At 70.3% G+C, this 57,671-nt stretch carries 49 protein-coding genes and 1 pseudogene (2 of these 50 running past the window's edge); 40 read left to right on the forward strand and 10 right to left on the reverse strand.

Annotated elements, in window-relative coordinates:
* The 5 genes from resB to LHJ74_RS19740 form a co-directional block, all read left to right on the forward strand.
* Positions 1-1,511, forward strand: the 3' portion of a protein-coding gene (resB, locus tag LHJ74_RS19720) for a cytochrome c biogenesis protein ResB (RefSeq protein ID WP_446033486.1). Its footprint begins 523 nt before the window's first position; the window shows 1,511 of its 2,034 coding nt (coding positions 524-2,034); its start codon lies off the left edge, out of view; its stop codon occupies positions 1,509-1,511.
* A complete protein-coding gene (gene ccsB, locus LHJ74_RS19725; RefSeq protein ID WP_260219431.1) occupies positions 1,508-2,614 on the forward strand; it encodes a c-type cytochrome biogenesis protein CcsB in 1,107 nt (368 codons plus the stop codon). The genes resB and ccsB overlap by 4 nt, the downstream gene beginning before the upstream one ends.
* A 312-nt stretch (positions 2,615-2,926) precedes the next feature.
* The gene (locus LHJ74_RS19730) at positions 2,927-3,883 is read left to right on the forward strand and encodes a hypothetical protein (RefSeq protein WP_260219432.1); all 957 of its coding nucleotides are present in this window, start codon (positions 2,927-2,929) and stop codon (positions 3,881-3,883) included.
* Between the two features lie 211 nt (positions 3,884-4,094).
* Complete coding sequence (locus LHJ74_RS19735; protein ID WP_260219433.1) at positions 4,095-6,263, forward strand: ATP-binding protein; 2,169 nt, start codon at positions 4,095-4,097, stop codon at positions 6,261-6,263.
* A 14-nt stretch (positions 6,264-6,277) separates the two neighbouring features.
* Entirely contained in the window at positions 6,278-7,963 is a 1,686-nt protein-coding gene (locus LHJ74_RS19740; RefSeq protein ID WP_260219434.1) for an ABC transporter substrate-binding protein, read from the forward strand.
* Positions 7,964-7,973: 10 nt separating this feature from the next.
* Here LHJ74_RS19740 and LHJ74_RS19745 read toward each other — a convergent pair whose 3' ends face one another.
* Entirely contained in the window at positions 7,974-8,423 is a 450-nt protein-coding gene (locus LHJ74_RS19745; protein WP_260219435.1) for a PLD nuclease N-terminal domain-containing protein, read from the reverse strand.
* A 121-nt stretch (positions 8,424-8,544) separates the two neighbouring features.
* On the opposite strand from LHJ74_RS19745, the gene LHJ74_RS19750 reads away from it, so the two are divergent.
* Together LHJ74_RS19750 and mqnP are read left to right on the forward strand one after the other, a co-directional pair.
* Positions 8,545-9,996: a menaquinone biosynthesis decarboxylase gene (locus tag LHJ74_RS19750; RefSeq protein ID WP_260219436.1), complete on the forward strand. Its 1,452-nt coding sequence runs from the start codon at positions 8,545-8,547 to the stop codon at positions 9,994-9,996.
* Positions 9,993-10,913 (forward strand): menaquinone biosynthesis prenyltransferase MqnP, encoded by a 921-nt coding sequence (mqnP, locus tag LHJ74_RS19755; protein ID WP_260219437.1) that lies wholly within the window; start codon positions 9,993-9,995, stop codon positions 10,911-10,913. The genes LHJ74_RS19750 and mqnP overlap by 4 nt, the downstream gene beginning before the upstream one ends.
* A gap of 31 nt (positions 10,914-10,944) precedes the next feature.
* On the opposite strand, the gene LHJ74_RS19760 is transcribed toward mqnP, so the two are convergent.
* Both LHJ74_RS19760 and LHJ74_RS19765 read right to left on the reverse strand, forming a co-directional pair.
* Complete coding sequence (locus LHJ74_RS19760; protein ID WP_260219438.1) at positions 10,945-11,541, reverse strand: rhomboid family intramembrane serine protease; 597 nt, start codon at positions 11,539-11,541, stop codon at positions 10,945-10,947.
* Positions 11,542-11,653: 112 nt separating this feature from the next.
* Complete coding sequence (locus LHJ74_RS19765; RefSeq protein ID WP_260219439.1) at positions 11,654-12,775, reverse strand: hypothetical protein; 1,122 nt, start codon at positions 12,773-12,775, stop codon at positions 11,654-11,656.
* Between the two features lie 61 nt (positions 12,776-12,836).
* On the opposite strand from LHJ74_RS19765, the gene LHJ74_RS19770 reads away from it, so the two are divergent.
* From LHJ74_RS19770 to LHJ74_RS19800, 7 genes are all read left to right on the forward strand, one after another.
* Positions 12,837-13,502 carry a UbiX family flavin prenyltransferase gene (locus LHJ74_RS19770; protein ID WP_260219440.1) on the forward strand — a complete coding sequence of 222 codons (666 nt, stop codon included), beginning with the start codon at positions 12,837-12,839 and terminating at the stop codon, positions 13,500-13,502.
* Between the two features lie 99 nt (positions 13,503-13,601).
* Positions 13,602-14,060 (forward strand): Lrp/AsnC family transcriptional regulator, encoded by a 459-nt coding sequence (locus LHJ74_RS19775; protein WP_260219441.1) that lies wholly within the window; start codon positions 13,602-13,604, stop codon positions 14,058-14,060.
* 108 nt (positions 14,061-14,168) lie between these two features.
* Positions 14,169-15,335: an aminofutalosine synthase MqnE gene (mqnE, locus tag LHJ74_RS19780; protein ID WP_260219442.1), complete on the forward strand. Its 1,167-nt coding sequence runs from the start codon at positions 14,169-14,171 to the stop codon at positions 15,333-15,335.
* Between the two features lie 42 nt (positions 15,336-15,377).
* On the forward strand, positions 15,378-15,902 hold the full coding sequence (locus LHJ74_RS19785) for a GNAT family N-acetyltransferase (RefSeq protein WP_260219443.1): 525 nt from the start codon (positions 15,378-15,380) through the stop codon (positions 15,900-15,902).
* An 82-nt stretch (positions 15,903-15,984) separates the two neighbouring features.
* Positions 15,985-16,314, forward strand: a complete 330-nt coding sequence (locus tag LHJ74_RS19790; RefSeq protein WP_260219444.1) for a DUF4229 domain-containing protein — start codon at positions 15,985-15,987, stop codon at positions 16,312-16,314.
* A gap of 482 nt (positions 16,315-16,796) precedes the next feature.
* Positions 16,797-18,152, forward strand: a complete 1,356-nt coding sequence (locus tag LHJ74_RS19795) for a dicarboxylate/amino acid:cation symporter (RefSeq protein ID WP_260219664.1) — start codon at positions 16,797-16,799, stop codon at positions 18,150-18,152.
* A 156-nt stretch (positions 18,153-18,308) separates the two neighbouring features.
* Positions 18,309-18,980, forward strand: a complete 672-nt coding sequence (locus LHJ74_RS19800) for a TetR/AcrR family transcriptional regulator (RefSeq protein WP_260219445.1) — start codon at positions 18,309-18,311, stop codon at positions 18,978-18,980.
* Here LHJ74_RS19800 and LHJ74_RS19805 read toward each other — a convergent pair.
* Both LHJ74_RS19805 and LHJ74_RS19810 read right to left on the reverse strand, forming a co-directional pair.
* Entirely contained in the window at positions 18,913-19,830 is a 918-nt protein-coding gene (locus LHJ74_RS19805; protein ID WP_260219446.1) for a MaoC family dehydratase, read from the reverse strand. The genes LHJ74_RS19800 and LHJ74_RS19805 overlap by 68 nt on opposite strands.
* Complete coding sequence (locus LHJ74_RS19810) at positions 19,830-19,979, reverse strand: hypothetical protein (RefSeq protein ID WP_260219447.1); 150 nt, start codon at positions 19,977-19,979, stop codon at positions 19,830-19,832. The genes LHJ74_RS19805 and LHJ74_RS19810 overlap by 1 nt, the downstream gene beginning before the upstream one ends.
* A gap of 71 nt (positions 19,980-20,050) precedes the next feature.
* Between LHJ74_RS19810 and LHJ74_RS19815 the strand changes: the two genes are divergently transcribed.
* Both LHJ74_RS19815 and LHJ74_RS19820 read left to right on the forward strand, forming a co-directional pair.
* Complete coding sequence (locus tag LHJ74_RS19815; protein WP_260219448.1) at positions 20,051-21,364, forward strand: acetyl-CoA C-acetyltransferase; 1,314 nt, start codon at positions 20,051-20,053, stop codon at positions 21,362-21,364.
* Between the two features lie 70 nt (positions 21,365-21,434).
* Positions 21,435-23,336 (forward strand): AMP-dependent synthetase/ligase, encoded by a 1,902-nt coding sequence (locus LHJ74_RS19820; RefSeq protein WP_260219449.1) that lies wholly within the window; start codon positions 21,435-21,437, stop codon positions 23,334-23,336.
* Between the two features lie 220 nt (positions 23,337-23,556).
* On the opposite strand, the gene LHJ74_RS19825 is transcribed toward LHJ74_RS19820, so the two are convergent.
* Together LHJ74_RS19825 and LHJ74_RS19830 are read right to left on the reverse strand one after the other, a co-directional pair.
* Positions 23,557-24,717 (reverse strand): FAD-dependent oxidoreductase, encoded by a 1,161-nt coding sequence (locus LHJ74_RS19825; RefSeq protein WP_260219450.1) that lies wholly within the window; start codon positions 24,715-24,717, stop codon positions 23,557-23,559.
* A 251-nt stretch (positions 24,718-24,968) separates the two neighbouring features.
* On the reverse strand, positions 24,969-25,172 hold the full coding sequence (locus LHJ74_RS19830; RefSeq protein WP_027749613.1) for a cold-shock protein: 204 nt from the start codon (positions 25,170-25,172) through the stop codon (positions 24,969-24,971).
* A gap of 317 nt (positions 25,173-25,489) precedes the next feature.
* Here LHJ74_RS19830 and LHJ74_RS19835 point away from each other — a divergent pair, with 317 nt between their 5' ends.
* From LHJ74_RS19835 to LHJ74_RS19865, 7 genes are all read left to right on the forward strand, one after another.
* Positions 25,490-26,374, forward strand: coding sequence for a menaquinone biosynthetic enzyme MqnA/MqnD family protein (locus tag LHJ74_RS19835; RefSeq protein WP_260219451.1), 885 nt, complete (start codon positions 25,490-25,492; stop codon positions 26,372-26,374).
* Between the two features lie 58 nt (positions 26,375-26,432).
* The gene (locus LHJ74_RS19840) at positions 26,433-28,190 is read left to right on the forward strand and encodes a serine/threonine-protein kinase (RefSeq protein ID WP_260219665.1); all 1,758 of its coding nucleotides are present in this window, start codon (positions 26,433-26,435) and stop codon (positions 28,188-28,190) included.
* A 118-nt stretch (positions 28,191-28,308) separates the two neighbouring features.
* Positions 28,309-29,505 carry a cyclic dehypoxanthinyl futalosine synthase gene (gene mqnC / locus LHJ74_RS19845; RefSeq protein ID WP_260219452.1) on the forward strand — a complete coding sequence of 399 codons (1,197 nt, stop codon included), beginning with the start codon at positions 28,309-28,311 and terminating at the stop codon, positions 29,503-29,505.
* Between the two features lie 12 nt (positions 29,506-29,517).
* The gene (locus tag LHJ74_RS19850) at positions 29,518-30,177 is read left to right on the forward strand and encodes an imidazolonepropionase-like domain-containing protein (protein WP_260219453.1); all 660 of its coding nucleotides are present in this window, start codon (positions 29,518-29,520) and stop codon (positions 30,175-30,177) included.
* Between the two features lie 75 nt (positions 30,178-30,252).
* Positions 30,253-30,972 (forward strand): demethylmenaquinone methyltransferase, encoded by a 720-nt coding sequence (locus LHJ74_RS19855; RefSeq protein WP_260219454.1) that lies wholly within the window; start codon positions 30,253-30,255, stop codon positions 30,970-30,972.
* Positions 30,973-31,236: 264 nt separating this feature from the next.
* Complete coding sequence (locus tag LHJ74_RS19860) at positions 31,237-32,955, forward strand: hypothetical protein (RefSeq protein WP_260219455.1); 1,719 nt, start codon at positions 31,237-31,239, stop codon at positions 32,953-32,955.
* 224 nt (positions 32,956-33,179) lie between these two features.
* The gene (locus LHJ74_RS19865) at positions 33,180-34,493 is read left to right on the forward strand and encodes a geranylgeranyl reductase family protein (protein ID WP_260219456.1); all 1,314 of its coding nucleotides are present in this window, start codon (positions 33,180-33,182) and stop codon (positions 34,491-34,493) included.
* A gap of 168 nt (positions 34,494-34,661) precedes the next feature.
* On the opposite strand, the pseudogene LHJ74_RS19870 reads toward LHJ74_RS19865, so the two are convergent.
* Positions 34,662-35,423: pseudogene (locus LHJ74_RS19870) on the reverse strand (C40 family peptidase); the annotation flags it as partial.
* An 860-nt stretch (positions 35,424-36,283) separates the two neighbouring features.
* Between LHJ74_RS19870 and LHJ74_RS19875 the strand changes: the two are divergent.
* Genes LHJ74_RS19875 through nuoN form a run of 14 tightly spaced genes read left to right on the forward strand, consistent with a single transcriptional unit; the run spans position 36,284 to position 52,590 of the window.
* The gene (locus LHJ74_RS19875) at positions 36,284-36,643 is read left to right on the forward strand and encodes an NADH-quinone oxidoreductase subunit A (protein ID WP_260219457.1); all 360 of its coding nucleotides are present in this window, start codon (positions 36,284-36,286) and stop codon (positions 36,641-36,643) included.
* 10 nt (positions 36,644-36,653) lie between these two features.
* Positions 36,654-37,208 (forward strand): NuoB/complex I 20 kDa subunit family protein, encoded by a 555-nt coding sequence (locus LHJ74_RS19880; protein WP_260219458.1) that lies wholly within the window; start codon positions 36,654-36,656, stop codon positions 37,206-37,208.
* Entirely contained in the window at positions 37,205-37,990 is a 786-nt protein-coding gene (locus LHJ74_RS19885; RefSeq protein WP_260219459.1) for an NADH-quinone oxidoreductase subunit C, read from the forward strand. The genes LHJ74_RS19880 and LHJ74_RS19885 overlap by 4 nt, the downstream gene beginning before the upstream one ends.
* Complete coding sequence (locus tag LHJ74_RS19890) at positions 37,990-39,369, forward strand: NADH-quinone oxidoreductase subunit D (RefSeq protein ID WP_260219460.1); 1,380 nt, start codon at positions 37,990-37,992, stop codon at positions 39,367-39,369. The genes LHJ74_RS19885 and LHJ74_RS19890 overlap by 1 nt, the downstream gene beginning before the upstream one ends.
* Positions 39,366-40,223 (forward strand): NADH-quinone oxidoreductase subunit NuoE, encoded by an 858-nt coding sequence (gene nuoE, locus LHJ74_RS19895; RefSeq protein ID WP_260219461.1) that lies wholly within the window; start codon positions 39,366-39,368, stop codon positions 40,221-40,223. The genes LHJ74_RS19890 and nuoE overlap by 4 nt, the downstream gene beginning before the upstream one ends.
* On the forward strand, positions 40,220-41,560 hold the full coding sequence (nuoF, locus tag LHJ74_RS19900; RefSeq protein WP_260219462.1) for an NADH-quinone oxidoreductase subunit NuoF: 1,341 nt from the start codon (positions 40,220-40,222) through the stop codon (positions 41,558-41,560). Before nuoE ends, nuoF begins: the two co-directional genes overlap by 4 nt.
* Complete coding sequence (locus tag LHJ74_RS19905; protein ID WP_260219463.1) at positions 41,557-44,130, forward strand: NADH-quinone oxidoreductase subunit G; 2,574 nt, start codon at positions 41,557-41,559, stop codon at positions 44,128-44,130. Before nuoF ends, LHJ74_RS19905 begins: the two co-directional genes overlap by 4 nt.
* Positions 44,130-45,539 (forward strand): NADH-quinone oxidoreductase subunit NuoH, encoded by a 1,410-nt coding sequence (nuoH, locus tag LHJ74_RS19910; protein WP_260219464.1) that lies wholly within the window; start codon positions 44,130-44,132, stop codon positions 45,537-45,539. Before LHJ74_RS19905 ends, nuoH begins: the two co-directional genes overlap by 1 nt.
* Positions 45,496-46,155: an NADH-quinone oxidoreductase subunit NuoI gene (nuoI, locus tag LHJ74_RS19915; RefSeq protein WP_260219465.1), complete on the forward strand. Its 660-nt coding sequence runs from the start codon at positions 45,496-45,498 to the stop codon at positions 46,153-46,155. Before nuoH ends, nuoI begins: the two co-directional genes overlap by 44 nt.
* Positions 46,156-46,199: 44 nt before the next feature.
* Positions 46,200-47,129: an NADH-quinone oxidoreductase subunit J gene (locus tag LHJ74_RS19920; RefSeq protein ID WP_260219666.1), complete on the forward strand. Its 930-nt coding sequence runs from the start codon at positions 46,200-46,202 to the stop codon at positions 47,127-47,129.
* Positions 47,126-47,425, forward strand: a complete 300-nt coding sequence (gene nuoK / locus LHJ74_RS19925; RefSeq protein ID WP_260219466.1) for an NADH-quinone oxidoreductase subunit NuoK — start codon at positions 47,126-47,128, stop codon at positions 47,423-47,425. Before LHJ74_RS19920 ends, nuoK begins: the two co-directional genes overlap by 4 nt.
* Before the next feature lie 14 nt (positions 47,426-47,439).
* Positions 47,440-49,332, forward strand: a complete 1,893-nt coding sequence (gene nuoL, locus LHJ74_RS19930; protein WP_260219467.1) for an NADH-quinone oxidoreductase subunit L — start codon at positions 47,440-47,442, stop codon at positions 49,330-49,332.
* Between the two features lies 1 nt (position 49,333).
* On the forward strand, positions 49,334-50,941 hold the full coding sequence (locus tag LHJ74_RS19935; protein ID WP_260219468.1) for an NADH-quinone oxidoreductase subunit M: 1,608 nt from the start codon (positions 49,334-49,336) through the stop codon (positions 50,939-50,941).
* A complete protein-coding gene (gene nuoN / locus LHJ74_RS19940) occupies positions 50,938-52,590 on the forward strand; it encodes an NADH-quinone oxidoreductase subunit NuoN (RefSeq protein WP_260219469.1) in 1,653 nt (550 codons plus the stop codon). The genes LHJ74_RS19935 and nuoN overlap by 4 nt, the downstream gene beginning before the upstream one ends.
* 83 nt (positions 52,591-52,673) lie before the next feature.
* Here nuoN and LHJ74_RS19945 read toward each other — a convergent pair whose 3' ends face one another.
* Together LHJ74_RS19945 and fahA are read right to left on the reverse strand one after the other, a co-directional pair.
* Positions 52,674-53,153, reverse strand: a complete 480-nt coding sequence (locus LHJ74_RS19945) for a hypothetical protein (protein ID WP_260219470.1) — start codon at positions 53,151-53,153, stop codon at positions 52,674-52,676.
* Between the two features lie 202 nt (positions 53,154-53,355).
* On the reverse strand, positions 53,356-54,564 hold the full coding sequence (gene fahA / locus LHJ74_RS19950; protein WP_260219471.1) for a fumarylacetoacetase: 1,209 nt from the start codon (positions 54,562-54,564) through the stop codon (positions 53,356-53,358).
* 234 nt (positions 54,565-54,798) lie between these two features.
* On the opposite strand from fahA, the gene LHJ74_RS19955 reads away from it, so the two are divergent.
* From LHJ74_RS19955 to LHJ74_RS19965, 3 genes are all read left to right on the forward strand, one after another.
* Positions 54,799-55,809 carry a polyprenyl synthetase family protein gene (locus tag LHJ74_RS19955; protein ID WP_260219472.1) on the forward strand — a complete coding sequence of 337 codons (1,011 nt, stop codon included), beginning with the start codon at positions 54,799-54,801 and terminating at the stop codon, positions 55,807-55,809.
* Positions 55,810-56,096: 287 nt separating this feature from the next.
* Positions 56,097-57,398, forward strand: a complete 1,302-nt coding sequence (locus LHJ74_RS19960; RefSeq protein ID WP_260219473.1) for a LolA family protein — start codon at positions 56,097-56,099, stop codon at positions 57,396-57,398.
* An 83-nt stretch (positions 57,399-57,481) separates the two neighbouring features.
* A protein-coding gene (locus tag LHJ74_RS19965) for an ABC transporter ATP-binding protein (protein WP_260219474.1) crosses the window boundary here: on the forward strand, positions 57,482-57,671 show its beginning. The gene runs 764 nt beyond the window's last position; the window shows 190 of its 954 coding nt (coding positions 1-190); it begins with the start codon at positions 57,482-57,484; its stop codon lies off the right edge, out of view.

The raw sequence follows: 57,671 nt of genomic DNA on the forward strand, positions 1-57,671 counted from the left end.
CGGCGATCTACATCCTGCTGTTCGTCTCGCTGGCCGGCTGCATCGTGCCGCGCACCTGGCAGTTCGTCGGTCAGCTGCGCGCCCGGCCGCCCCGCGCGCCGCGGCGGCTCAACGGGATGCCCGCCTACACGACCTGGCGTACCGACGCCGAGCCCGAGGAGGTGCTCGGGGCCGCTCGCACGATGCTGGCCAGGAAGCGCTTCCGGGTGCACGCGCAGGGGGACGCCGTCGCCTCCGAGAAGGGCTATCTGCGCGAGGCGGGGAACCTCATGTTCCACATCGCGCTGATCGTGCTGCTGCTCGCGTTCGCGGCCGGGGAGCTGTGGAAGTCGGAGGGCGGCAAGCTCGTCGTCCAGGGTGACGGATTCTCCAACACCCTCACCCAGTACGACGACTTCAAGTCCGGTTCGCTCTTCGGCGCCAAGGACCTCGACTCCTTCGGGTTCCGGCTGAACGACTTCACCGCGGAGTACAAGAAGGAAGGCCCGGACGCGATGACGCCGAGCCTGTACAAGGCGGACATCTCGTACTGGGAGGGTGTCGACGGCAAGGAGAAGAAGTCCGACATCACCATGAATCACCCGCTCGAGGTGGGCGATTCCAAGGTCTATCTGCTGGCGCACGGCTTCGCTCCGGTGGTCACCATGACCGACGGGGAGGGCAAGCTCGCCTACCGCGGTCCGGTCGCCTTCATCCCGCAGGACACCAATCTCACCTCCAGCGGCGTCATCAAGGTGCCCGACTACAAGAACGCGAAGGGCCACAAGGAACAGCTCGGCTTCCAGGGCTTCTTCGTGCCCCACTTCGGCGGGTCGGACGCGGAGACGATGTTCTCGCAGTCGCCCGAGCTGGAGAACCCGGTGCTCTTCCTCACCGCCTACCGCGGTGACCTCGGGATCGACTCCGGGCTGGCGCAGAGCGTCTACCAGCTCGACACCAAGAACATGAAGCAGTTCAAGACCGAGGACGGCGGCCCCCTCGCGCAGAAGATGCTCCCCGGCGACTCGATGAAGCTGCCGGACGGCGCGGGCACGCTGAAGTTCGAGGGCATCAAGCAGTGGGCGAACTTCCAGATCTCCCACCAGGTGGGCGGCAGCTGGGCGCTGGGCGGCTCGCTCGCCGCGATCGCCGGACTGGCGGGCTCCCTTTTCATCCAGCGCCGCCGGGTGTGGGTACGGGCCGTTACCGGTGCCGACGGCCGCACGGTCGTGGAGATGGCGGGCCTCGGCCGCAGTGAGTCCGCCAGGCTCCCCGTCGAGCTGGGTGATCTCGCGCACGAGCTGCGCGCCGACGCGCCGCTCGCGACCGAGCCGGACGCCGACGCGGCAGCTGACGACGCGGCAGCCGACGAGACGCCTGACGAAGACACCGCACCGGACCAGGACGCGGCGCCGGGTGACGACGTGGCGCCGGACGAGAACGAGAAGGCCGACGACACCGCGGAACCGGCCCCCACGGGGACAGGCACCGGCACGGACGACGAGGACACCTCGCGAGGAGAACGCCAGTGATCATCGCTGCCGCACAGAATGAGAATCTCGCCGAGATCAGCAATTATCTGGTCTATTCGGCTATGGCCGTCTACGCGCTCGCCTTCTTCGCGCACATCGCGGAGTGGACGTTCGGCAGCCGCAGCAAGGTGGCCCGTACGGCCTCCGCGCTGACCCAGACGGAAGGGGACGGCAAGGCCGGCGGCGAAAGCGCGGCCCTCGGGGCCACCGCCAAGGCGGGCGCGGGCGGCGGCACCTCGGTGCTGGACCGCCCGAAGGTCGTCGTGCGCTCCGCCGCGGGCCGTCGCGGCGACCTGCCGGACGGCCCTGGTGCCGCCGGTGAGGACGAGCAGGGCGACAAGTACGGACGCATGGGGCTCGCGCTGACGGTGCTGGCCGCTCTGCTGCACGCGGCGGGTGTCCTCACCCGGGCGCTGGCCGTGGAGCGTGCTCCGTGGAGCAACATGTACGAGTTCTCGACGGCCTTCTCGCTGGTGGCCGTCGTCGCGTACCTGGGCTTCGTCTTCGCCGGGAAGAACGCGCGCTGGATCGGCCTGCCGCTGGTCGCCACCGTGCTGCTGGACTTGGGCCTTGCCGTCACCGTGCTCTACACCGAGAGCACCCAGCTGGTGCCCGCGCTGCAGTCGTACTGGCTGTGGATCCATGTCGCGCTGGCCATCATCTGCGGCGCCCTCCTCTACATCGGCTTCGTCGCGACGATCCTCTACCTCTTCCGGGACCGCTACGAGACCAAGCTGATGAAGGGCGGCCAGCCCGGCGCCTTCGCGACCTCGGTGCTGGAGCGGCTGCCGTCCTCCGCCTCGCTGGACAAGTTCGCCTACCGCATCAACGCCGCGGTCTTCCCCTTCTGGACCTTCACCATCGTCGCGGGAGCCATCTGGGCGGGCGAGGCATGGGGCCGTTACTGGGGCTGGGACCCCAAGGAGGTCTGGTCCTTCATCACCTGGGTCGCGTACGCCGGTTACCTGCACGCACGTGCGACCGCGGGCTGGAACGGCCGGAAGGCCGCCTACCTGGCCCTGGGCGCCTTCGCCTGCTACATCTTCAACTACTACGGCATCAACATCTTCGTGAACGGCAAGCACTCGTACGCGGGAGTCTGACGTCTGCGGGCCTCACGTCTGCGGGCCTCACGCCTGCGGGCCTCGCGTCTGCGGGCCTCGCGTCTGCGGGTCTCACCGACGCGGGGCCCGAGACCGGACCGATACCGGACCGATAGCCGGAACGGGGAGCAGTCTCCGGCGCTTCGGGTAGCTTCCTGATGGCCGCGGGGTTACCTGTGCAGTTTTTTGCCAGGCGACTACCGTGAGGTTCAGGCAGCCGGTGCCGGCAGGGGAGGTCCACTGCGCGTTCCCACGGCCACCGGCCTGAGGGACGGGACGCACCGAGTGGTAGTAACTTCTCCGCTATCCGGCTTGGGGCCCGGGGTCCCCCCGGGCAGCATCGACAGGTATGAGCCGCGCTTTCTCCTCTGGTTATGGGAGAAGACCGACGGGGCACTGGGCGTTCCCGTCTCCAGCGCGGGCTTCGGTGCCTGGCAGAGCATCCCGGACGGCGTCGTCTGGGCGGTGGTCGACAGGCTGCGCGGCCACGCGCTGATCCGGACGCACGGCGGTCCGCGGCGCGAGGGCCACTCGGAGGACGTCCCGCAGGTGAGCTTCGAGGCCGCCGGCGTGCAGCAGGCCCACACGCTCCAGGTCCGTCGGGCGGATCCGACGGAGCGCGCGCGGTACACGCGCAAGGCCGTACTCGACTGGATCTTCGCGCAGGCCGACCGCGGGCCGCTGCGTATCGAGGAGTTCTTCGACTCGGCGGGCATCTTCTTCCTGGGCGAGGCCCTCGCGCGCGGTGAGGTCGCCAGAGCCGCCGCCTATCTGGCCGACGCAGGGCTGATCGACTGCGACGGGCCACGCTTCCACGACCGTGTCGGCTCCTATGTGGTGCTCACCCAGCTCGGTGTGGACGCGGTGCTCACCGGTTCCGACGTCTTCCAGTATGTGGAACGGCAGCGGGAGCGCGCCCGCCCCTCCGGCGGCCCCGTTTTCCACGCCCCGGTGCACGGCTATGTGAACCGCGACCTCACGGTGGGCGGCGACCTCACCATCCAGCAGGTTCTGACCCCGGCGGAACTCGCCGAGCTGGTCGCGCAGTTCGCCTCCGCGCTGGCTCCGGACACGGAACAGCGGGCCGCACTGCTGCGGAGTGCCGACGCGCTGCGGCTCCAGGGCGGAGACGGTTCCCGCGTGCGCCCGGATCAGCACCAGGGGCCGCTGGAGCGGGTACGGGCCGCGCTGAGCGGGTTGCCCGACACCGTCGGCAGGGAGATGCTGCTGGACGCGGTGGGCCAGACGATGGGGCGGCTGCTGGGCTAGCTGCCCGGCACCGTTCCTCACCGCGTTGTCGCAGGCGCCCGCTCACGCCCGGTACAAGGGCGGTCCTCCGCCTTGCCGGCGCACGCATCAGCCTCCTGCAAGCTGATCCTCACAGATCCACCGGACAAGGCCCTGGGCCCGTGGGACATCCCGTCACTTCCGGGGCGGGGCGGGAGTTGAACAGCACCCGGAGGAAGGAGGCAGGACTCACGTGACGCAGTTGTACGCACGGAACCCCCTCGTACAAGGGCTGGTTCCCCGACTGGTCGGCCTGGCGCACGAGCGGCACCGGGTGGTGCCGCAGGACTACCCGGGCGAGGCGCCGGTGGTGCTGCTGACGGGTGGCCATGGAATGGGCAAGACCGCGGTGCTGGACGCGCTCGCCGACGCCTACGAGGGACGGCTCCCGCTGGGCAGGGCGGACTTCGCCGCGCTGGGCGCGGACGGAGCGGCGCCAGGGGCCGGGCCGGTGCGGTTCGGGGGTTTACCGGTCACCGGGGCGTCCAACACCTCGGACGTCGTCGAGACGCTGGAACTGCTCGTCGAGGGACTGGCGCCCCCGGTGCCCGGGTACGGCAGGCGCCGCTTCCGGCGGCTGCTCCCGGGTCTGTTCGCGGTGACGAGCTGGCACAAGGGCAACGCGGCCGAGCAGGCACTCGCCCAGGCACGGATCACCCGGCTGCTGGCCGCCTGCGGCATGGAGGCGGACGACGAAGGCGAGACGTCCACGGGCGTCCGCTGGGTGGCCGACGTCGGCGCCCAGCTGGCCTACGCCGACCAGAACCCGGACCAGGACCTGCAGCCCGTCGCCGCCGCCGTCGTCCGGCAGTTCTTCGACCGCCATGTGCGGCGCCGTGAAGCGCGGGTGGCACGCGGCTGGTACGAGGAGCGGGCCACCGGGGCAACCGAGGAGAGCGAGGCGCTGGTCCGGCTCAGCTTCCGGTTCCACCGTGGCGGCGACTTCCGGCAGGCGGTCGAGCGCACGCTCGTCGAGGCGTTCCTGGCCGATCTGTCCGACGCCTACGGCAGCTGGCAGCAGTTCGCCCGCAGGCCACGGCCGCTCGTCCTGCTGGACAACGCCCACACCGAGGCGGGCCGCGCCATGCTCGGACTCCTGCTGGCCCACCGCGCCGAGAGCGGCGGGTCGCACCCCGATCCGCTCGTCGTCGTCGCGGCGCAGCTGGACTCCGCCACCGGCCGGTACCCGTACGCCGTACGCCGTGAACTTCCGGAGGTCGCCACCGCTGCGGCCTGGAGCCGCGCTGACACCGCGTCTCCGTCGTCCCCCTCGGCCGGGGTGCTGACGACGCCGCTGCCGCCGCTCGGCCAGGCCGAGGTGCTGGAGATGCTCGACGCCGCTTACCCCGCGCATCCCGTCCAGCCCGCCCAGGGCACGCACGGCGCACACACGTTGCACCCGCAGCTGCCCACGGCGCTGCACCGGCTCAGCCGCGGGCAGCCGCTGGCCGCCCAACTGCTGTGCGAGGGGGTCCGGCAGATGGTGGGGGAGCGGTCGGTAGAGCCCGAGCTGCTACTGGATCTCAGTACGCCGGAAGGCCGCCCGGTGACCGAGCTGCTGGTGGAGCGTCTGATCGGAACGGCTCAGATGCGCGATCACCTGGTGCTGCTCTCCCTGGCCAGGGACCGGGCGGCGGCCGATGCCCTCGCCGAGGCGTATGCCGTCTCCACCACGCAGTTTCCGGCCGCCGAAGCGGAGCGCTATCTGCGGGAGGAACAGTGGGCGGCGCCCGTCGACGGGCCGGACGCCGGGCCGGACGCCGGGCCGGGCGGGCAGCCGGACTTCGTCGCCGACCCCTTGCTGCGCACCCTGCTGGTGGCCGAGCTGCGCCGGACCAGCACCGCTCCCACGGGCACCCGCCCCTGGCGTGCGCTGAACCGACTGCTGCGGGAGCACCATGCCGCGCGCGGTGACGCGGGTGAGCCCGACGTGCTCCGGCACACCCTCGCCGCCGGGGACGCCGAGCCCGTCGTGGACCGGCTGACCGAGTGCTTCTGGAGCTGGGAGGCGGCCCGCTGGCTCGGCTGTCTGCGCCGCGTGGTCTCCGCCCCGCACCCGCCGGGGGCAGAGTGGGCGGACCGGCGGTGGGAGATCGCGCGGGGCGACGACGACCGGCGGCACCCGGACGCCGACGAGGACCACCGCACCGTCAACAGGCTGCTGCACGGCCTGTGGTATCTGGCCGACCCGGTCGCCGAGCCGACCGCGGACCGCTGCGACGGGGTCCGCACCCAGCTGGGGTTCCTCGCGATGAGGCACCCCTCCGGGTTCGCCGTACTGCATGAGGCGTCGACGGAGTGGCCGTCGGCCCTGTGGGAGCACCGGCCGCTGCCGATGCCCAGACCGCACCGGACTCCGTGAAGAGAGTGAGAGCCATGATCGAAAGGTTGCGCAAGCTCCTTCTGCTCCCGGTGAACAAGCTGTTCGCGGGGTTCGTGTGCCTCGCCGTCGTGGGCGGGCTGTTCTACTTCCTCGACCCGCAGCTGCCCGGCGACGACGAGAAGTGCGGGAAGGGTCTCGAGGAACTGGACGGCGAATGCATCGGCGTCACCGAGGAGGCGTTCGTCTTCGACGAGGAGATCGAGAGCCTCGTCGAAGCGGTCGCCGAGGAGAACGCCAGGGTGCGCGACGGCTGGGAGGACCCGTCGGGCGGTGCCCCGCGCATTCCGTATGTGCGTGTCGCGCTCATGATGCCGTTCACCGAGGACGACACGAGCGCGATGACGATGAAGCAGATAAAGCACGGTCTGGCGGGCGCCCACGCCGCCCAGCTGAGGGCCAACGAGGAGTCCGGGCTGCGCTACCAGCTGGTCCTCGCCAACAACGGCAAGGATCTGGACCAGTGGAAGCCGGTAGTGGAACAGCTGGCCGGCATGACCGGCGGTGACACCCCGCTGGTGGCCGTCATGGGCCATCCGAGCAGCACCCCGGCGACGCAGGAGGCGGCGGACGCCCTGTCGGCGCGGAAGATCCCGTCTCTGGGACCGGTGCTCACCTCGCCGGACATGAGTTCCGACTATTTGTTCAAGACCTCCGCCTCGAACGAGCACTTCGCGCTGGCGCTGGAGCAGTACCTGGTCCAGCAGCCGGGCTCGGGAGAGGGGTTCCTGGTGTGGGATCAGCGGAAGCAGGACAACTACGCCGAGAACCTCCGCCAGGTCTTCATGGACCAGTTCGGTGCCGAATACGACCTGCGCAAGCGCAACGGCTCGTATGTGGGCGTGACCGGCGATGACGCCGGCATTCCGCAACGCTTCGTGCCCGTGGCCCAGAAGATCTGCCTGACGGGTGCGGACACGGTCTTCTTCGCCGGGCGGGACCGGGACCTTCCGCCGCTGGTGACCCAGCTGGCCCAGCAGGCGTCCTGCGAGCACAAGCAGGAGATGCGCATCGTCAAGGTGGGGATCGGCCGCGACCCCGTCTTCACGACGGAGGAGACCACGGACAAGATGCGCAAGGCCAAGATCACCACTGTCACCGCGGCCGATGTGGATCCGCGCTGGTGGGAGGACGGCAAGCAGCAGCCGGCCGGATACGAGGCCTTCGACAAGGTGTTCCGGGGCCTGGAGCGGGAACACCAGCTGGGCGGCCCGGCAAGGGACGACGGCTACGCGATCATGTACCACGACGCTTTCGCCGTGATAGCCCAGGCCGCCGACGAGTCCTACACCGCGGCGAACGACACGGACGGGCAGAAGCCCGCACCCGGCGACGACGGCAAGGGCGGGGACGGCAAGGGCGACAGCGATACGGACAAGGCCGAACTGCGCGTGCCCACGAAGGACGACGTCTACAACACGATCAGCAACATGAGTGTCCTCGGCACCGAGGACGGCTCCGACTGCGTCAACTGTGTCCGCGGCGCCAGCGGCACCTTCGGGTTCGACGGCGACCCGGAGACGGACAAGTGGCCGGTCTGCAGGCCCGTGCCCATCGTCGAGTACCCGGAGCGGCAGTCCGGCGAGGGGGAGGGCGGAGGGAACGGCGAAGGCGGCAGCAAGGGGAAGGACGAGCAGCCCTACCGCACGCACGAGGACATCTTCGGCGGTGAGTGCTTCTGAGAAGCCGTGGTCAGCTCCCGGCCGGCGGGGGCGAGTCCTCCTCGGGCCCGATGTCGCCGCGGCCGTCCCGGTCCCGCTCCTCCTTGCGGTGGCGCGGGTCGCGGTCCTTCTCTCCGGGGGTGCTGGGGCCGTCCCCGGTGCGGGGCGTGTCCCCGGCGGCGGGCCCGTTCCCGTTCCCGGCGGTGGGGTCGTTGATCGACTTCAGGAAGTCCGGATTGTCGTCCGGGGCGACCCAGCGCCGCTCCTGGGGCTTCGTCGCGCCGTACGGGGCGTTCCGGCGCGGACGGCCGACCGCGAACCAGGCGATGGGGCCCAGCAGGACCTGCCCGAAGAGCAGCACGATGATCACCCATGCGACCTTCGGCAGCTTGCGGACTTCCTTCTCGGGGGTGTTGAGACAGTCGATGAAGGCGTAGATCCAGACCGCCAGCACCAGTAGGAACGGCAGATACCTGAGCATGCGGGGTGCCCCCTGGGTGCGAGCTGAAGCTGTGGCCCTGTAGCGCGGCGGCCCTGCGGGACCGCTCGCCGTACAGGGCCAGCGTAACGGCGGGAAGTGGCTATGAATGATACTGGGGCGTATGGCATACGAGGATCTCCGCTCGCTTCTGCGGGCGCTGGAGCGTGAAGGTGACCTCAAGCGGATTACGGCTGAGGTGGATCCACGGCTGGAGGTCGGCGAGATCGTCGACCGGGTTCAGAAGAGCGGCGGTCCCGCCCTTCTCTTCGAGAACCTCAAAGGGTCCACGATGCCGCTGGCGATGAACGTCTTCGGCACCGACCGGCGCCTGCTCAAAGCGCTCGGTCTCACGTCGTACAGCGAGATCAGCGACACGATCGGCGGGCTGGTCAAGCCGGAACTGCCGCAGGGCTTCGGCGGGATGCGGGAGGCGTTCGGGAAGCTCGGCGCCATGTCGCATGTGCCGCCCAAGAAGGTCAAGGAGGGGCCCGTCCAGGACGTGGTGTTCCTCGGCGACGAGGTGGACCTGGACGAGCTGCCCGCGCTCTTCACCTGGCCGGAGGACGGCGGCTCCTTCTTCAACCTCGGGCTCACCCACACCAAGCACCCGGAGACGGGGGTCCGCAATCTGGGCCTCTACCGGCTCCAGCGGCACGACAAGCGCACCATCGGGATGCACTGGCAGATCCACAAGGACAGCCGGAACCACTACCAGGTCGCGGCCAAGCGCGGGGAGAAGCTGCCGGTCGCCATCGCGTTCGGCTGCCCGCCCGCTGTGACGTACGCCTCCACCGCGCCGCTGCCCGCCGACATCGACGAATACCTCTTCGCCGGCCTGGCGCAGGGCAAGCGGGTGGAGATGGTCGACTGCAAGACGGTGCCGCTCCAGGTGCCCGCGGCGGCCGAGGTGGTGCTGGAGGGCTGGCTGGAGCCGGGGGAGATGCTGCCGGAAGGGCCGTTCGGCGACCACACCGGCTTCTACACGCCGCAGGAGGACTTCCCGGCGCTGCGGATCGACTGTGTGACGACCCGGAAGCGGCCGGTGTTCCAGTCGATCGTGGTCGGCCGGCCCCCGACGGAGGACGGCCCGCTGGGGCGGGCGACGGAGCAGTTCTTCCTGCCGCTACTCAAGATCGTCATGCCGGACATCGTGGACTACCACCTGCCGGAGGCGGGCGGCTTCCACAACTGCATGATCGTCGCGATCGACAAGAAGTACCCGAAGCACGCGCAGAAGGTCATGCACGCGATCTGGGGCGCGCACATGCTCTCGCTGGAGAAGCTGATCGTCGTCGTGGACGCGGACTGCGATGTCCACAACCTGCACGAGGTCGCCTGGCGGGCGCTGGGCAACGTGGACTACGCACGCGACCTGACTGTGGTGGAGGGCCCGGTCGACCATCTCGACCATTCCTCGTACCAGCAGTTCTGGGGCGGGAAGGCGGGTGTCGACGCCACCGCGAAGTGGCCCGAGGAGGGGTACACGCGCGACGGCGGATGGCCCCGCATGGTGGAGTCCGACCCGGCGATCGCCGCCCGGGTGACCAGCCGCTGGAAGGAATACGGGCTGTGAGCACCGCGGAGGGGGTGGCCGGGCCGGGAGCGGCCCGGCCGGGCACCGGCAGGGTGCGGGCCTTTCTGCGGCTGGTGATGATCGAGCACTCGGTCTTCGCGCTGCCCTTCGCCTATATCGCCGCCCTCACCGCGATGTACCACGAGGACTCCGCCGTCCACTGGGGCGAACTCCTCATCGTCACCGTGGCGATGGTCGGCCTGCGGACCTTCGCGATGGCGGCGAACCGGATCATCGACCGCGAGATCGACGCCCGTAACCCGCGCACCGCGGGCCGGGAGCTGGTGACCGGTGCCGTCTCCGTCCGCACGGCGTGGACGGGCGCGCTCGTCTCGCTCGCCGTCTTCCTCGGCGCCTGTGCGCTGCTCAACCCGCTCTGTCTGGCGCTCGCTCCCGCCGCCGTGGTCCCGATGGTCGTCTATCCCTACGGGAAGCGCTTCACGCACTTCCCGCACGCGATCCTCGGCCTGGCCCAGGCGATGGGCCCGGTCGGCGCCTGGCTCGCGGTCACCGGCTCGTGGTCCTGGGACGCCGTCCTGCTGGGGCTGGCGGTCGGCATCTGGATCGGCGGCTTCGACCTCATCTACGCCTGCCAGGACATCGAGACCGACCGCGCCCAGGGGGTGCGGTCCGTCCCGGCCCGCTTCGGCATCGCGGCGGCGCTGTACGGCGCGCGCGGCGCGCATGTCGTCACGGCCGCCCTGCTGGTGTGGTTCGGCGCGGAGTCGGGAGCCGGGGTCTGCTACTGGCTGGGCCTGCTTGTCGTCTTCGGGACCTTCCTCTACGAGCACGCGATCGTCACGCCGACGGATCTGAGCAGGTTGAACCGGGCGTTCTTCAAGGTCAACGGTGTGATCGGGATCGTGTTCTTCGGCTTCGCGCTGCTCGACCTGATCGTGCGCGGGCTCGGCTGGTAGCTGCGCCCGGCATGTGCTGCCGGTGGGCGCGTCAGTGCCAGCTCGGTTTGGCGGCGCCCACCGTGCCGCGCGTGCTGGAGGCCGCGAAGGCGGCCAGCACGCCGCCTATCAGCCCGAAGAGGTGACCCTGCCAGGACACTCCGTCCGTCGTCGGCACCACGCCCCACAGGATCGAGCCGTACAGCACCGCGACGACACCGCCGAGCGCCACATCCGTGATCCGCCGGTCCACGAAGCCGCGCACCACGAGATAGCCGAAGAGCCCGAAGACGAGCCCGGAGGCCCCGGCCGTGTTGCTGTGCTCGGGCGCGGTGATCCAGACGCCCAGGCCGCTGACCAGGATGATCGTCATCGCGACCAGCAGGAAACGGCCGGTGCCGCGCAGCGCGGCCATGAAGCCCAGCACCAGCAGCGGCACGGTGTTGGCCGCGAGGTGATCGAAACCGAAGTGCATGAAGGACGCGGGCACCACGTCCAGCAGCTCGCCTGTGCGGCGCGGCTCGATCCCGAAGCTGTCGAGAGAGTGCCCCGACAGCTGGTCGACGGCCTCCAGCACCCACAGGAGCCCGACCCAGAGCAGGATCAGCTGGGCTGCCGCCTTCACCCTGAAGCTGGATTCACTCGCCATCGTGCATCTCCTCCCCCGAGAGAGCCGCCGCCGGACACCTGCCGCCGTGTACTGCTGACAACGCTACCCAGGGTGTCCCGAGTTCCCAAGCCCGCCCGGACCCACCCGGATGTCAGGGCTTCTTGTCCGCGGAGGACTCCGACCGGTAGAGCACCATGGCCAGCACGTCCTGCGGATCCAGCTTCTTCGGGTTCTCCGGCGCCTCCGTCGAGAGCGCGTCACCACTGCTGAAGGTCAGCCGCAGCGGCAGATGAACGGACTTCTTCGCCCCCGTCAACTGGCCGAGATCCATCGAGAGATCGGCCAGCTCGCCACGCCGTACCGTCAGCTGGGTGGTGATGTCGCGGTCCGGCACCTCGGACGGGCGCAGATCCACGCCCAGCGGTTTCAGCGCCGGAGCCAGCCGCGCCGCGGTCTCGCGTGCGGGCAGCGTGGCCGTCAGCTGCTCGGTGTCGTCGTCCCCGTCGCTCCCGGACTTCCCCGCCCCGGCCTTCTTGAAGACGGCGTCCTTGCGCAGTACCTCCCCCAGCTTGTCCAGCAGGTCCCGCTGCGCACCGGCGTCCAGCGCGGAAGTCGCGTCACGTGCCCGTGCGCCGCTGCCCGCCTGGCCGGTGAGCTGCCGGACGGCCCAGGCGAAGTCCCCGAAGTCGTCCGGGCTTATCCGGACCCACTTCCCCCGCAGTGCGGACTTCGCCGCCTTCAGCGAGCTGGGCAGCTCGTCGGCGAGATCCCGCAGATCATCGACGGCCCGGCGGTCGCCCTTGGTGAGCAACTTCTCGCTGGACAGCTCCCGGAGCAGCACGCGTATGTAGATCTTCTTGCCGATCGCCTTGTACGCGAAGACGTCCCGGTCGCCGAAGTTCAGGGCCGCCGCGAGCCGGGTGCCGGAGGCGTCCCGCTGCTCGTTCAGCGGTTTGTCCGCCCCGACCGAGACGGTCAGCTGGGCCCGCGCCGCAAGCCGGGCGTCCTTCCTGGTCGGGACGGCGGAGCGGCCCGGCAGGGAGTGGCCGTTCTCCTTCAGGAAGGAGTGCACCTGGTCGGTCGTGCCGTCCAGCTCGGCGATCATGGTGGCGTCCTCCTTCGCCCCCAGCTGGTCCAGCGCGTCCCGGACCGCCGACTCGGCGGACCCCGCTTTCGTGGGGCCGCAGCCCGTGGCCACGGTGGCGAGCAGGACGGCACCGGCCAGGACGCTGACCGGACGTCGGAAGGATCGGGAGGAGCGGGACATCTGCATCCCAGGAGCCAACCGTATGACCCGCCTCCTTGGCCAGTCGCGGGCGTCGTAGGCTCGACGCGTGAACTCCAGCCAGCGCCGCCCGTGGATCGTCGGCGTCTCCGGTGCCTCCGGAACGCCGTACGCCGCCGCGGTGCTGCGCGCGCTGCTGCGGGCCGGAGAGCCGGTGGACCTCGTCGTCAGCAGGGCCGCCCGGCTCACGGTGCTGGACGAGACGGGCCATCCCTTCCGCGACGCCCACGCCTCGGCCGACCTGCACCGCTGGCTGGCACGCGGCGCGGACGGCACACCGGACGCCTACGACCCGGTGGCCGGTGATGTACGGCACTGGGCCGCCGGCGACTTCGCGGCCGGCCCGTCCTCCGGCTCCTATCCGGCCCAGGGCATGCTGATCATCCCGGCGAGCACCGCCTGCGTGGCCGGGGTCGCGCTGGGGCTGTCCAAGGACCTGCTGCAGCGCACCGCCTCCGTCACGCTCAAGGAGCGCCGCCCGCTGCTGGTCGCCGTGCGCGAGACACCGCTGACCGGGCAGACGCTCCGGCATCTGGTCGCGCTCGACGACGCGGGCGCCGTGGTCCTGCCCACCTCGCCCGCGTTCTACGCAGGGGCCCGCCACATCCAGGACCTCGTCGATTTCGTCGCCGGCCGAGCGCTGGACACGATGGGCATCCCCCACACCCTCTACCGCCGCTGGGACCCCAGCAAAAACGGCAGCGTCAAGCCTTAAGGGGACGTGACCGGAGGCTCGCACGGGGCAATGCCTTAGATTCGTATCTGACGAAGAGCAGAGTCTGCGAATCCCAGGAAAACGGAAGGCCCGGTACGCATGGATGCGGTGGACAGGCAGCTTATCCAGGCGCTGCGCGAGAACGGGAGAGCGTCGTACGCCGAGCTCGGGCGGCTCGTCGGCCTCTCCGGCCCCAGCGTGACCGACCGCATCAACCGGCTTGAGGCGGCGGGCGTCATCACCGGTTACCGGGCGACGGTGCACGCTCCGTCGCTCGGCCTGGGCGTCACGGCCCTCATCGGCATCCAGCTCTCGGACGCCGTGGACCACGAGGAGGTCGCGGGGCGGCTGCGGGAGCTCGCGGAGATCGAGGACTGCTGGTTCATCGCGGGTGACGACTCCTACATGGTCAAGGTCAGGGCGGGTGACGTCGACGACCTGGAGCGCACGATCCAGCGGCTGTCGGGCACCCAGGGCGTCTCCCGCACCCGTACGACGATCGTGCTCTCCACCAAGTGGGAGAACCGGGTCGGCGAGCTGCCGGAGGACGCCCCGTAGTGCCGTCCCACCCCGTGAAGAATCGATGCGCAGGGGGGCGTCTGCCGCCGGTGCGGGGGAGAGTACGCTCGAAAAACGCTGGAAGCCGACCGAAGGAGGCGCGTGCGCATGGACGCTGGACTCAAGCGTGAGCTGGAGGAGAAGGTCCGCTCCGGGGTGCGGCTGACCCGCGAGGACGGCATCGCGCTCTACGAGTCGGACGATCTCGCCTGGCTCGGCGGTCTGGCGCACGAGGTGCGGACGCGGAAGAACGGCGACGTCGTCCACTTCAACATCAACCGGCACCTGAACATGACGAACGTGTGCACGGCGTCCTGCGCCTACTGCTCCTTCCAGCGGAAGCCGGGGGAGAAGGACGCGTACACCATGCGCATCGAGGAAGCGGTGCGGCTGGCGAAGGCGATGGAGGGGGACAACCTCACCGAGCTGCACATCGTCAACGGCCTGCACCCGACGCTCCCCTGGCGCTACTACCCGCGTTCGCTCAGCGCCCTCAAGGAGGCGCTGCCGCCTTCGGTGTCACTGAAGGCGTTCACGGCGACCGAGATCCACCACTTCGAGACGATCTCCGGGCTGGACGCGAGCGAAATCCTGGACGAGCTGATCGAGGCGGGGCTGGAGTCGCTGACCGGCGGCGGCGCGGAGATCTTCGACTGGGAGGTCCGGCAGCACATCGTCGACCACGCAACCCACTGGGAGGACTGGTCGCGCATCCACCGGCTCGCGCACCAGAAGGGTCTGAAGACCCCGAGCACCATGCTCTACGGCCACATCGAGGAGCCCCGGCACCGCGTCGACCACGTGCTGCGGCTGCGCGAACTGCAGGACGAGACGGGCGGCTTCCAGGTCTTCATCCCGCTGCGCTACCAGCACGACTTCGTGGACGTGCAGGACGGCAAGGTGCGGAACCGCCTCCAGGCCCGTACGAAGATGGCCAGCGGGGCCGAGGCGCTGAAGACCTTCGCCGTCTCCCGGCTGCTCTTCGACAACGTGCCGCATGTGAAGGTCTTCTGGGTGATGCACGGCGTGCAGACGGCCCAGCTGGCGTTGCAGCACGGCGCGGACGACATGGACGGCTCGGTCGTCGAGTACAAGATCACCCACGACGCGGACAACTTCGGCACACCGGACAAGCTCACCCGCGAGGACCTGCTGGACCTCATCCGGGACGCGGGCTTCCGTCCGGTCGAGCGGAACACCCGCTACGAGACCCTGCGCGAGTACGACGGCCCCGACGCGGACCGCCGTGAAACGCCGCAGGCGATGCGGGTGTGACCGACCGGTGACCGCCGCACGGTGTCTCGTAGGCTCGATGGCATGAGTCTGCGCCACGTCCTCACTCAGAAGATGGACCACCAGCTCGCCGACGGTGTCTGCGCGTTGTGGGCGGACGTCGTCAACGCGGGCGGCGCGGTCGGTTTCGTGCCGCCGGTGACCACGGACGACATCCGCCCCGAGCTGCTGCGCTACCTGGACTCGATGGCCGAGGAACGGGTACGGCTGCTGGTCGGCTTCGACGAGCGGGGCGAGGTCGCGGCCACCGCCTTCTTCGCCTTCAACACGCATCGGCTGATGCGGCACTGGGTGTGGCTGTACACGGTGATGGTGCGGCCCTCCCTTCAGGGCAGCGGAGCGGGGCGCGAGCTGATGACCGCCGCCGAGAAGGCCGCGCGGGACATGGACGGCGTGGAGGGCATCCGGCTCACGCTCCGCAGCGGGCTGGGGCTGGAGCGCTTCTACGGCGCGTGCGGCTACCAGGAGGTCGGCCGGGTACCCGGCGCGATCAGGGTCGGCGAGGACAGTTTCCGTGACGATGTGACGATGTGGCTGGCGCTGAGCTGACACCAGCTGACACCAGCTGACACCAGCTGACACCAGCTGACACGCAGGACGAGCAGCACTGAGAAGGAATGGAGAGAAGGCCGTGAGCAGCAGCACGTCGCACGCAGCGCTCCGCTACACCACCATGCGGCTGGGCATCTTTGTCGGCTGCCTCGTTGCCGTCGCGGGGCTGGCGTACGTGGGGATCCTGCCGGAGGGCGTCGGCAAGTCCAATCCCGCGTGGATCCTCCTGCTGGCCCTGGTGGTGTCCGCCCCGCTCAGCTTCGTGCTGTTGCGCCGTCAGCGGGACGCGATGTCCGCGCAGGTGGCGGGCCGGGTGGACCGGGTAAAGGGAAAGCTCGCCGACAACCGCAGCATGGAGGACGCCACGGACGCGGAGGACGCGACCCCCGGGACCGCGCAGTCCGCGTGACTGCCTCCGCGTAACCGCCTCCGCTCAACCGATCAGTGAAGCGCGTCACACACCGCGCGCCGCCCCGCCGGGAATCACCTTCTCCCGGCGGGGCGTTGTGTGTTGGCGTAGGAACCGCCCAAAGGCTGGCTTTGGGTGAATCAAAGATCTGGTGTTAGCGTGATGTCCATGACGACAGCAGTTTCCTCCGCGGACGCGATGAGCACGTCGCTCGTCGCGCGGCTGGACGTCGATCTCTGCCGCCGCGTCTCCGCGGCCTGTCCCAGCCGCTGACCAGCGGCGCGGACATCTCTCCGGGTCCTGTGCGCCCTGCGCCCCGCCCGTGGCCTCCCCGCCTCGTGTGACTGGTGCGCCCACGTGCCGTGCGTGCCCTGTGTGCGTGTTGCTCTGCCTCCTCTGCCTTTCCCGCCATCCGCCCTCACCGGAGTGTGTCCGTGTCCTCTGACAGGTCCTCTGATTCGTCCCTTGATTCGTCCCCTGGGATATCCGCCGCGCCGCGCTCGCGCCTGCGGATACCCAAGGTCCCCTTCTGGGCCCAGATCCTCGGGGGTCTGGTGCTGGGCGTCCTGTTCGGCTGGGTCGCCCGCAACTGGGAGGTCGACTGGCTCGGCACCAGCCTCACCAAGATCGGCGAAACGTTCATCCAGCTGCTGAAGCTGGCCGTCGCACCGCTCGTCTTCTTCGCGATCGTCATCTCGATCACCAACCTGCGGAAGGTCTCCAACGCCGCCCGGCTGGCGACCCGCACGCTGCTCTGGTTCATGGCCACCTCGCTGATCGCCGTCGCGATCGGCCTGACGATCGGCCTGCTCACCAACCCCGGCGCGGGCACCGGGCTCAGCGCCGAGGACGGTGCCGAGCCGGAGAGCGCGGGCTCCTGGCTCGACTTCCTGACCGGCATCGTCCCCACGGACGTGATCACGCCGTTCACCGAGCTCAACGTCCTGCAGATCGTCTTCATGGCCGCCGTCGTCGGTATCGCCGCGCTCAAGCTGGGCCCGAAGGCGGATCCGCTGCTCGTCTTCGGCGAGGCCGTGCTCGCGCTGCTGCAGAAGGCGCTGTGGTGGGTGATCCGGCTCGCACCGCTCGGCTCCCTCGGCCTGATCGGCACCGCGATCAAGGACTATGGCTGGGACCTGATCGGGCAGTACGCGACCTTCACGGCCGACATCTACATCGGCTGCGCCATCGTCCTCTTCGGCGTCTACCCGCTGCTGCTGGCGACCGTCGCCAAGGTCAGCCCGCTGCAGTTCTTCCGCGGCGCCTGGCCCGCCATCCAGCTGGCCTTCGTCTCCCGCTCCTCGGTGGGCACCATGCCGCTCACCCAGAAGGTGACCGAGCGGCTCGGGGTGCCGAAGGAGTACGCCAGTTTCGCCGTCCCGTTCGGCTCCACGACGAAGATGGACGGCTGCGCCTCGATCTACCCGGCGATCGCCGCGATCTTCGTCGCCCAGATCTTCGGCGTGGACCTGGGCGTCGGTGACTATCTGCTGATCGCCTTCGTGTCGGTGATCGGTTCGGCCGCCACCGCCGGACTCACCGGTGCCACGGTGATGCTGACGCTGACCCTCTCCACCCTGGGCCTGCCGCTGGCAGGTGTCGGGCTGCTGATGGCGATAGACCCGATCCTGGACATGATGCGGACCGCGACCAACGTCGCCGGTCAGGCGCTGATCCCGGTGATCGTCTCGGCCCGGGAGAAGATCCTGGACCTGGACGCGTTCAACAGTGCGAAGAGCTTCAGCCTGGACGAGCTGGAGTGGGACGAGTCTCCCGCTCCCGCGCAGGCCGAGGAGCCCGAGCCCCGGGCGGAGCGGCCCCAGCCGCTGCCCGTCTGACAAGTCGCCCGGCCGGTCACCCGGCGCTGGCCGACTGATCTCACGGCGTGCCGAAAGCTCCCCCGGAACCAGAGGGCCGGGGGAGCTTTCGGCGTAGCCTTGGTGCTGCGCCGCGCAGGTTCGTGGAGGGGCGGGGGATCGTGGTCGGAGGGGTGGATGAAGGCAGCAGTGGTGGGGACGAAGACCGGCAAGCGGGTGCCCAGGGCTGTCCGTGAACAGCAGATGCTCGACGCGGCGGTCGCGGGATTCGCCCGGCACGGCTACAGCGCCGCGTCGATGGACGACATAGCGGAGGCGGCCGGAGTCTCCAAGCCGTTGGTGTATCAGTATCTGAAGTCGAAGGAAGACCTCTTCACGGCCTGTATCGAGCGCGAGTCGGCTGCCCTGATCGCGGCCGTACGCGCGGGCACGCTGAGCGGCGGCGGCGCCGTCCCCGCCGACCGGATGCTGTGGAACGGACTCTGCGCCTTCTTCGCGCACACCGCCGCGCATCCCGACGGATGGGCCGTGCTGCACCAGCAGGCGCGGAGCCAGGGCCAGCCGTTCGCGGACGGGGTGGCCCTGCTGCGGGCGGAGATCGCGGAGCTGGTGACGGAGCTGATCGGAGTGGCCGCGCGGGACGCCGGGTGCGACGGGGTACTTGCCGAGCGTGAGGTGTCGGGGCTGGCACACGCGCTGGTGGGAGCCGCGGAGTCGCTCGCCGACTGGGCGAACACCCGCGAGCAGGACCCGCCCTCGGCGAAGGAGACGGCGGCCACCCTCATGAACTTCTGCTGGGCCGGGCTGGAGAACCTGCTGGGCGGGGACCGCTGGACACCCGCCCACTGAGGTGCAGCCTGGCGCGGTCACCGACGCCGCCCCGCACCTCGAAGGCGCCGTCCCGCTCCCCGTAGGTCACCTGGGCGGGAAGCGGCACCGGTGCCCTGAACTTCGCCGTGACGGTGAGGGGCTCGTCGTCCACCGGCCGTTCCGCCAGACAGCGGGCGAAGGTCCACATGCCGTGGGCTATCGCTCCGGGGAAGCCGAACGGGCGGGCGGTGAGCGGGTGCAGATGGAGGGGGTTGCGGTCGCCGGAGACCGCGCCGTAGCCGCGCCCCAGCCCTGCGGGCAGCGTCCACTCGGTCCGGACGGGCAGCGGCTCGGGGTCCGAGCGGGCGGCGGTGCCCTTGGAGTCCGCGCCCGCGCCCGAGCCCGCGCCCGAGTCCGCGCCCGCGCCCGCTTCCGCGCCCGCGCGGTGACGGCACAGGTACGTGCTGCGGGAGCGCCACACCGTCTCGCCGTCCAGCCGCGCCTCGGTCACCATGTCGAAGCTGCTGCCGCGCCGGTGCGGGGCCAGCCCCTCGGCGTGCACCCGCAACTGCGGCCGGTCCGCGGCGTACAGCGGGCCGTACCGGGTGATCCCGATGTCCGTGTGCACCAGGCCGAGCAGCGGGAAGGGGAAGTCGGGCCGGGCCATCAGCCTCATGGCGAGCGGGAAGCCGAGGAGGTGCGGGTAGCTGAGCGGCAGCGGGTCCGTGCGGTGGAAGGCACAGACCTCGGCGTACGCCGCCAGCCTGCCGGGGTCCACCCGCACGGCGTCCGCCACGAGCCGCTCGGCCGGGAGCCGCGCGCGGGCGTACGGTCCCCGCTTGCGCAGCGAGCCCAGCGCGCCCCTGGCCAGAGTGAGTGCGGGGCCCATCAGGCAGCGGTCCTTCGTAGGGTGGTGTCCAGGGCGGAACGCGGCGTGGCGTGCGCCTCACCGAGTTCCGCAACCGACCGAATACCCGTAGCGTCCAGGTCCACGGCGGAGTGGCGGGCGTCCGGTCCGGACGGGTCACGGTCGGCCATTCCCGCACTCCTCGCGCTCAAAGGATTTACTTCCAAGTAAGGTTACTCATAAGTCAGGAGTTTGGTCGAGGATGAGTTCCAGCGGCCTCATGCGTGCTCAGCCCCCGCGCCGTGTCGCGGTCGTCGGCGGCAGCCGGATCCCGTTCGCGCGCGTGGACGGCCCATACGCGCGCTGCTCGAACCAGGACATGCTGACCGCGACGCTCGACGGCCTCGTCGAGCGTTTCGGCCTGCACGATCCGCATGCGGTCGGTGAGGTCGCGGCGGGCGCCGTCGTCAAGCACAGCCGTGACATCAACCTGGCCCGAGAGAGCGTCCTGGGCTCACTGCTCGACCCGCGCACCCCGGCGTACGACATCCAGCAGGCGTGCGGCACCGGCCTGCAGGCCGTGATCTCCGTCGCCAACAAGATCGCCCTCGGCCAGCTCGACTCGGGCATCGCGGGCGGCTCCGACACCACCAGCGACGTACCGCTCGCCGTCGACGACCGGCTGCGGCGCATCCTGCTGGCCGCCCGGCGGGCCAAGACGCTCAAGGCGCGGGCGCGGGAGCTGGCCCGGATCCGGCCCCGGCACCTGCTCCCGGAGATCCCGCGCAACGCCGAGCCCCGCACCGGCCTTTCGATGGGCGAGCACGCAGCCCGTACGGCCAAGGAATGGGGCATCACCCGGCAGGAACAGGACGAACTCGCCGCCCTGAGCCACCGCAACCTGGCAACCGCCTACGACAGCGGCTTCCTGCACGAGCTGGTCGTGCCCTTCAGCGGCCTCGCCCGGGACCAGAACCTGCGCCCCGGCACATCCGCCGCCAAGCTCGGCCAGCTCGCACCCGTCTTCGGCCTCGCGGACGCGGACGGCGGCGAGGCCACCATGACGGCCGGGAACTCCACGCCGCTCACGGACGGCGCCGCCGCAGTGCTGCTGGCGGACGAGGAGTGGGCCGAGCGGCGCGGCCTGAAGCCGCTCGCCTACCTCACCGCGTACGAGACCGGCGCCGTCGACTTCACGGACGAGGCCGGTGAGGGGCTGCTGATGGCCCCCGCCTTCGCCGTCCCCCGGATGCTGCGGCGTGCCGGGCTGGGGATGGAGGACTTCGAACTCGTGGAGATCCACGAGGCGTTCGCCTCCCAGGTGCTCGCCACCATGGCCGCCTGGGAGAAGCAGGGGCTGGCGCCGGTGGACCGCTCCCGGCTGAACGTCGCCGGTTCCTCCCTGGCGACGGGCCACCCCTTCGCCGCCACCGGCGCCCGGATCGTCGCCACCCTCGCCAAACTGCTCGCCGAGCGTGAGGGCGTACGCCCCGGCGCCCGCGGCCTGATCTCCATCTGCGCGGCCGGCGGACAGGGGGTGACCGCGATCCTCGAACGCGCCCACCGCGCCGCATGACTCCAGCTGCCCGCTCGCCGCACCCCGGCGGCCGGCCTGATCCGTGGAACCAGGACCTCAAGGAGCCCCCATGCCACAGCCGGCTGTCCCCCGCTCGGCGTCCCCCCTCGTCGAGCCGACGAAACTGGTGGTCGACGGTGTCGTACGGGAGGCGTTCGTGCCACCCCTCGTCGCGCCCGTGCAGTTCGGGTCGCTTGCCGACATTCCCTTCCACAACGCCGCCGACGCCCCTGACGAGGCCGTCTTCAGCCGCAAGCAGCAGGACGGTACCTGGCTGGACGTCACGACGACGCAGTTCGCCCAGGAGGTGTCCGCCACCGCCAAGGGGCTGATCGCCGTCGGTCTGCGGCCCGGCGACCGGCTGGCCATCATCGCCCGTACGGCCTACGAGTGGACGCTGCTGGACTTCGCAGGCTGGGCGGCCGGCCTGGTCACCGTCCCCATCTTCCCCACCTCCTCGGCAGCCCAGGCCCGGGAGATCCTCCGCGACGCGGAGGTTGCCGCCTGCGCGGTGGAGGACGTCGGACTCGCCCGGCTGGTCACCGGCGTGCGGGGGGCGCTGCCCGCCCTGCGGCACCTCTGGCAGATCGACGCGGGCGCCCTCTACCAGCTCGCGTCGGAGGGGAGTCACCTTCCCGACGAGGCGGTGGCCGAGCGGCGGGGAATGCTCGGTCCGAACACCATCGCCACCCTGATCTACACCTCCGGTACCACCGGGGAGCCCAAGGGCTGCGTGCTCACCCACGGCAACTTCTTCGCCGAGGTGGACAACTGTGTCGAACTGCTGCACCCGCTCTTCAGGTCGGTGAGCGAGGAGCCCCCCGCCACTCTCCTCTTCCTCCCGCTCGCCCACGTGTTCGGCCGCATGGTCGCGATCGGCTGTGTACGGGCCCGGGTGCGGATGGGCTTCGCGCCGAGCACCAACACGGACGAACTCCTCGCGGACCTGGCCGGGTTCCGGCCGACGTTCCTGCTCGCCATCCCGTACGTCCTGGAGAAGATCTACAACTCCGGGCGGGCAACCGCCGAGAAGATGCGCCGCGGCGCGTCCTTCGACCGTGCCGCACGGATCGCCGTCCGCTGGGGCGACGCCTCCATCAGCGCGCGCCACGGCACCGGGAAGGGTCCCGGACTGGGCACGCGCGCCGTCCGCGGCCTCTACGACCCGCTGGTCTACCGGCGGATACGCGCCGCCCTGGGCGGCAAGGTCATCTACATCATCTGTGGCGGCTCACCGTTGGGGAAACGTCTCTGCTCGTTCTTCACGGGGGCGGGGATCGAGGTCTTCGAGGGCTACGGCCTGACCGAGACCACCGCCGCGGTCACCCTGACGCCGCCGCTCAAGCCACGGCTGGACACGGTGGGCTGGCCGGTGCCGGGCACCACCGTCCGGATCGCGGACGACGGTGAGGTGCTGCTCAAGGGCGGCCAGGTCTTCAGCGGCTACTGGGACGCGGCCCGCCGGGTCGCCGTGCCCGAGACCGACGCGGAGGGCTGGTTCGCCACCGGGGACATCGGGGAACTGGACGCGGAGGGCTATCTCAGCATCACCGGCCGGAAGAAGGATCTGATCATCACCTCGGGCGGCAAGAACACCGCTCCGGCGCCGCTGGAGGACTGGCTGCGGGCACATCCGCTGGTCAGCCAGTGCCTGGTGATCGGCGACAACCGTCCCTACCTGGCCGCGCTCATCACACTGGACCCGGACGGGCTGGCGCACTGGCAGCAGATGCACCGCAAGACGGACCTCACCGCGGCCCAGCTGGCCGAGGACGGGGATCTGCTGCGCAACCTCCAGCAGGCGGTGGACGAGACGAACAAGCTCGTGTCGCAAGCAGAATCGATCCGCCGGTTCGCCGTCCTGCCGGTCGGCTTCACGGAGGAGAGCGGCTACCTGACCCCGTCGTTCAAACTGAAGCGGGCCGCGATCGTCCGGGATTTCGCCCGCGAGATCGACGAACTGTACGGCTGAGGGCTGTCCCGTGATCCCTGGCGGGCGCACGACGACAGCTGCGGCACACCTCGCTGCGTTGCCGGAACGCCCGGATACGCCCAGTATGAGGACGTCCTCCGCCTTGCGAAGCACCGCATCTGACGCCGCGCGCTGATCCACCAGCGATTACGGGACAGCCCTCAGGGCGTGTCCGTGGGCGAGGAACCAGCGGACTGGGCCGTGCTCTCGCGCTCGGCAGTCAGGAAGGCTGGACCTCGTCGAAGAGGGCCAGGGCTTCGGAGGGGTCGGGGCTCACGAGGCGTTCCAGACCAGCCATCGTGATGTTCGCCCACTTGCCGGCCCGAGCCCACATCTGTTCCTCGAAGGCGCGGACGGCCTCATCCAGATCTCCAGGCCCGGGGGCGGCGGCGATGGACTCGGCGAGTTCGGCGCCTTCCAGCAGCGCGAGGTTCGCGCCCGCCCCCAACGGGGGCATCAGGTGGGCGGCGTCGCCCAGTAGCGTCACCCCCGAGACGTGGGCCCAGGTGTGGGACACGGGGAGGGTATAGAGGGGGCGGTGGACGAAAGCTGTGCTGTGACGGAGGAGGTCGAGGACGGGAGCGGCCCAGCCGTCGAACAGAGCCAGCAGGCTTGACCGCACGGCCTCGACGTCGGTCAGGCCCAGGCCCGCGCGCTGGTTCGCGCCCGTCTGCCGGTCCGGGTTCGTGTGCCAGTCCAGCGGCACGCGGAACTGGGCGTATACCTTGACGTGGCCGCCGCTGTTGCGCTGGGCGACGAGCGCGCGGTTCACGCCGTAGACAGCCACGGAACCGTCGCCGACCAGCCGGGCGAGGTCGGGGTGGCGGGTGTCGATGTCGTCCAGGGAGCTCTCGACCAAGGTGACGCCGGTGTACTGCGGCGTCGCGGACGAGACCGCAGGGCGGACCCGGGACCAGGCACCGTCCGCGCCGATCACGAGGTCGAACGTCTTCTGTCGCCCGTCCGCGAAATGGACCAGCACGCCATCCCGGCTCTGGGGCGCCACCTGCGTCACGTCCCGCCCCCACTGAACGTCCAGGGGCCCGAGCAACAGGTCACGGAGTTGCCCGCGGTCGATCTCGGGATTGGCCCGGTCACCCGGACGAGGTTGCCAGTCGCGGAGGACGGTCCCGTCCGCGTCCAGGATGCGCATGGCCTGCCCCTCAGGACGGGACAGCGCCTGGAACTCCGCCAGCACCCCCGCCTTCTCCAACGCCAGTTGGCCCAGCCCCTCATGCAGGTCCAGCGTGCCGCCCGCGGGACGGGCGTCGCGGCCGGGATCGCGTTCGAGGACGGTGACAGGGTGACCATGACGGTGCAGGACGCGGGCGAAGGCAAGGCCGGCGGGGCCGCTGCCGATCACAGCGATACGGGGTCTCATGCCGGTACAACGTACGGCTCCTCACCAAGCCGGTCCCGCCCCGTCACCGAACTGAAACGACGGCGTACCAGCGGAGGGATGATCCGCGAGGTCGGTGGCGCCAAGGTCCGCAGTCCTCGTACAGCCGGGCTCCCCTCGGCCAGATCGAACCGACCGGCGGGCCGTTGTAAGCCCCGTCCGTACGCCATGGGCACGAACGGCAGGAGCCCCCGCCGGGGCGGGGGCTCCTTGGGTACCGCTTCAATCAGTGATCAGGCGGGGGTGACGTTCTCCGCCTGCGGGCCCTTCGGACCCTGGGTCACATCAAAATTCACCTGCTGGTTCTCCTCGAGGGAGCGGAAGCCGGTGGCGTTGATCGCGGAGTAGTGGACGAAGACATCGGGGCCGCCGCCGTCCTGGGCGATGAAGCCGAAGCCCTTCTCGGCGTTGAACCACTTAACGGTTCCGGTAGCCATAAGCCCTCCCTGGGCCTAAAAGGGTCGCCCTGCTCCAGAACCTGCAATGAAGTCTGAAAATGACGAGAGCCCGCGGTCACATGCTCCGCAGGCTCTGTACTGCAAGGGAAACCAAACTGCAACTTGCGGCGAGCCTAGCACGGTAGGGCTGTGGCGCGGAAGTGCCCAAGATCTTGATTTGTGAGGAACCCCCCACGGGCATCATCGGATCACCCGACGAACCCCTCGTTGCCACCCATCCCCTGGCCAGAGCCCTGCCCGGCGCACCACCCGACCGCGCGGCGGAACGTCACGCTCCGGGGCGTACGCTCCGCAGTGTGACTGCACAGCCGAGATCCCGCCCGCGTGTCGGGCACATCCAGTTCTTGAACTGCCTTCCCCTCTATTGGGGCCTCGCCCGTACGGGCTCCCTGCTCGATCTCACCCTCACCAAGGACACCCCCGAAAGGCTGAGCGAACAGCTGGTGAACGGGGATCTCGATATCGCGCCGGTCACCCTTGTGGAATTCCTGCGCAATGCTGACGACCTTGTGGCGTTGCCGGATATCGCGGTCGGCTGCGATGGCGCGGTCATGTCCTGCGAGATCGTCTCCCGGGTTCCGCTGGAGAAGCTGGACGGAGCGCGCGTCGCTCTGGGCTCCACCTCCCGCACCTCCGTACGCCTGGCGCAGCTGCTGCTCGCCGAGCGGTACGGCGTGCAGCCCGACTACTACACGTGTCCGCCCGACCTCGCCCGGATGATGCAGGAGGCGGACGCCGCCGTGGTCATCGGTGACCTGGGGCTGCGGGCCTATCTGCGGGCGCTGCCGGAGCCGGGGCTCCAGGTGCACGACCTCGGGCAGCTGTGGAAGGACTGGACCGGTCTGCCGTTCGTCTTCGCGATCTGGGCAACCCGCCGGGATTATCTGGAGCGCGAGCCCGCGCTCGTGCGCGAGGTGCACGAGGCGTTCCTCGCCTCGCGTGATCTGTCACTGGAGGAAGTGGCCAAGGTCGCGGAGCAGGCGTCCCGTTGGGAGCCATTCGAGGCGCGGGTGCTGGAGCGCTATTTCACCACCCTCGATTTCCGGCTCGGCGACGAACAACTCGCCGGTATCGCGGAATTCGCCCGCCGTACCGGTGGCACGACGGGTTATCCGCCGGACGCGCGGGTGGAACTGCTGCGGCCTCAGGGCACGCCTCAGGCCCACTGGACACGCCCCTAAGCCCCACTGGGCAGGCCCTAAGCTGGGTGGCCGCAGCGTCCAGGGGGAGGTACGCATGATGCAGTCGCTGGAGGCCGACGATCCGCGGGTCATAGGGGAGTACCGCCTGTTGCGGCGGCTCGGCGCGGGTGGCATGGGGCGGGTGTATCTGGGCCGGAGCCCCGGCGGCCGTACGGTCGCGGTGAAGGTGGTGCACCCGCACTTCGCCGCCGACGAGCAGTTCCGCGAGCGGTTCCGCCGCGAGGTGCGGTCCGCGCGGCAGGTGGGCGGCGAGTGGACCGCTCCGGTGCTGGACGCCGACGCCGACGCGGACCTGCCCTGGGTCGCCACCGGCTATGTCGCGGGCCCCACCCTCCAGCACGCCATAGCGGGCCACGGTCCGCTGCCCGAGGCCGCCGTACGGGCGCTGGGTGCCGGCCTGGCGGAGGCACTGACCGCCGTGCACGGCCTCGGCCTGGTGCACCGCGACATCAAACCGTCGAACGTCCTGCTGACGCTGGACGGCCCACGGCTCATCGACTTCGGCATCGCCCGCGCGACGGACGGCACCACGGCGCTCACCTCGACCGGCGTCTCCATCGGGTCGCCCGGCTATATGTCACCCGAACAGGTGCTGGGCAAGGGGCCGGTGGGGCCCGCCTCCGACGTCTTCTCGCTGGGCGCGGTGCTGGCCTACGCGGCCACCGGTGCCTCCCCCTTCCCCGGGGACAGCTCGCACGCGCTGCTCTACCTCGTCGTACACGAGGAGCCGGAACTGGACGATCTGCACGGCCCGTTGCGAGAGCTGATCGCGGGCTGTCTGGCCAAGGACGCCCGGGAGCGGCCTTCCACCGCTCAGGTGGCCGAGGCGCTGGCGGGCCCGGTGGGGGCGAGCGGTCTGATCCGGCCCGGGTGGCTGCCGGGCCCGCTGGTCGAGGAGGCCAGCCGGAGCGCGGTCCAGCTGCTGGACCTGGAGCCGGAGCTTCCGGAGCAGCCGGACCAGCCGGGAGGGTCCGGGGAGAACGTGTCGGGACTGGTGCCCTTCACCCACCCCGCACAGCGGGCCGGAGCCGGAGCCGGAGCCGAAGCCGGAGCCGGAATCGCGCCGCCGGACGCCCCCGCCGTGCCGCCACCCCTCCCCGCGTCCCCGCCCCTGACGACGGGTGGACCGGCCGGCCGTGGCCGCTTCGCGCTGTCCGCCCACGCCACCAGCGCCCCGGCTCCCACTGCCGGGCCCCCCGGCGCTCCCAGCACCCGGCGCGGGCGGCAGCTGAGCTGCACCCTGGTCCTGTCGGTCGCCGGGGTGCTGGTGGCCGCGCTGCTGAGCGCGACTCTCGTCTTCGACCTGCTGCCCGGGTCGGGCTCACAAGGTGACAATTCCAACAACTCCGCCGACTCCGGCCACAGCGAGTCACCCAGCCCGACAGGCGACCCGACGTTCGGAGAGGACCAGCCCCCCGGTGACAGGGACGGCGAAGAACCGGCCCGCCGTTCGGTGCCGGATGCGTTCGTCGGCACCTGGAAGGGCGAGCTCTACATGGACAGCGGACTGCGCAACGGCACCCTGACCATCACCCTCAAGAAGGGCGAGCCCGGCGATCTCATCGGTACCGGCAAGGTCGTGAACACCGGCCTGGAGTGCTCCGGGGCCTGGAAGCTGACCTCCGCCACCGACAAGACCCTGCGTACCGACGCCTCCTCCGGCGACAGGTCGCTCACCTGTAGCAAGGGAGGTACCAACGAGGTGTTCACGCTCCGGGAGGACGGCAGCCTCCGCTACGAGTCCAACGACTCCGCGGGCGGCAACGCGGCGGGCACCCTGAAGAAGACAGGCTGAACCGGTTGAAGAAGACCGGCTGACCCGCGTCGGAACCACCACCGGGACCACCGCTGGGGGCCGGGGCCCGTGACGTACGCTGGTCCGGTCGTTGCAGCCACCATGAAGGGACGCTCCGGTGCCCGAGAACGCCGACCTCCAGTCCGTACTCGACCGCGCCGCCCAGGGAGGCCGCATCAGCCCGGAGGAGGCCCTGGACCTGTACCGCTCCGCGCCGCTGCACGCGCTGGGCGAGGCCGCCGACGCGGTGCGCCGCAAGCGTTACGCGAGCACCGAGCACATCGCGACGTACATCATCGAGCGGAACATCAACTACACCAACTCCTGCGTGACCGCCTGCAAGTTCTGCGCCTTCTACGCCGCTCCCAAGAGCGACAAGGTGTGGACCAGGGACCTCGACGACATCCTGCGGCGCTGCGCGGAGACGGTGGAACTCGGCGGCACCCAGATCATGTTCCAGGGCGGCCACCACCCGGACTACGGCGTCGAGTACTACGAGGAGCACTTCGCCGCGATCAAGCAGGCGTACCCCCAGCTGGTGATCCACTCGCTGGGTGCCTCCGAGGTCGAGCACATGGCCCGCATCTCCAAGGTCTCCCCCGAGGAGGCGATCCGCCGGATCCACGCGGCCGGGCTGGACTCCTTCGCGGGCGCGGGCGCCGAGCTGCTCCCGGCCCGCCCCCGGAAGGCCATCGCCCCCCTGAAGGAGTCGGGCGAGCGCTGGCTGGAGATCATGGAGACGGCGCACGGAATGGGTGTCGAGTCGACCTCCACCATGCTCATGGGCACCGGGGAGACCAACGCCGAGCGGATCGAACACCTGCGGATGATCCGCGATGTGCAGGACCGTACGGGCGGCTTCCGCGCCTTCATCCCGTACACCTACCAGCCGGAGAACAACACGCTGAAGGGTCAGACGCAGGCAACCCTGTTCGAATACCTGCGCATGATCGCCATCGCCCGCGTCTTCCTCGACAACGTCGCGCACATCCAGGGCTCCTGGCTGACGACCGGCAAGGACGTCGGCCAGCTCTCGCTGCACTATGGCGCGGATGACCTGGGCTCGGTGATGCTGGAGGAGAACGTCGTCTCCTCGGCGGGCGCCAAGCACCGCTCCAACCGGACGGAGCTGATCCAGCTCATCCGCTCGGCGGGCCGCGTCCCGGCGCAGCGTGCGACGACGTACGAACACCTGGTCGTGCACGACGACCCGGCGAACGACCCGGTCGACGACCGGGCCGTCTCGCACCTCTCCTCCACCGCGATCGCGGGCGGCACCGCCCACCCCGATCTGAAGCTCGTCGACGCCGGATAGCGGCGACGCCCGATGCCGACACTGCACACGGCCGAACTGCTGCTCCCCGGCGCCGGGCTCCCTCCGGTACGCGGCGGCGCGGTCGTGCTGGACGGCGGTGTGATCGAGGCGGTCGGCCCGTACGGGGAACTGGCCGCCGCCTTCCCGCAGGCGCGCACCAGGCGCTGGCCCGGGGTGCTCACGCCCGGCCTCGTCCATCCCGGTGCCGCCGCCCTGCTGGAGGACGCCTACCACCCGGACCCGCGTGAGGCGGACCAGTTGGGCACCGAACCGCTCAGCGGCCCGGCGCTGGCCGCCCTCGCCATGGACGACACCCGCTGGGGCGGCAGCGCCCGCCGGGGGCTCCAGCGGCTGCTGGCGTGCGGGGTCACGGCCGTGGTGGGTCCGTTCCGCCGCGCGCCGGTGCGCACGGCGGTGCGCCGGGCGGGGATGGTGGAGCTGCGGCGTCCCTCACCCGAGGGCGCGGCGCCCGTGCTGGACCCGCTGGCGCTGGTGCCGCCGGAATCCGCCTTCGCGGGCACCCTCGCCCCCGGTGGCCGCGCCGACTTGGCGGCCTTCGCCCTCCCGGCCGGTGCCGACGGCTCCGATCCGCTGGCCGCGCTCCGGCACGCGGGTGCGGCGAGCTGCGCGGCAACGGTGCTGGGCGGTCGCCTCGTCCACCGCACTCGCTGACGACCCGGAGCGACCCGACGGGCTCTGACGGCGCCCGCCCGCACGGCAGCAGGGCGGAAGGTGAACAATGGTCCCGTGACCCGCGCATCCCTGGAAAAGCAGCCGCACGAAGTCGCCGCGATGTTCGATGACGTCGCCGCGCGCTACGACCTCACCAACGACGTGCTCTCCCTCGGTCAGGCCCGTCTCTGGCGCAAGGCGGTCGCCCGGGCGGTCGACGCGCGCCCCGGTGGGCGGGTGCTCGATCTCGCCGCCGGTACGGCCACCTCCTCGAAGCCCTTCGCCGCCGCGGGGGCGTACACCGTGCCGTGCGACTTCTCCCTCGGCATGCTCGCCGAGGGAAAGAAGCGCCAGCCGTGGATGCCCTTCACCGCCGGTGACGCGACCAGGCTGCCGTTCCGCGATGCCGTCTTCGACGCGGTCACCATCTCCTTCGGGCTGCGCAACGTGCACGACACGGACGCGGCGCTGCGCGAGATGCTGCGGGTGACCGTGCCCGGAGGACGGGTCGTCATCTGCGAGTTCAGCCACCCGACCTGGGCGCCCTTCCGCACCGTCTACACCGAATACCTGATGCGTGCGCTGCCGCCCCTCGCGGAGCGGGTGTCCAGCAGTCCGGACGCGTATGTCTATCTCGCCGACTCCATCCGCGCCTGGCCCGACCAGCCCGCGCTCGCGGGGCGGCTCCAGCAGGCGGGCTGGCGGGACGTGGCGTGGCGGAATCTGACCGGTGGTGTCGTGGCCCTGCACCGGGGCATCCGCCCCCGTGCGGGAGAGAGTTCCACGGACAGCTGAAGTCACTTTATGTGTACGGGATTTCACAGTAGTCGGTAGGATTGCGGGTCCGCCTCTGCCCGGTTCGGCGGCAGATCCGCCTTCCCTCCTCGCTGTGGAGCCGCTGTGGCCGCCTCCTGCCCGTCCTGTGGTGCACCGTCTCCCCAGGGCGCCCGCTTCTGTATGACGTGCGGTGGTCAGCTGCCCCAGCCGCCGGTCGCGCCGCCCCCGCCCGGCTGGATCCCGGCCCCGCCCGCCGCTGCGCCGCCTGCCGCTGCGCCGCCCGTGCCTGCCCCGCCCCTGCCCGCAACGCTCACTGCCCCGCCCGCCGCGGGCCCGGCAGCAGCCGGGGCCTCGCCCGACGGCCCCACCGTCCCGGCGTACGCGTACCCGCCGCCCCCGCCACCGGGATCACCGCTGGGGCCGCCCGGCCGTCCCGGTGACTCCTTCGTCGTCCGCACCCTCACCGGCGACTGGCGGCGCTCCTTTCTGGCCGCGCTGTGGGCGCCGTTGTCCCTGCTGGTCTCGGCTGTCCTCCTCACCCTGCCCCTCGACGAGTTCTTCGACGAGAACAGTCCGGCGGCCGCCGTCGGGGACGAGATCGGGTGGGGCGAGAGGCTCCAGTGGTGTCTGGCCGCCCTGCTGCGGGGTGTCGGGGGCGGGTTCGAGCTGACGAACCGCGAGGGTGACGCGGGCATGTCCGGCGGCGCCGCCGTGGTGTCCACCATCTCGGTCGTGCCGCTGACGGTCACCGCCCTGTTCGTCGCCATGCTGTGGATCGGAGCACGGCACCTGCGACGTTTCCCGGCGAGCGCCACCGCCGCCATGGAGTCGACCGTACGGGCCGGGCTGCTGACGGGCGCGCTGACCCTGCTGCTGGCCCTCTTCTCCCAGCCGGAGACCGGCGACCTGGAGGTCTCCACCACGCCCGTGCTGGCCGCACTCGGCGCGCTGGTGCTCTGCCTGCTGGTCACCGGCGGTGTGCTGGCGGGGCCCTGGATCCGGGCCCGGCTGTCCGCGCAGCCCGGCACCGGCGGCCTGATCGCCTGGCACGCGTGGTGCGCGGCCCTGCGCGCGGTGATGGCCGTCCTCACGCTGGCCACCGTCACCGTGTGGGTGGTGCTCGCCCTGACCCTGGACTGGTCGGGCACCCCGGCCGAGGGGTACGTCCTGATGCTCCTGACCGCGCCCAACGTCGGCGCGGGCATTCTGGGCATCTCCTGGGGAGCTCCGCTGGAGTACGAGGGCGACAGCAGCTTCGACTCCCTGACGATCGAGTCGGTGGGCATCTCCGAACTCGGCTCCGAGGCAAGCGGCTGGGCGGCGGCGGGCGCGGTGGTCGGTGGAGTGGTCTGTGCGCTGCTGATCGGCTGGCTGGCCGGGCGGCTGGTGCGCGGCAGCGTGCCGGGACAGCTCCTGACCGGTGCCCTGTCCGCCACCGGGATTCTGCTGACCATCTGGGCTGCGGAGGTCGGCCTGACGGCACGTCAGGTCTCCGGCTCCGGCTTCGGGGACTACGAGAGCGACCTGGGCGGCGGGAGCGTACGGAGCGAGGCGGGCTACGGCATCGCCGTGGAGGTGCTGCCGCTCACCGTGCTGTGGGTCTCGCTGGCGGTGCTGCTGATCCCGTACCTGATGCGGGCGTTGGCACAGCCCACGGCTCACGGCTACCCGCCGCCGGGCTACGGTCTTCCGCCGGGCCACGGAGGCCCGGCCGGGTACGGGGTGCCGCCCGGCTACGCGTATCCGCCGACGGTGTACGGGCAGCCGCCCTACGGCACGGCGCCGCCCGGCTACGCCACCCCGCCGCCCGGCTACGCCACCCCGCCGCCCGCAGGCATGCCGCCTCCCCAGGGCGCCACTCCGCCTCCCGCAGGCAGCCCGCCACCCCAGGAGACCCCGCCTCCCACGGCCACGACGCCGGACGCCTCCGGACCGGACAAGCCGCCGCAGCCCACCCCGCCGGACGACCCGCAGCCTGGCTCAGGGGACCGGGCCTTGTAGTGCCGCGCCGGGCAGGTCCGCGGGGTCCGCGACGCCCGGTACGGTCGTCTGCCGCGGTGTCGGAGCCGCCCGAATGCGGCCAGTACGAGGGTGATCCACCGCCCTGCGCGCACACGCACCGGACGCCGCGGCCCGCTCCATGAGCCTGCGCGGCGCAGCACTAGACTGTCTCCGTCAGAGCCGGGGCCACCGGCACGCGCCACCGAGTCTTGCGGGAGACCGACGTGACCGAGCCCCTCACCAGCACCTCGAAGCCGTCGGGTGCGCCGTCCGAGCAGCGCGCCGATGTGATCGTCGTCGGCGCGGGGCCGGCCGGCTCCACCACCGCGTACCACCTGGCCCGTTCCGGGCTCGATGTGCTCCTGCTGGAGAAGACCGCCTTCCCGCGCGAGAAGGTCTGCGGCGACGGGCTCACGCCCCGCGCCACCAAGCAGTTGGTCGGCATGGGGATCGACATCTCCGAAGAGGCGGGCTGGCTGCGGAACAAGGGCCTGCGCATCGTCGGCGGCGGCCACCGACTGCAGCTCGACTGGCCGGAGCTGGCCAGCTATCCGGACTACGGACTGGTCCGCAAGCGCGACGACTTCGACGAGCAGCTGGCCCGTCAGGCGCAGAAGGCGGGCGCGCGGCTGTACGAGCGCTGCAATGTGGGCGCCCCGATCCTGGACGAGCGCACCGGCCGGATCACCGGTGTCGAGGCGAAGCTCGGCGAGGACAAGGTCCCCGTCACCTTCTCCGCACCGCTCGTCGTCGCGGCGGACGGCAACTCCACCCGGCTGTCGCTGAAGATGGGCCTGCACCGGCGCGACGACCGCCCGATGGGCGTCGCGGTCCGTACGTACTTCACCTCCCCCCGGCATGAGGACGACTATCTGGAGTCCTGGCTGGAGCTGTGGGACCGGCGCGGTGCGCGGGACCGCCTGCTGCCGGGCTACGGCTGGGTGTTCGGGATGGGTGACGGGACGTCGAACGTCGGCCTGGGCGTCCTCAACACCTCGTCCTCCTTCAAGGAGCTCGACTGGCGTGAGGTCCTCAAGGCGTGGTGCGCCTCGATGCCCGAGGAGTGGGGTTACACGCCGGAGAACATGACGAGCCCGATCCGCGGCGCCGCCCTGCCGATGGCCTTCAACCGGCAGCCGCACTACACGCGCGGTCTGCTGCTGGTCGGGGACGCGGGCGGTCTGGTGAACCCGTTCAACGGCGAGGGCATCGCGTACGCCATGGAGTCCGGTGAGATGGCGGCCGAGATCATCGTCCAGGCACACGCCCGGCAGACCGCCGCGCAGCGTGAACGCGCCCTGCTGGGCTACCCCAAGGCCCTCCAGGACACCTACGGCGGCTACTACACGCTGGGCCGGGCCTTCGTGAAGCTCATCGGGAACGGGAAGGTGATGAAGCTGGCCGCGGAGCGCGGGCTGAGCCACCCGCTGCTGATGCGCTTCACGCTGAAGATGCTGGCGAACCTCACCGACCCCACGGGCGGCGACGCCATGGACCGCCTGATCAACGGCCTGGCCAAGGTGGCGCCGAGCTCCTGAGAGCCGCCCAGCAGAGGGGCCCCGCCGCGAACCATCGCGGCGGGGCCCCTCTGCGTGGGATCGATCCGGACCGGGGCAGAGCACGCCGGGCGCGGAGGTCGGCGGGGCGTCGGAGAGGTTCTGCAGCGCGACGCCCTTGGACGGGTTGGCGGCGTCGATGTACTGGCCGTTTCCGACGTACACGGCCACGTGGTACGCGCTGCCGACGCCGCCCCAGAAGAGCAGGTCGCCGGGCTGGGCCTCGCTGACCGAGATCTGGGTGCCGGTCGTGGACTGGGCCTGCGAGACGCGCGGCAGGTCGATGCCGATCGTCTTGAACGCGGCCTGGGTCAGTCCGGAACAGTCGTACGCGCTCGGCCCGGTGGCGCCGGAGACGTACGCCTTGCCGACCTGCGCGCGCAGGAAGCTGATGAGCGCCGCGGAGTTGCCGCTGCCGGTCGAGGGAGCCGGAGTGCTGGCTGCGGCCTGGCTGGGGGCTTCCTCGGTGCTGAGTGTGGTGCGCTCCGGGGTGGTGGAGGCACGGGAGGCGCGGGCGGCGGCTGCGTCGCGCTCCTTGGCCTTCTCCGCGGCCTCGGCCTTGCGGGCCTCCTCAGCCTTGCGCTGTGCCTCGGCCTTCTGCTCCTTGGCGGTCTCGGCCGCCTTGCTCGCGGCGGCGTGCCGGGCGTCCTCCAGCTCGTAATGGAGGGCGGACATGGCGAGCGAGTCGGCCGTCCGCTCGGCCGCGACCGGAAGGTCGGCGGTGAGCGTGGGGAGCTGGGCCGTCGTCTCGGTCGGCTTGGTGTCCTTGCCGGTCGAGGAGGCGGGCGCGGCACCGGCGGTGACCGCGATGGTGCCGAGGACGCCACCGGCAACTCCGGCGCGCAGGGCCAGGTTTTTCCTGGACCGCTCACGGGGCTTCCGGTGGCTGGGTATGTGCGCGGTTTGGGACATGGGTATTGGCTATCAGTGCCGACCGGGTGCCTTCAATAAAGGTGGGATGCGCCACATTCAGGATGCGGGGGCCCAGTTGGCGCCTCCTGGATCTTCGCCGGAAGCCTCCCGGCGAGGCGGCAATGCCCAACTACAAGGCCGTGTCCTGGCAGTTGTTCAGTAAGACCGATTACTCATTCGGCATATCACGTACGTATAACGGGCGCAAAGAAGTCAGTAGCTGCCGGAAGAAGGAGTGGCGCAGGTCACATCGGCTCCTGGGGCGCATACCCGAACTACCGCCTGAAACAGGCGATTCGGTCCATTGACCGCATCCTGGCTTGTGCGGGCGTTCACGACCTTCCCGTACGGATCGCATTCCCCGCGGCCGCGAAGATCACTCTTCGCTCCGGCGCGCGCTCCGTCCTCCCGCGGCGCTTCCCGGGCAGGGCTGCGCCGCAGTGTGCCGACGGGTCGGCCGGCGGTGCCGGCTAGCAGCCGGGGGTGTCCAGCGCGAATTTGCCGACGCACCTCCGTGCTTGCTAAGAATCCCGGCTTTTCGGCAGGTCACGGGGCTGGACGGTCACCACCTGTGAGTGATCGAATGCTTCGCGTATGAAGATCGCAGGGTGCTCGGAGTCGTGGTCATTTGCCAGGTGGTGGAGATCACAAAGACGTTGTCGCATCCCGTGTCGCAGATCACAGAGCACCGGGCATAGGATGCCTCCACCAGGGCTTGTGAACTGCCTCACATATGAGCGATCTTCGTGGGGGGCCGCACACACGGCCCAGTGGTCAGCCGGCAGCCGGCGTCGAACCCCCTCGGCGTGGCAGCCCGGGAGATGCCCCTGGCAGGGGTCGACTGGAAGGAGAGGGGAGCGGTGAACGCGTACACGCCCATCCTCGTACTGGGGGGCCTCGCGGCGGGCTTTGCGATCTTCTCCGTGGTCATGGCCTCGATCATCGGCCCGAAGCGCTACAACCGGGCCAAGCTCGAAGCCTACGAGTGCGGCATCGAGCCCACGCCACAGGCGGAGGGCGGTGGCCGCTTCCCGATCAAGTACTACCTGACGGCGATGCTGTTCATCGTCTTCGACATCGAGATCGTCTTCCTCTATCCCTGGGCGGTCTCGTTCGACTCGCTGGGGATTTTCGGGCTCGTGGAGATGCTGCTCTTCGTGCTCACCGTCTTCGTCGCCTACGCCTACGTATGGCGCCGCGGCGGCCTGGAATGGGACTAGGGGCTGAGTAATGGGACTCGAAGAGAAACTGCCGAGCGGCTTCATGCTCTCCACCGTCGAGCAGGCCGCCGGGTGGGTCCGCAAGTCGTCGGTGTTCCCGGCGACGTTCGGGCTCGCCTGCTGCGCCATCGAGATGATGACCACGGGCGCGGGCCGCTACGACCTCGCCCGCTTCGGCATGGAGGTCTTCCGCGGCTCACCCCGCCAGGCGGACCTCATGATCGTGGCCGGGCGGGTCAGCCAGAAGATGGCCCCGGTGCTGCGCCAGGTCTATGACCAGATGCCCAACCCCAAGTGGGTCATCTCCATGGGCGTCTGCGCCTCCTCCGGCGGGATGTTCAACAACTACGCGATCGTGCAGGGCGTCGACCACGTCGTGCCGGTCGACATCTACCTGCCCGGCTGTCCTCCGCGCCCCGAGATGCTGATCCATTCCATTCTCAAGCTGCACGAGAAGATCCAGCACGGCAAGCTCGGCGTGAACCAGGAAGAGGCGGCCCGCGAGGCGGAGGAAGCGGCGAAGAACGCGCTCCCCACGATCGAGATGAAGGGCCTGCTGCGGTGAGCCAGGACAACGGGATCAACAAGCCCAATCCCGACCAGGATGTGAACGCCCACAACCTGCCGGGTCACCGTGGCGACCAGGGCGAGGTCGTCGGGGTGCGCCGCGGCATGTTCGGCGCCAACTCGGGTGCGGACACCTCCGGTTACGGCGGACTGGTCCGTACGGTGCGGCTGCCCGGCGGCACCACGCGGCCGTACGGTCCCGCCCCGTCAGGCGCGGAGCCGGGAGCCCCCAGGGAACCGGGGGTGTTCGACGAGATCGCGGACGAGCTCGAAGGCGCGCTGGAGGAGCAGGGTCTCCTCCCCGCCGAGGTCATCCAGAAGACCGTCGTCGACCGCCGGGAGCTGACCTTCCACATCGAACGCGCGTACCTGCTCCAGGTGGCCCGGACGCTGCGCGACGACCCGGCGCTGCGGTTCGAGATGTGCACCGGCGTCAGCGGGGTCCACTTCCCCGAGGACGAGGGCCGCGAGCTGCACGCCGTCTACCACCTGCGCTCGCTCACCCACAACCGGCTGATCCGGCTGGAGGTCACCGCTCCCGACGCGGACCCGCACGTCCCCTCGCTGGTCGAGGTCTATCCGACGAACGACTGGCACGAGCGCGAGACCTACGACTTCTTCGGCCTGGTCTTCGACGGCCATCCGGCGCTGACGCGGATCATCATGCCGGACGACTGGCAGGGCTTCCCGCAGCGCAAGGACTACCCGCTCGGCGGCATTCCCGTCGAGTACAAGGGTGCCCAGATCCCGGCTCCCGACCAGCGGAGGTCGTACAGCTGATGTCCCCTGAAGCAAACCACTCGAGTCACACGGCCGAAGAGGCCCATGCGGCCCACGCGACCGCGGGTACCCGGGAAACCACCGAGGGCACCGTCTACGACGTCACCGGTGGTGACTGGGACGAGATCGCGGCCGCCGCAGCCAAGAGCGACGACGAACGCATCATCGTCAACATGGGCCCCCAGCACCCCTCCACCCACGGTGTGCTCCGGCTCATCCTGGAGATCGACGGCGAGACCGTCACCGAGGCGCGCTGCGGCATCGGCTATCTGCACACCGGCATCGAGAAGAACCTCGAATACCGGACGTGGACGCAGGGCACCACCTTCGTGACGCGCATGGACTACGTGATGCCGCTGTTCAACGAGGCGGCGTACTGCCTGGCAGTGGAGAAGCTGCTCGGCATCGAGGACCAGATCCCGGACCGTGCCACGGTCATAAGGGTCATGCTCATGGAGCTGAACCGGATCTCCTCGCATCTGGTCTACCTCGCCACCGGCGGTATGGAGCTGGGCGCCACCACCGTCGCGATCGCCGGATTCCGGGACCGCGAGATGATCCTCGACCTGTTCGAGCTGATCACCGGGCTCCGCATGAACCACGCGTTCATCAGGCCCGGCGGCCTCTCCCAGGACCTGCCGCCCGGCGGCATGGACGCGCTGCGCGAGTTCCAGAAGAAGATGCGCAAGAACCTGCCGGAGTACGACAAGCTCGCCACGGGCAACCCGGTCTACAAGGCCCGGCTCCAGGGCATCGGCTATCTGGACCTCTCGGGCTGCATGGCGCTGGGCCTCACCGGCCCGATACTGCGCTCTGCCGGGCTGCCGTTCGACCTGCGCAAGGCGCAGCCGTACTGCGGCTACGACACCTACGACTTCGACGTGCCCACCGTCGACACCTGCGACTCCTACGGGCGCTTCCTGCTGCGCATCGAGGAGATGCGGGAGTCGCTGCGCATCATCGACCAGTGCCTGGAGCGGCTGGACCAGCTGAAGCCCGGTTCGGTGATGGTCGAGGACAAGAAGATCGCCTGGCCCGCGCAGCTCGCGCTGGGCCCGGACGGCCTCGGCAACTCGCTGGACCACATCAAGAACATCATGGGCACCTCCATGGAGGCCCTGATCCACCACTTCAAGCTGGTCACCGAGGGATTCCGGGTGCCTCCGGGCCAGGCGTACGCGGCGGTCGAGTCGCCCAAGGGCGAGCTGGGCGTGCACGCGGTGAGCGACGGCGGCACGCGTCCCTACCGGGTGCACTTCCGCGACCCCTCCTTCACCAACCTCCAGTCCATGTCGGCGATGTGCGAAGGCGGCCAGGTCGCCGACGTCATCGTCGCCGTCGCATCCATCGACCCTGTGATGGGAGGCGTCGACCGATGACGGACGTATCGATCGGTATGCCGCAGCTTCCGGCCCCCGACTACCCGGCGGACGTACGGGAGCGGCTCACGGAGGACGCGCGGGAGATCATCGCCCGCTACCCGGACAGCAGGTCCGCGCTGCTGCCGCTGCTGCACCTCGTGCAGTCCGAGGAAGGGCATGTGACCCGGACGGGGCAGCGCTTCTGCGCCGAGGTGCTCGACCTGACAACCGCCGAGGTCAACGCCGTCGCGACCTTCTACAGCATGTACCGGCGGAAGCCCTCCGGCGACTACCAGGTCGGAGTCTGCACCAACACGCTGTGCGCGGTGATGGGCGGCGACGCGATCTTCGAGGAACTCCAGCAGCACCTGGGGGTCGGCAACAGCGAGACCACCGAGGACGGCAAGGTCACCCTCGAACACATCGAGTGCAACGCGGCCTGCGACTTCGCCCCCGTGGTGATGGTCAACTGGGAGTTCTTCGACAACCAGACACCCGGCAGCGCCAAGCAGATGGTCGACGACCTGCGGGCGGGCCGCGAGGTCGAGCCGACCCGGGGCGCGAAGCTCTGCACCTTCAAGGAGACCGCCCGCATCCTCGCCGGATTCCCGGACGAGCGGACGGGCGCCGTGGCCGAGAGCGGCGGCGCGGGCCCCGCCTCGCTGGCCGGCCTCCGGCTGGCGAAGGGCGAGAGCGCACCCCCGCGCGTCGCCCCGCAGCGAAGCGCGGGAGCCGACGCACTCGGCGCCGACGTCACGGCCGAGGGCGCGCAGCCGCCGGAAACCCACCCCAGCTCGCATGACGCGCCGCAGGACACCGCGGCCTCCGATCCCGCCCACCAGGCCGGACCGGTCACAGAGGAGGACCAGTGAACGCCACCGATTCTCCCGCCAAGCTGCTCACCCCGGTGCTGTCCACCTTCTGGGACCAGCCGGACGCCTGGACGCTGGAGACCTACCGGCGGCACGACGGCTACGAGGGCCTGCGCACGGCACTGGCCATGGACCCGGACGACGTCATCGCGTACGTGAAGGAGGCCGGACTGCGCGGCCGGGGCGGCGCGGGCTTCCCCACCGGCATGAAGTGGCAGTTCATCCCGCAGGGCGACGGCAAGCCGCACTATCTCGTCGTCAACGCCGACGAATCCGAGCCGGGCACCTGCAAGGACATCCCGCTGCTCTTCGCCAACCCGCACTCCCTCATCGAAGGGATGGTGATCGCCTGCCACGCGATCCGCTCCAGCCATGCCTTCATCTACCTGCGCGGTGAAGTCGTCCCCGTGCTGCGCAGGCTGCACGAGGCCGTGCGCGAGGCGTACGCGGCGGGCTACCTCGGCAAGGACGCGCTCGGGCCCGGCAAGGACCTGGAACTCACCGTGCACGCGGGCGCGGGCGCGTACATCTGCGGCGAGGAGACGGCACTGCTCGACTCCCTCGAGGGGCGCCGCGGCCAGCCCCGGCTGCGCCCTCCCTTCCCCGCGGTCGCGGGCCTCTACGCCTGCCCCACTGTGGTGAACAACGTCGAGTCCATCGCCTCGGTTCCCTCCCTGATGCACAAGGGCAAGGACTGGTTCCGGTCGATGGGCAGCGAGAAGTCCCCCGGCTTCACGCTCTACTCGCTCAGCGGCCATGTCGCCGGTCCCGGCCAGTACGAGGCGCCGCTCGGCGTCACCCTGCGCCAACTGCTCGACATGAGCGGCGGCATGCGGAAGGGGCACCGGCTGAAGTTCTGGACGCCGGGCGGCTCCTCCACCCCGATGCTCACCGAGGAGCACCTCGACGTCCCGCTGGACTACGAGGGTGTCGGCGCTGCGGGCTCCATGCTCGGCACCAAGGCGCTCCAGTGCTTCGACGAGACCACCTGCGTGGTGCGCGCCGTGACCCGCTGGACGGAGTTCTACGCACACGAGTCCTGCGGCAAGTGCACCCCCTGCCGCGAAGGCACCTACTGGCTCGTCCAGTTGCTCCGCGACATCGAGGCGGGCAAAGCCACGCTCGCAGACATCGACAAGATCGACGACATCGCCGACACCATCAACGGCAAGTCGTTCTGCGCGCTGGGTGACGGCGCCGCCGCACCGATCTTCTCCTCGCTCAAGCACTTCCGCGAGGAGTACGAGCAGCACGTGAACGGCCGTGGCTGCCCCTTCGACCCGGCAGCTTCCACCGTCTGGGCCGACAAAACCGCTCACCTGGAGGTGAAAGCGTGACCGTGACGACCGACGCGACGACCTCCGGTGGCGGGGAAGGCCCGCCGCCGGAGGACCTCGTATCCCTCAGCATCGACGGCGCACTGATCAGCGTGCCCAAGGGCACCCTGGTCATTCGTGCCGCCGAACAGCTCGGCATCGAGATCCCCCGCTTCTGCGACCATCCGCTCCTCGAACCGGCGGGCGCCTGCCGTCAGTGCATCGTCGAGGTCGAGGGCCAGCGCAAGCCGATGGCCTCGTGCACCATCACCTGCACCGACGGCATGGTCGTGCGGACCCAGCTCAGCTCGCCCGTCGCCGAGAAGGCCCAGCGCGGGGTGATGGAGCTGCTGCTCATCAACCACCCGCTGGACTGCCCGGTCTGCGACAAGGGCGGTGAGTGCCCGCTGCAGAACCAGGCGATGTCCACCGGCTCCGCCGAATCCCGGTTCGAGGGCCGGAAGCGCACCTTCGAGAAGCCGGTCGCCATCTCCACCCAGGTGCTGCTGGACCGCGAGCGCTGCGTGCTGTGCGCCCGCTGCACCCGCTTCTCCAACGAGATCGCCGGAGACCCGATGATCGAACTGCTGGAGCGTGGCGCGCTCCAGCAGGTGGGCACCGGTGAGGGCGACCCCTTCGAGTCGTACTTCTCCGGCAACACCATCCAGATCTGCCCGGTCGGCGCGCTCACCTCCGCCGCCTACCGCTTCCGCTCCCGCCCCTTCGACCTGGTCTCCTCGCCGAGCGTGTGCGAGCACTGCGCGGGCGGCTGTGCCACCCGTACGGACCACCGCCGGGGCAAGGTCATGCGCCGCATGGCTGCCGAGGACCCGGAGGTCAACGAGGAGTGGCTGTGCGACAAGGGCCGCTTCGGCTTCCGCTACGCGCAGCGCCCGGAGCGGCTCACGGTCCCGCTGGTGCGCGACGCGGAGACCGGCAGGCTGGAGCAGGCCAGCTGGCCGGAGGCGCTGGAGGCCGCCGCCCGCGGCCTGGCGGCCGCCCGTGACCGCGGCTCAGGCCGCGGCGTCGGCGTGCTCACCGGCGGCCGGGTGACCTTCGAGGACGCCTACGCCTACGCCAAGTTCGCCCGGGTCGCACTCGGCACCCACGACATCGACTTCCGCGCCCGGATCCACTCCGGCGAGGAGGCCGGCTTCCTCGCCGCCCATGTCGCCGGCCGCGGCGTGGATCTGGACGGCAGCGGACTCACCCACACCACACTCGAACAGGCCCCCGCGGTCCTCCTGGTGGGCTTCGAGTCCGAGGAGGAGGCGCCGGGCGTCTTCCTGCGGCTGCGCAAGGCCTACCGCAAGCGCGGCCAGCGCACCTACTCCCTCGCCAGTCACGCCGCCCGGGGCCTGGAGAAGGCGGGCGGCACGCTGCTGCCCGCCGCGCCGGGCACCGAGACCGAATGGCTGGACGGCCTGGCCGGCGGCGTCGGGCTCGACGCCGAGGGCCATCGCGCCGCCGAGGCGCTGCGCGCCGACGGTTCGGTGATCATCGTCGGTGAGCGGCTGGCCGCCGTCCCCGGCGGACTGACCGCCGCCGTACGGGCCGCCACCGCCACCGGCGCCCGGCTCGTATGGATTCCGCGCCGGGCTGGTGAGCGCGGAGCCATCGAGGCCGGCGCCCTGCCGGCCCTGCTGCCCGGTGGCCGGCCCGCCGCCGACCCGAGGGCCCGCGCCGAGGTCGCCGGGGTCTGGGGCCTCTCCCGGCTCCCCGACACCGAGGGCCGCGACACCGCCGGGATCATCGAGGCCGCCGCCACCGGCGGACTGCACGGGCTGATCGTCGGCGGCGTCGAGATCGCTGACCTGCCCGACCCGGCCCGCGCCCTGGAGGCGCTGGACGCGGTCGACTTCCTCGTCAGCCTGGAATTGCGGCCGTCCGAGGTGACCGAACACGCCGACGTGGTGCTGCCGGTCGCCGCCGCCGCGGAGAAGTCCGGCACCTTCCTCAACTGGGAAGGCCGCGCACGGCTGTTCGAGGCCGCGCTGAAGCCCGACCAGATGACCCGGCGGCACGTACAGCCGGACGGGCGGGTGCTGCACATGCTCGCCGACGCGCTGAACCGGCCCGTGGCGCTGCCCGACGTACGGGCGACGCGCCGCGAACTGGAGCGGCTCGGCGGCTGGGACGGGCCGGTGCCCGCCGCACCGCAGTCCTCCGCACGGCCGCTGCCCCAGCCCCGAGCGGGCGAGGCGGTGCTCGCCGGGCACCGGATGCTGCTCGACCAGGGACGCCTGCAGGTCGGTGACGAGGCGCTGGCCGGGACGCGGCACGCAGCCGTCGTACGGGCCTCGCAGGGCACCGCCGAGGCTGCCGGGGTCGCGGACGGGCAGCTCGTCTCCGTCGACGGCCCGGCCGGGTCCGTACGCCTTCCGTTGCAGGTCACGGCAATGCCGGACCACGTGGTGTGGATTCCGTTGAACTCCACCGGCGGCGGGGCGCAGCGTGACCTGGGCGCGCTGCCGGGCCAGCTGGTCAGGCTCTCCCCGGCCGCTTCGGGCAACGACGCTTCGGGCAACGACGCTTCGGGCAACGACGCTTCCGGCGACGACGCTTCCGGCAACAAGGAGGTGGAGGTCTGATGCAGGGTCATATGCTCGCTGCCGAGGACATGACGAACTTCGGCACCGACCCCTGGTGGCTCATCGGCCTCAAGGCGGTCTTCTGCTTCGCCTTCCTGATGGGCACCGTCCTCATCTCCATCGTCTTCGAGCGCAAGGTCCTCGGCTGGATGCAGCGGCGGATCGGGCCGAACCGGCACGGGCCCTGGGGCCTGCTCCAGTCGCTCGCCGACGGCGTGAAGCTGATGCTCAAGGAAGACATCATCGTCAAGGGCGCCGACAAGGTCGTCTACGTCCTCGCGCCGATCATCGGCACCATCCCCGCCTTCATGGCGATCGCGGTGATCCCGTTCGGTCCGCCCGGCAACGAGGTGTCGATCTTCGGCACCCGTACCGCGATGCAGCTGACCGACCTGCCGGTGGCGGTGCTCTACATCCTCGCCACCTCCTCCATCGCCGCCTACGGCGTGGTGCTGGCGGGCTGGTCCTCCAAGTCGACCTACCCGCTGCTCGGCGGGGTGCGGGCGACCGCGCAGATCATCAGCTACGAGGTCGCGATGGGCCTCAGCTTCGCAGCGGTCTTCCTCTACTCCGGATCGATGTCCACCTCGGCGATCGTCGACTCGCAGGAGGACCGCTGGTTCGCGATCCTGCTGCCGGTCTCCTTCCTGATCTACCTGGTCTCGATGGTCGGCGAGGCGCACCGCGCGCCGTTCGACATGCCGGAGTCCGAGGGCGACCTGGTCGGCGGCTTCAACACCGAGTACTCGTCGATCAAGTTCGCCCTGTTCATGCTCACCGAGTACGTCCACATGGTCACGGTCTCGGCTCTCGCGGTCACCCTCTTCCTGGGCGGCTGGCGGGCACCCGCGCCGATCTCGACGTACTGGGAGGGCGCGAACCACGGCTGGTGGCCGATGCTGTGGTTCGTCCTGAAGCTGTGCATGCTGCTCTTCGCGTTCATCTGGCTGCGCGCCACGCTGCCCCGGGTGCGCTACGACCAGTTCATGAAGCTGGGCTGGAAGGTGCTCATCCCCGTCGCGATGGTCTGGCTGATGCTGGTCGCGGGCGTACGGGCGATGCGGAACGAGGACTACTCCTTCGCCGACATCATCTACTGGGTCGGCGGCGCGGGAATCGCGCTGCTGCTGATCTCCTTCCTCGTCGACATCTTCCGTGAGCGCGGGGAGAAGGCCGCCGAGGAGCGGGAGAAGCAAGCCGAACCTCCTGGGTTCGACCCGATGGCCGGTGGCTATCCGGTGCCGCCGCTGCCCGGCCAGACCCTCCCGCCGACGCCGCGACGGCGTCCGCGCGGCGAGCCCCAACTTGTCGGTACGGCGGCGGAATCCGGTTCTGCCGCGGCCTCCGGCGAACCCGGCGAGAGCAATGCAGGGTCCACCTCCCAAGGAAGGGGTGCCGACGGTGCCTGACAACCCCCTGGCCGGCTTCGGCGTGACCTTCAAGGCCATGTTCAAGAAGCGGCTGACCGAGCAGTACCCGGAGTACAAGAAGCCGACGGCGCCCCGTTTCCACGGGCGGCACCAGCTCAACCGGCATCCGGACGGGCTGGAGAAGTGCATCGGCTGCGAGCTGTGCGCCTGGGCCTGTCCGGCCGACGCGATCTATGTGGAGGGCGCGGACAACACCGAGGAGGAGCGCTACTCCCCGGGTGAGCGCTACGGCCGCGTCTACCAGATCAACTATCTGCGCTGCATCCTGTGCGGCCTGTGCGTCGAGGCGTGCCCCACCCGGGCACTGACCATGACCAACGAGTACGAACTGGCCGACTCCTCCCGCGAATCGCTCATCTACACGAAGGAAGAGCTGCTCGCGGGCCTGGAGGAGGGAATGGTCGAGTCACCGCACTCGATCTACCCCGGGATGACGGACAAGGACTACTACAGCGGCTTCGTCACCGAGGCCGCACCGGGCACCGTCCAGCAGGAGCCCCACTCCAAGAACCCGCTGAACGAGGCGCCGCAGGCCGCGGCCGACACCTTCGGCGCGGACGAGCCCGCTGCCGCGGAGGCGGTGGGGGAGAAGTGAGTGCGGCGACGACCGCGGACGCGGCCGCCGCGTCGACGGTGGAGCTGGCCGGGTCCCTCGCGGCCTCGGCCTCCACCACCTCCACCGGCGAGGCGCTGCAGTTCTGGGTGCTCGGTACGGTCGCGGTGCTGGGCGCGCTCGGCACCGTCTTCCTGAGGAAGTCCGTGCACTCCGCGCTCTCGCTCGCCGGGACAATGATCATCCTGGCGGTTTTCTACCTCGCCAACGGCGCGTACTTCCTGGGCATCGTCCAGATCGTCGTCTACACCGGCGCCGTGATGATGCTGTTCCTCTTCGTGCTGATGCTGGTGGGTGTCACCGCCGAGGACTCCCTGAAGGAGACGATCAAGGGCCAGCGCTGGATGGCGGCCCTGTGCGGGCTCGGCTTCGGCGTGCTGCTCATCGGCGGTCTGGGCAACGCCTCGATCAAGACCTTCAGCGGTCTCGAAGAGGCGAACGCCGACGGCAACGTGTTCGGCCTCGCCCGGCTGATCTTCACCAAGTACGTCTTCGCGTTCGAGCTCACCGGCGCCCTGCTGGTCACGGCGGCGGTCGCGGCGATGGTGCTCACCCACCGCGAGCGCGTCGAACGCCGTTCCACCCAGCGCGAGATGGCCGAAGTGCGGGTGCGCGAGAACAAGCACCTGCCGCCGCTGCCCGCACCCGGCGTCTACGCCCGGCACAACGCGGTGGACATTCCCGGCCTGCTGCCCGACGGCACCCCGTCCGAGCTGACAGTCAACCCGACGCTGCGCTCCCGCGGTCAGGTGCGGGACGTCTCCGCGGAGGCGCTGGAAAGCCTCGCCGCGCTGGAGCAGCGCACCGGGGAGGCCCTCGGACGGGAAGAACCCGGCGAGCCCGAAGCGGGCCCGGACTCGAATCCCGGCGGTGACCCCGGCGGTGACCCCGGCCGAAACTCCGGTGGTAACGCCGGGAACGCGGACCCGGACCGGGCGAAGGAGAAGACCAAGTGAATCCGGTCAACTACCTCTATCTCGCGGCGCTGCTGTTCACCATCGGCGCCTCCGGGGTGCTGATCAGGCGGAACGCCATCATCGTGTTCATGTGCGTCGAGCTGATGCTGAACGCCAGCAACCTCGCGCTTGTCGCCTTCTCCCGGCTGCACGGCAATCTCGACGGCCAGATCATGGCGTTCTTCACCATGGTCGTGGCCGCCGCCGAAGTCGTCGTCGGACTGGCGATCATCGTGACGCTCTTCCGCTCCCGCCACTCGGCCTCGGTCGACGACGCCAGCCTGATGAAGCTGTAAGGAGTTACGGACCAGTGGAATCACTCATCGGGCTGCTCGTCGGAGCCCCGCTCCTCGGTGCGGCCGTCCTGCTGTGCGGCGGGCGCCGGCTCGACCGGGCGGGACACTGGCTGGGCACCGCCCTCGCCGCGTCCTCGTTCGTGATCGGGCTGCTGCTCTTCGCCGACATGCTCGGCGAGGAGACCGAGCAACGCGCCATGCACCAGCATCTGTTCAGCTGGATTCCGGTCAACGGCTTCCAGGCGGACGTCGCCTTCCAGCTCGACCAGCTGTCGATGACCTTCGTCCTGCTGATCACCGGCGTCGGCACGCTGATCCATCTGTACTCCATCGGCTACATGGAGCACGACGAGCGTCGCCGCCGGTTCTTCGGCTATCTGAACCTCTTCCTCGCGGCGATGCTGCTGCTGGTGCTGGCCGACAACTTCCTGCTGCTGTACGTCGGCTGGGAGGGCGTGGGCCTCGCCTCGTACCTGCTCATCGGCTTCTGGCAGCACAAGCCGAGCGCCGCGACGGCCGCGAAGAAGGCGTTCCTGGTCAACCGCGTCGGTGACGTCGGACTGTCCATCGCGATCATGATCATGTTCACGACCTTCGGGACCTTCGCCTTCGGGCCGGTCTTCGAGGCCACCGGGGAGACGAGCGAGGGCAAGCTGACGGCCATCGGCCTGATGCTGCTGCTGGCCGCCTGCGGCAAGTCGGCGCAGGTGCCGCTCCAGTCCTGGCTTGGCGACGCGATGGAGGGCCCGACCCCGGTCTCCGCCCTGATCCACGCGGCGACGATGGTGACGGCCGGCGTCTACCTCATCACCCGCTCCGGCGCGATCTTCAACGCCGCGCCCGACGCGCAGACCGTGGTGGTCGTCGTCGGTGCCGTCACGCTGCTCTTCGGCGCGTTCGTCGGTTGTGCGAAGGACGACATCAAGAAGGCGCTCGCCGGTTCGACCATGTCGCAGATCGGCTACATGATGCTGGCCGCCGGGCTCGGCCCGATCGGCTACGCGTTCGCCATCATGCACCTGGTCACCCACGGCTTCTTCAAGGCCGGACTGTTCCTCGGTGCGGGCTCGGTGATGCACGGCATGAACGACGAGGTGGACATGCGCCGCTACGGCGGCCTCCGGAAGTACATGCCGGTCACTTTCGTCACCTTCGGCCTCGGCTATCTCGCCATCATCGGTTTCCCGGGGCTCTCCGGCTTCTTCTCCAAGGACCAGATCATCGAGGCCGCCTTCGCCAAGGGCGGCACCCAGGGCTGGATCCTGGGCTCGGTGACCCTGCTCGGCGCGGCGATCACCGCGTACTACATGACGCGCGTCATGGCGCTCACCTTCTTCGGTGAGAAGCGCTGGTCGGAGACCGGCAAGGACGCGGTGCACCCGCACGAGTCGCCGAAGTCGATGACCATCCCGATGATCGTGCTCGCCTTCGGGTCGGTCTTCGCGGGCGGCCTGTTCAAGTGGAACGAGTCCTTCGTGCACTGGCTGGAGCCGGTCACCCAGTTCGAGCACGGCCATTCGCCGCTGTCGGCCACGGCCGTCACCTCGATGACCGTCGTCGCACTGGTCATCGGTGTGGGCACGGCCTGGCTGCAGTACGGCCGCCGGCCGGTGCCCGCCGTCGCCCCGCGCGGCAGCCTGCTGACCCGCGCCGTCCGGCGCGATTTCCTCCAGGACGACCTGAACCATGTCGCCCTGGTCAAGCCCGGCGAGTATCTGACCCGCGGCCTCGTCTACGTCGACCACAAACTCGTCGACGGGGTTGTCAACGGCACCGCCGCGACCGTCGGCGGTGCGTCCGGCAGGCTGCGGCGGGTCCAGAACGGTTTCGTCCGCTCGTACGCGGTCTCGATGTTCGGGGGTGCGGCGGTACTCGTCGCCGCGACCCTGCTGATGAGGGCGGTCTGAGATGTCATTTCCCCTGCTGACGGCCGTGGCGGTGCTTCCGGCGGCCGGTGCGGTCGCCACCGCCGCCGTGCCCGCCGCGCAGCGCACGCTGGCCAAGTGGCTGGCGCTGTGCGTCTCGCTGGCGACCGTCGTGCTGGCGGCGGTCGTGCTGGTCCGCTTCGACCCGGACGGCGACCGCTACCAGCTGACCGAATCGCACGCCTGGATCGCGGACTTCGGAGTCCGCTACGAACTCGGCGTGGACGGCATCGGGGCCGTACTGGTCGCCCTGACCGCCGTGCTCATCCCGTTCGTCATCCTGGCGGGCTGGCACGACGCGGACACCGCGGACGACGAGAAGACCGCCGAGACGCCCGGCCGCCGCTGGCGCCCCACCCAGGGCTTCTTCGCGCTCATCCTGGCCGTCGAGGCGATGGTGCTCATTTCCTTCCTGGCCACGGACGTCTTCCTCTTCTACATCTTCTTCGAAGCGATGCTCATCCCGCTGTACTTCCTGATCGGCGGCTTCGGGGACCGTGCCCACCAGCACGGTGAGGAAGAGGCGTCCCGCCAGCGTTCTTACGCGGCCGTGAAGTTCCTGCTCTACAACCTCGCGGGCGGGCTGATCATGCTGGCCGCCGTGATCGGGCTGTACGCGGTCACCGCCGACCAGCTAGGCGAGGGCACCTTCTCCCTCCAGGCGATCACCGAGGCACGGGCCAACGGCGAGCTGGACATGGCCACCGGCACCGAACGCTGGCTGTTCCTCGGCTTCTTCTTCGCCTTCGCCATCAAGGCCCCGCTGTTCCCGCTGCACACCTGGCTGCCGAACGCCATGGGCGAGTCCACCGCGCCGGTCGCCGTGCTGATCACCGCCGTCGTCGACAAGGTCGGCACCTTCGCGATGCTCCGCTTCTGCCTCGGGCTGTTCCCGGAGGCGAGCGAGTGGGCGACGCCGGTGGTGCTGGTGCTGGCCCTGATCAGCATCATCTACGGCGCTCTGCTCGCCGTCGGCCAGCGCGATATCAAGCGGCTGATCGCGTACGCCTCGATCTCGCACTTCGGCTTCATCATCCTGGGCATCTTCGCGATGACCTCCCAGGGCCAGGGCGGCGCCACGCTCTACATGGTCAACCACGGGCTCTCCACGGCCGTGCTGATGCTGGTCGCCGGATTCCTGATCTCGCGGCGCGGCTCACGCCTGATCGCGGACTACGGCGGAGTCCAGAAGGTCGCGCCGGTGCTGGCCGGAAGCTTCCTCGTCGGTGGTCTGGCCACCCTGTCGCTGCCCGGACTGGCGCCGTTCATCAGCGAGTTCCTGGTCCTGGTCGGCACCTTCAGCCGCTACCCGGTCATCGGCATCATCGCCGCCGCCACGATCGTGCTGGCCGCGCTGTACGTGCTCGTCCTCTACCAGCGCACGATGACCGGTCCGGTGAAGGCCGGGATAGAGGGCATGGCGGATCTGCGGGTCCGCGAACTGGCGGTGGCGGCACCGCTGATCGCCCTGCTCATCTTCCTCGGCGTCTTCCCCAAGCCGCTGACGGACATCGTCAACCCAGCGGTCGAGCACACGCTCTCCGACGTGCGTCAGCACGACCCTGCTCCTGATGTGGAGGCGGCCAAGTGAGCACCACCCAATCTCTCCACAGTCTGTGGACGAGCGCGGCGGCGGAGCCGGACAAGATCCCGAGCCCGCACATCGAGTACGCGCAGCTGTCGCCGACGCTGATCGTCCTCGGTGCCGCGCTGGTCGGCATACTGATCGAGGCGTTCGTGCCGCGCCGCGCGCGGTACAACGCGCAGGTGGTCCTCGCGATCGCCGGCCTCGCCTCGGCCTTCGCGGCCGTCATCGCACTGGCCCTGGACGGCTACGGCACCACCAAGGCGAAGATCGCCGCCATGGGCGCGATCGCGGTGGACGGCCCGGCGCTCTTCCTGCAGGGCACCATCCTGCTGGTGGGCGTGGTCGCGGTGTTCACCTTCGCCGAGCGGCGGCTCGATCCGAAGAAGCACGGCAATCACGTCGACTCCTTCACGCCGCAGGCCGCCGCGACGCCGGGCGGTGAGGCCGAACGCGAGGCAGCGCGGGCGGGCTTCACCACCACCGAGGTCTTCCCGCTCGCGCTCTTCGCCATCGCGGGCATGCTGATCTTCCCGGCCGCCAACGACCTGCTGACGCTCTTCATCGCGCTGGAGGTCTTCTCCCTCCCGCTCTACATCCTCTGCGCGCTCGCCCGCCGCAACCGGCTGATGTCGCAGGAGGCGGCGGTCAAGTACTTCCTGCTGGGCGCCTTCTCCTCGGCCTTCCTGCTGTTCGGCATCGCACTGCTGTACGGCTACGCGGGTGCCGTCGACTACTCCAGCATCGCCCGCGTCGTCAGCAACTCCGAGGCGAACGTCGATCCGGCACTCGCCGGGACCATGGGCAACGACGCGCTGCTGCTCATCGGCGGCGCGATGATCCTGGTGGGCATGCTCTTCAAGGTCGGCGCTGTCCCCTTCCACATGTGGACCCCGGACGTCTACCAGGGCGCGCCCACCCCGGTCACCGGTCTGATGGCGTCCGCCACGAAGGTGGCGGGCTTCGGCGCCCTGCTGCGGCTGCTGTACGTCGTGCTGCCGGGCCTGCGCTGGGACTGGGAGCCGGTGATGTGGGGCGCGGCGATCATCACCATGCTGGGTGGCGCGATCGTCGCCATCACCCAGACCGACATCAAGCGGATGCTCGCCTACTCCTCCATCGCGCACGCCGGTTTCATGCTGGCCGGTGTCATCGCGACCTCGGAGGACGGCGTCTCCTCGGTGCTCTTCTACCTGGCCGCGTACTCCTTCGTGACGCTCGGCGCCTTCGCCGTGGTCACTCTGGTACGAGACGCGGGCGGCGAGGCCACACACCTGTCCAAGTGGGCTGGCCTGGGGCGGCGTTCGCCGCTGGTCGCCGCCGTCTTCGCGGTCTTCCTGCTGGCGTTCGCGGGCATCCCGCTCACGTCCGGCTTCACCGGCAAGTTCGCGGTGTTCAAGGCCGCGGCCGAGAGCGGCGCGGGAGCGCTGGTGGTCATCGGGGTGATCTCGTCGGCGATCGCCGCGTTCTTCTACATCCGGGTCATCGTGCTGATGTTCTTCCAGGAGCCCAAGGTGGACGGGCCCAGCGTCGCGGTGCCCAGTCCGATGACCATCACGGCCATCACCGTCGGCGTCGCGGTCACCGTTGTCCTCGGTGTGGCCCCGCAGTACTTCCTGGATCTCGCGGGACAGGCGGGAGTCTTCGTCCGCTAGCGCCCCGCGCCCCGTGCTGTGCTGACCAGTGCTGTGCTGACCAGCGGTGCCGTCCGGCACCGCTGGTCAGCTTTTTTGGGTGGTCAGCCCAGGTCCGGCGGACCGTTCGGGTCCGGGAGGCTGCCCGGGTCCGCGTCGGTCTTGGTGAAGACGCTCTTCTTCCCGGATTCCCAGGTGATCGACAGCTTCTCGCCCACCAGGCTGTCCACGGTGCCCTTCGCGTAGTCCGTGCTGCCGTCCGCGCAGGTCAGGTCCAGGGTGGCCGGCTGGGAGTTGTCGACGACGTCACCCGTGCAGGTGCTCTTGCCGGTGACCACGGCCTTCTGTTCGGCCACCACCAGGATCAGCAGGCCCTTGTCCGCGTGCAGGGCCTCCGTCGTCCAGCCGCCCTGCATGGTCATCGCCGTCACCTCTTCGGTGGCGGGCTTGTCCGGGGCCTCCTCGCCGCCCCCGGCAGGGCTCTCGGAGGCGGAATCCTTTGACGCCGATTCGTCGCCGCCCCCGTCGTCGTCGCTGCCGCAGCCGCTGAGCAGCATGGTGGCCGCCGCCAGAGCGGCGGCCACCCCCGTGATTCGCCTTGACGCGCGCACTCGTCGCACTCCTCCGTTGGTCTGCGGGACCTTCACGGGCCCCAGGACCCGGTCAAGCTAGCAGCCGCGCGGCGCAGTACCAGCAGTACCAGGGCGTGTGTGAGAAGTAGCGCCGGCCGCCCGGAGGGCGGTTCTGCCGGACCCCGCGAGACAGGCGGGACTTCTCACACACGCCCTAGATTGCGCGAGCGGGGTCGATCCGGCCCGTCACCTCGCCCAGACCGATCCGGGAGCCCTGCGGGCCCGGTGCCCAGGCGCTGAGCGTCACCTCGTCGCCGTCCGCCAGGTACGGGCCCTTCCCTGCCGTGAGTTCGAGGAAGCAGCCGTACTGGTCCGGCTCCGGGCCGCTGACCGTGCCGGAGGCGAAGAGGTCCCCGGTCCGCAGCGAGGCGCCGTTCACGGTCATGTGGGCCAGTTGCTGGGCCGCCGTCCAGTACATCGCGGAGAACGGCGGCTCGGCGACCGTGGCGCCGTTCAGGCGGACCGTGATGCGGATGTCGAGACCGCCCGGCTCGTGGCCCGTGTCCGGGCCGTCGTCGAGGTAGGGGAGCAGCGGTGCGTCCCGCGCGGGCGGCGCCGTACGGGCAGAGTCCAGGGCCTCAAGGGGGGTCACCCAGGCGGACACCGAGGTGGCGAAGGACTTGCCCAGGAAGGGGCCCAGCGGCACGTACTCCCACGCCTGGATGTCCCGAGCCGACCAGTCGTTGAGCAGGCAGACGCCGAAGACGTGGTCGCGGAGGGAACCCTGGCCGACCGGCTCGCCGTGGGCGGACGGGGCGCCGACCACGAAGCCGACCTCGGCCTCGATGTCCAGCCGCTGGGACGGCCCGAACAGCGGGGCGGCCTCGGCGGGCGGCTTGCGCTGGCCGACGGGCCGCACGACCGGGGTGCCGGAGGCGACGACGGTGCCCGCACGGCCGTGGTAGCCGATGGGCAGGTGCTTCCAGTTCGGCGTCAGCGGCTCGCCGTCCGGGCGGAAGATCCGGCCGACGTTGGTGGCGTGGTGCTCGCTCGCGTAGAAGTCGACGTAGTCGGCGACCTCGAACGGCAGCCGCAGGCTTACCTCTTCGAGCGGGCGCAGATGCCGGGCCGCCGTATCGCGGTGCCGGGCGGCGGTCAGCCACTCCCGCAGCCCGGCGCGCACGGCCTGCCAGACGGGGCGTCCGGCGGCCATCAGGGGGTTCAGCAGGGGCTGCTGGAGCAGCGCGGTGTGCGGGGAGCCGAAGGCCGCGGCGGCGGCGCCCGCGTCCAGCACGTGGTCGCCGTAGCGCACCCCTATCCGGGGGTGGTCCGGGGCGTCCGCGGTCGTGTAGAGGCCGTAGGGGAGATTGTCCGGGCCGAAGAGGTCGTCTCCGGGGAGATCGAGCGCGGTCGCGTCCGTCATCGTTGGTGCCTCGCCTTCGAGGTCGTCGCCGGTCAGGGCCGGGAACAGGTTACGACCCCCCTGGCTGAGGCGGCACAACGCCGCGTGCTCGGGCGCGGAGGGCTGTGCGGGTGCCGAGTGGGGTGCGCCGGGAGGTACGCGGGGGTAATGATCGAGAACCGACCGGCTACGCTGCCAGGGATGGTGGCAGCAGCAGCGATGCATCGATATGCGGCGTAGACAGGAGTACCCCTCGTGACCGTCGACGGGCCGTTCGGGCTGAGCATGCGGGACCAGGCTCTCGAAGCCGATGTCCAGGTGGGGTTGGCGGCTGTCGAGGAGGGTCTCTTCGAGGCCACCAAGAGCGATGTGCCCTTCATAACGGGTGCGGCCCAGCATCTGGTGCGGGCGGGCGGGAAGCGCTTCCGGCCGCTGCTGGTGATGCTGGGAGCGCAGTTCGGTGATCCGCACGCGCCCGGCGTCGTCCCCTCGGCGGTGGTGGTCGAGCTGACCCATCTGGCGACGCTCTATCACGACGACGTGATGGACGAGGCCGACGTACGCCGAGGAGTCCCCAGCGCCAACGCACACTGGAACAACTCGGTGGCGGTGCTCACCGGCGACTTCCTCTTCGCCCGCGCGTCGCACATCCTGGCCGACCTCGGGCCGGAGGCCGTCCGCATCCAGGCCGGGGCGTTCGAGCGGCTGGTCACGGGCCAGATCCTGGAGACCGCCGGTCCCCGGCAGGGGCAGGACCCGGTCGACCACTACCTGGAGGTCCTCTCCGGGAAGACCGGCTCGCTGATCGCCGTCGCGGGCCGTTTCGGCGCGATGATGGCGGGCGCCGACGAGCGGGTCCTGACGATCCTCACCCAGTACGGGGAGCGGATCGGGATCGCCTTCCAGCTCGCCGACGACGTACTGGACATCGCGAGTGATTCACGTGAATCGGGCAAAACGCCGGGTACGGATCTGCGCGAGGGCGTTCCGACCCTCCCTGTGCTCCATCTGCGCGCCCAGGCGGCGGCCGGCGGCTCGCCGGAGGACCTGGCCCTGTGCGCCCTGCTGGACGGCGACCTCACGGACGACGCCCGGCACGCCGAGGCCCTGGCGGGAGTACGTGCGCACCCGGCGCTGGCACAGGCCCGCAAGGACAGCCTCCGCTACGCGGACGACGCACGGGAGACGCTGGGCCCGCTGCCGGACGGACCGGCGAAGTCGGCGCTGGCCGCGCTCTGCGACGCCGTGGTCCACCGGGCGGGCTGACCGGCCGCGGTCGCAGTTGCGGTGGGGGTTGCCGGTTCCCGCGCCCCACGAGCCCCGGGAAACCCTTGGAGAACCCCGAGAACCGAGTCTCCGAGCGGCGGATACCCAGGTCCCCGTGTCATACCGCAGGAGTACGTGGACTTGGCCCCCTCGACTGACGCCACAGCCCGCCCGATTTGGTCCCATGGACTCACCATCCCGCACCGGTTCGGGTGACAATGGCGGCAACGGGGATGGGACGAGTGCGAGGTACAGGACCGCCGCCTACACGGAGGTAGGGCACACACATGGCACAGATCCAACCGAGCAGTCCCGGCAGGTCGGGCAGGAAGGCGATGCGGTACGGCGTACCGATCGCCGTCGCGGGGGTCGCGGCCGCGACCATCGGGCTTGTCCCGGCGCTGGCTGACAGCGGTGACCCAGACCTGCCGAAGATCACCGCAGAAGAGCTCGTCGCGAAGATGGCCGAGTCGGACGTGGACCAGATGTCCGGCAACGTCAAGATCAATACCGACCTCGGACTGCCCGCGCTGCCGGGCTCCTCCGGCGGTGGCGACCGGGGCGGCCCGTTCGGCGGAGGCGACCGCGACCGGGGCGACGAGGGCGAGAGCGGCAAGGGCGAGGAGTCCCCGGCCGTACCGCAGAAGAAGCTCATGGAGCTGGCCTCCGGCGAGCACCTGCTGCGCGTCGCGACCGACGGCCCCGACAAGCAGCGCGTCTCGGTGGTCGAGGATGCGGCGGAGTACAGCTTCATCCACAATGGCAAGGACGTGTGGACGTACGACAGCGCCTCGAACTCCGTCTTCCACGCCGAGGCCCCCAAGGGCGCGGGCAAGGGCGGAGACAAGGGCGGTGCGCACGGCAAGGTGCCCGGCGACCTGGCGGACCTGACTCCCCAGGAGGCGGCCAAGAAGGCGCTGGCGGCGGTGGACAAGACCACCTCCGTCTCGGTGGACGGCACCGCCAAGGTCGCCGGGCGGGACGCTCATCAGCTGGTGATCAAGCCGAAGGCGGCCGCGGACTCCACCGTGGAGTCGATCCGCATCGCGGTCGACGCCGACAACGGCACCCCGCTGAAGTTCACCCTGACGCCGAAGGGCGGCGGTAAGGCCGTCATCGACATCGGCTACACCAAGGTCGACTTCGGCAAGCCCGACGCGAGCACCTTCGACTTCAAGGCGCCGAAGGGTGCCGAGGTCACGGAGAAGAAGCTCGACGGCAGGGCGGGGAAGATGGCCGAGGAGCGGGCGGAGAAGCAGGCTGGCAAGTCCGGCCTCTCCGACCTCTCGGGTCTCCAGGTGCTGGGCGAGGGCTGGAACACGGTGGCCGAGATCGAGATGCCCGGCGGCGCCATGTTCGGCGCGGAAGGCCCCGGCGGCAAGGAGGGCCCAGGCGGCAAGGGCATGGACTCGTCCATGGCCAAGAGCCTGATGGAAGGCCTCACGGATGAGGCCAAGGGCGAGTTCGGCACCGGCCGCGTCTTCGAGACCAAGCTGGTCAACGTCCTGATAACAGACGACGGCAAGGTCTACGCCGGTGCCGTCACCAAGGACGGTCTCGTCAAGGCGGCCAACCAGGCCGCCAAGTAACCGGGACACACCCACCCTTCGCCGCCGCCCGGCCCTGTGGCCGGACGGCGGCGAAGGTCCTACCAGGGGAGCATGGGATCACCATGACGGACGCGGCCGAAGCCGTTGTCGAGACGAGCGGACTGACCAAGCGCTTCCGGGGCGGTCAGGTGGCCGTGGACAGCCTGGAGCTGTCCGTCCCCCGAGGCAGCGTCTTCGGCTTCCTCGGGCCCAACGGCTCCGGCAAGACGACGACAATCCGCATGCTGCTCGGCCTGATCGAGCCGTCCGGCG

Origin of the sequence: Streptomyces gossypii (assembly GCF_025165795.1) — a bacterium.
Lineage (GTDB): Bacteria > Actinomycetota > Actinomycetes > Streptomycetales > Streptomycetaceae > Streptomyces > Streptomyces gossypii.

Bases quoted from the DNA above. Each gene is read 5' to 3' on its own strand.
- LHJ74_RS19760 (WP_260219438.1), bottom strand. From the start codon at position 11,541: ATGGCGAGTGAATCCAGCTTCAGGGTGAAGGCGGCAGCCCAGCTGATC.
- LHJ74_RS19840 (WP_260219665.1), top strand. From the start codon at position 26,433: ATGCAGTCGCTGGAGGCCGACGATCCGCGGGTCATAGGGGAGTACCGC.
- LHJ74_RS19810 (WP_260219447.1), bottom strand. From the start codon at position 19,979: ATGGCCGACCGTGACCCGTCCGGACCGGACGCCCGCCACTCCGCCGTG.
- LHJ74_RS19815 (WP_260219448.1), top strand. From the start codon at position 20,051: ATGAGTTCCAGCGGCCTCATGCGTGCTCAGCCCCCGCGCCGTGTCGCG.
- LHJ74_RS19785 (WP_260219443.1), top strand. From the start codon at position 15,378: ATGAGTCTGCGCCACGTCCTCACTCAGAAGATGGACCACCAGCTCGCC.
- LHJ74_RS19935 (WP_260219468.1), top strand. From the start codon at position 49,334: ATGTCATTTCCCCTGCTGACGGCCGTGGCGGTGCTTCCGGCGGCCGGT.
- LHJ74_RS19740 (WP_260219434.1), top strand. From the start codon at position 6,278: ATGATCGAAAGGTTGCGCAAGCTCCTTCTGCTCCCGGTGAACAAGCTG.
- LHJ74_RS19825 (WP_260219450.1), bottom strand. From the start codon at position 24,717: ATGAGACCCCGTATCGCTGTGATCGGCAGCGGCCCCGCCGGCCTTGCC.
- fahA (WP_260219471.1), bottom strand. From the start codon at position 54,564: ATGACGGACGCGACCGCGCTCGATCTCCCCGGAGACGACCTCTTCGGC.
- LHJ74_RS19820 (WP_260219449.1), top strand. From the start codon at position 21,435: ATGCCACAGCCGGCTGTCCCCCGCTCGGCGTCCCCCCTCGTCGAGCCG.
- LHJ74_RS19750 (WP_260219436.1), top strand. From the start codon at position 8,545: ATGGCATACGAGGATCTCCGCTCGCTTCTGCGGGCGCTGGAGCGTGAA.
- LHJ74_RS19800 (WP_260219445.1), top strand. From the start codon at position 18,309: ATGAAGGCAGCAGTGGTGGGGACGAAGACCGGCAAGCGGGTGCCCAGG.
- LHJ74_RS19830 (WP_027749613.1), bottom strand. From the start codon at position 25,172: ATGGCTACCGGAACCGTTAAGTGGTTCAACGCCGAGAAGGGCTTCGGC.
- LHJ74_RS19880 (WP_260219458.1), top strand. From the start codon at position 36,654: ATGGGACTCGAAGAGAAACTGCCGAGCGGCTTCATGCTCTCCACCGTC.
- nuoH (WP_260219464.1), top strand. From the start codon at position 44,130: ATGCAGGGTCATATGCTCGCTGCCGAGGACATGACGAACTTCGGCACC.
- LHJ74_RS19765 (WP_260219439.1), bottom strand. From the start codon at position 12,775: ATGCAGATGTCCCGCTCCTCCCGATCCTTCCGACGTCCGGTCAGCGTC.
- LHJ74_RS19890 (WP_260219460.1), top strand. From the start codon at position 37,990: ATGTCCCCTGAAGCAAACCACTCGAGTCACACGGCCGAAGAGGCCCAT.
- LHJ74_RS19960 (WP_260219473.1), top strand. From the start codon at position 56,097: ATGGCACAGATCCAACCGAGCAGTCCCGGCAGGTCGGGCAGGAAGGCG.
- mqnE (WP_260219442.1), top strand. From the start codon at position 14,169: ATGGACGCTGGACTCAAGCGTGAGCTGGAGGAGAAGGTCCGCTCCGGG.
- nuoI (WP_260219465.1), top strand. From the start codon at position 45,496: ATGCAGGGTCCACCTCCCAAGGAAGGGGTGCCGACGGTGCCTGACAAC.
- nuoE (WP_260219461.1), top strand. From the start codon at position 39,366: ATGACGGACGTATCGATCGGTATGCCGCAGCTTCCGGCCCCCGACTAC.
- LHJ74_RS19775 (WP_260219441.1), top strand. From the start codon at position 13,602: ATGGATGCGGTGGACAGGCAGCTTATCCAGGCGCTGCGCGAGAACGGG.
- LHJ74_RS19745 (WP_260219435.1), bottom strand. From the start codon at position 8,423: ATGCTCAGGTATCTGCCGTTCCTACTGGTGCTGGCGGTCTGGATCTAC.
- LHJ74_RS19805 (WP_260219446.1), bottom strand. From the start codon at position 19,830: ATGGGCCCCGCACTCACTCTGGCCAGGGGCGCGCTGGGCTCGCTGCGC.
- LHJ74_RS19850 (WP_260219453.1), top strand. From the start codon at position 29,518: ATGCCGACACTGCACACGGCCGAACTGCTGCTCCCCGGCGCCGGGCTC.